This window comes from Acinetobacter sp. AS167, assembly GCF_037152175.1.
Lineage (GTDB): Bacteria > Pseudomonadota > Gammaproteobacteria > Pseudomonadales > Moraxellaceae > Acinetobacter.
In genome coordinates this window covers 57,672-115,342 of the sequence record NZ_JBBCMP010000010.1, presented here as the reverse complement: position 1 = coordinate 115,342, position 57,671 = coordinate 57,672, and the positions used below count along the sequence as shown (strand labels likewise).

At 36.8% G+C, this 57,671-nt stretch carries 50 protein-coding genes, 1 other RNA gene and 2 pseudogenes (2 of these 53 cut by a window edge); 34 read left to right on the top strand and 19 right to left on the bottom strand.

Annotated elements, in window-relative coordinates:
• The 6 genes and pseudogenes from WFN33_RS15760 to WFN33_RS15735 all read left to right on the top strand — a co-directional run.
• Positions 1 to 101 carry the final stretch of a glucose/quinate/shikimate family membrane-bound PQQ-dependent dehydrogenase gene (locus tag WFN33_RS15760; RefSeq protein WP_336953951.1) on the top strand. The gene continues 2,323 nt to the left of window position 1, outside the view, so only the last 101 of its 2,424 coding nucleotides appear in the window; its start codon lies off the left edge, out of view; the stop codon is at positions 99 to 101.
• 417 nt (positions 102 to 518) lie between these two features.
• Positions 519 to 769: pseudogene (locus WFN33_RS15755) on the top strand (transposase); the annotation flags it as partial.
• 877 nt (positions 770 to 1,646) lie between these two features.
• On the top strand, positions 1,647 to 2,258 hold the full coding sequence (locus tag WFN33_RS15750; protein WP_336953950.1) for a fimbrial protein: 612 nt from the start codon (positions 1,647 to 1,649) through the stop codon (positions 2,256 to 2,258).
• A 31-nt stretch (positions 2,259 to 2,289) separates the two neighbouring features.
• Positions 2,290 to 3,000: a fimbrial biogenesis chaperone gene (locus WFN33_RS15745; RefSeq protein WP_336953949.1), complete on the top strand. Its 711-nt coding sequence runs from the start codon at positions 2,290 to 2,292 to the stop codon at positions 2,998 to 3,000.
• A gap of 120 nt (positions 3,001 to 3,120) precedes the next feature.
• Positions 3,121 to 5,700, top strand: coding sequence for a fimbria/pilus outer membrane usher protein (locus WFN33_RS15740; protein ID WP_336953948.1), 2,580 nt, complete (start codon positions 3,121 to 3,123; stop codon positions 5,698 to 5,700).
• A gap of 3 nt (positions 5,701 to 5,703) precedes the next feature.
• Positions 5,704 to 6,861 carry a fimbrial protein gene (locus WFN33_RS15735; protein ID WP_336953947.1) on the top strand — a complete coding sequence of 386 codons (1,158 nt, stop codon included), beginning with the start codon at positions 5,704 to 5,706 and terminating at the stop codon, positions 6,859 to 6,861.
• A gap of 138 nt (positions 6,862 to 6,999) precedes the next feature.
• Here WFN33_RS15735 and WFN33_RS15730 read toward each other — a convergent pair whose 3' ends face one another.
• The 3 genes from WFN33_RS15730 to WFN33_RS15720 all read right to left on the bottom strand — a co-directional run bounded on the left by WFN33_RS15730 (position 7,000) and on the right by WFN33_RS15720 (position 9,308).
• Positions 7,000 to 7,875, bottom strand: a complete 876-nt coding sequence (locus WFN33_RS15730; RefSeq protein WP_336953946.1) for a LysR family transcriptional regulator — start codon at positions 7,873 to 7,875, stop codon at positions 7,000 to 7,002.
• 135 nt (positions 7,876 to 8,010) lie between these two features.
• The gene (locus WFN33_RS15725) at positions 8,011 to 8,331 is read right to left on the bottom strand and encodes a hypothetical protein (RefSeq protein WP_336953945.1); all 321 of its coding nucleotides are present in this window, start codon (positions 8,329 to 8,331) and stop codon (positions 8,011 to 8,013) included.
• A 56-nt stretch (positions 8,332 to 8,387) separates the two neighbouring features.
• Positions 8,388 to 9,308, bottom strand: a complete 921-nt coding sequence (locus tag WFN33_RS15720; RefSeq protein ID WP_336953944.1) for a LysR family transcriptional regulator — start codon at positions 9,306 to 9,308, stop codon at positions 8,388 to 8,390.
• A gap of 1,800 nt (positions 9,309 to 11,108) precedes the next feature.
• Here WFN33_RS15720 and WFN33_RS15715 point away from each other — a divergent pair.
• The gene (locus WFN33_RS15715) at positions 11,109 to 11,297 is read left to right on the top strand and encodes a heavy-metal-associated domain-containing protein (protein ID WP_336953943.1); all 189 of its coding nucleotides are present in this window, start codon (positions 11,109 to 11,111) and stop codon (positions 11,295 to 11,297) included.
• 71 nt (positions 11,298 to 11,368) lie between these two features.
• Here WFN33_RS15715 and cueR read toward each other — a convergent pair whose 3' ends face one another.
• From cueR to WFN33_RS15695, 4 genes are all read right to left on the bottom strand, one after another.
• Positions 11,369 to 11,839 carry a Cu(I)-responsive transcriptional regulator gene (gene cueR / locus WFN33_RS15710; protein WP_336953942.1) on the bottom strand — a complete coding sequence of 157 codons (471 nt, stop codon included), beginning with the start codon at positions 11,837 to 11,839 and terminating at the stop codon, positions 11,369 to 11,371.
• A 22-nt stretch (positions 11,840 to 11,861) separates the two neighbouring features.
• Entirely contained in the window at positions 11,862 to 14,345 is a 2,484-nt protein-coding gene (locus WFN33_RS15705; protein ID WP_336953941.1) for a heavy metal translocating P-type ATPase, read from the bottom strand.
• A 457-nt stretch (positions 14,346 to 14,802) separates the two neighbouring features.
• Positions 14,803 to 16,188 carry a heavy metal sensor histidine kinase gene (locus WFN33_RS15700; protein ID WP_336953940.1) on the bottom strand — a complete coding sequence of 462 codons (1,386 nt, stop codon included), beginning with the start codon at positions 16,186 to 16,188 and terminating at the stop codon, positions 14,803 to 14,805.
• Positions 16,178 to 16,861: a heavy metal response regulator transcription factor gene (locus tag WFN33_RS15695; RefSeq protein WP_336953939.1), complete on the bottom strand. Its 684-nt coding sequence runs from the start codon at positions 16,859 to 16,861 to the stop codon at positions 16,178 to 16,180. Before WFN33_RS15695 ends, WFN33_RS15700 begins: the two co-directional genes overlap by 11 nt.
• Positions 16,862 to 17,011: 150 nt before the next feature.
• Between WFN33_RS15695 and WFN33_RS15690 the strand changes: the two genes are divergently transcribed.
• Together WFN33_RS15690 and hfq are read left to right on the top strand one after the other, a co-directional pair.
• Complete coding sequence (locus WFN33_RS15690) at positions 17,012 to 17,206, top strand: hypothetical protein (RefSeq protein ID WP_336953938.1); 195 nt, start codon at positions 17,012 to 17,014, stop codon at positions 17,204 to 17,206.
• 285 nt (positions 17,207 to 17,491) lie between these two features.
• Positions 17,492 to 17,704, top strand: a pseudogene (gene hfq, locus WFN33_RS15685) (RNA chaperone Hfq); the annotation flags it as partial.
• 408 nt (positions 17,705 to 18,112) lie between these two features.
• On the opposite strand, the gene WFN33_RS15680 reads toward hfq, so the two are convergent.
• Entirely contained in the window at positions 18,113 to 18,913 is an 801-nt protein-coding gene (locus tag WFN33_RS15680) for an undecaprenyl-diphosphate phosphatase (protein ID WP_336953937.1), read from the bottom strand.
• A 307-nt stretch (positions 18,914 to 19,220) separates the two neighbouring features.
• On the opposite strand from WFN33_RS15680, the gene kdpA reads away from it, so the two are divergent.
• From kdpA to WFN33_RS15655, 5 genes are all read left to right on the top strand, one after another.
• Positions 19,221 to 20,945 carry a potassium-transporting ATPase subunit KdpA gene (gene kdpA, locus WFN33_RS15675; RefSeq protein WP_336953936.1) on the top strand — a complete coding sequence of 575 codons (1,725 nt, stop codon included), beginning with the start codon at positions 19,221 to 19,223 and terminating at the stop codon, positions 20,943 to 20,945.
• Positions 20,946 to 20,955: 10 nt separating this feature from the next.
• On the top strand, positions 20,956 to 23,001 hold the full coding sequence (gene kdpB, locus WFN33_RS15670) for a potassium-transporting ATPase subunit KdpB (protein WP_336953935.1): 2,046 nt from the start codon (positions 20,956 to 20,958) through the stop codon (positions 22,999 to 23,001).
• A gap of 20 nt (positions 23,002 to 23,021) precedes the next feature.
• The gene (kdpC, locus tag WFN33_RS15665) at positions 23,022 to 23,627 is read left to right on the top strand and encodes a potassium-transporting ATPase subunit KdpC (protein ID WP_336953934.1); all 606 of its coding nucleotides are present in this window, start codon (positions 23,022 to 23,024) and stop codon (positions 23,625 to 23,627) included.
• A gap of 244 nt (positions 23,628 to 23,871) precedes the next feature.
• Complete coding sequence (locus WFN33_RS15660) at positions 23,872 to 26,511, top strand: sensor histidine kinase KdpD (RefSeq protein WP_336953933.1); 2,640 nt, start codon at positions 23,872 to 23,874, stop codon at positions 26,509 to 26,511.
• A gap of 27 nt (positions 26,512 to 26,538) precedes the next feature.
• Positions 26,539 to 27,246, top strand: coding sequence for a response regulator (locus WFN33_RS15655; RefSeq protein WP_336953932.1), 708 nt, complete (start codon positions 26,539 to 26,541; stop codon positions 27,244 to 27,246).
• Between the two features lie 384 nt (positions 27,247 to 27,630).
• On the opposite strand, the gene WFN33_RS15650 is transcribed toward WFN33_RS15655, so the two are convergent.
• Positions 27,631 to 27,801, bottom strand: a complete 171-nt coding sequence (locus WFN33_RS15650; RefSeq protein ID WP_336953931.1) for a hypothetical protein — start codon at positions 27,799 to 27,801, stop codon at positions 27,631 to 27,633.
• 505 nt (positions 27,802 to 28,306) lie between these two features.
• Between WFN33_RS15650 and WFN33_RS15645 the strand changes: the two genes are divergently transcribed.
• Together WFN33_RS15645 and WFN33_RS15640 are read left to right on the top strand one after the other, a co-directional pair.
• Positions 28,307 to 28,528 carry a hypothetical protein gene (locus tag WFN33_RS15645; protein ID WP_004722098.1) on the top strand — a complete coding sequence of 74 codons (222 nt, stop codon included), beginning with the start codon at positions 28,307 to 28,309 and terminating at the stop codon, positions 28,526 to 28,528.
• A gap of 378 nt (positions 28,529 to 28,906) precedes the next feature.
• Complete coding sequence (locus WFN33_RS15640; RefSeq protein WP_336953930.1) at positions 28,907 to 29,047, top strand: hypothetical protein; 141 nt, start codon at positions 28,907 to 28,909, stop codon at positions 29,045 to 29,047.
• 173 nt (positions 29,048 to 29,220) lie between these two features.
• Here WFN33_RS15640 and WFN33_RS15635 read toward each other — a convergent pair whose 3' ends face one another.
• Positions 29,221 to 30,198, bottom strand: coding sequence for an alpha/beta hydrolase (locus WFN33_RS15635; protein WP_336953929.1), 978 nt, complete (start codon positions 30,196 to 30,198; stop codon positions 29,221 to 29,223).
• 94 nt (positions 30,199 to 30,292) lie between these two features.
• On the opposite strand from WFN33_RS15635, the gene WFN33_RS15630 reads away from it, so the two are divergent.
• The 3 genes from WFN33_RS15630 to WFN33_RS15620 all read left to right on the top strand — a co-directional run bounded on the left by WFN33_RS15630 (position 30,293) and on the right by WFN33_RS15620 (position 32,344).
• Positions 30,293 to 31,201 carry a LysR family transcriptional regulator gene (locus tag WFN33_RS15630; RefSeq protein WP_336953928.1) on the top strand — a complete coding sequence of 303 codons (909 nt, stop codon included), beginning with the start codon at positions 30,293 to 30,295 and terminating at the stop codon, positions 31,199 to 31,201.
• Between the two features lie 212 nt (positions 31,202 to 31,413).
• On the top strand, positions 31,414 to 31,629 hold the full coding sequence (locus tag WFN33_RS15625; protein ID WP_336953927.1) for a hypothetical protein: 216 nt from the start codon (positions 31,414 to 31,416) through the stop codon (positions 31,627 to 31,629).
• A 250-nt stretch (positions 31,630 to 31,879) separates the two neighbouring features.
• Positions 31,880 to 32,344 (top strand): hypothetical protein, encoded by a 465-nt coding sequence (locus WFN33_RS15620; protein WP_336953926.1) that lies wholly within the window; start codon positions 31,880 to 31,882, stop codon positions 32,342 to 32,344.
• Positions 32,345 to 33,023: 679 nt separating this feature from the next.
• Here the strand turns inward: WFN33_RS15620 and ssrS are convergent.
• From ssrS to WFN33_RS15605, 3 genes are all read right to left on the bottom strand, one after another.
• A non-coding RNA gene (gene ssrS / locus WFN33_RS15615) (6S RNA) lies at positions 33,024 to 33,205 on the bottom strand.
• A 100-nt stretch (positions 33,206 to 33,305) separates the two neighbouring features.
• Positions 33,306 to 33,590, bottom strand: coding sequence for a cell division protein ZapA (locus WFN33_RS15610; protein WP_336953925.1), 285 nt, complete (start codon positions 33,588 to 33,590; stop codon positions 33,306 to 33,308).
• Positions 33,591 to 33,592: 2 nt separating this feature from the next.
• On the bottom strand, positions 33,593 to 34,144 hold the full coding sequence (locus tag WFN33_RS15605) for a hypothetical protein (protein ID WP_336953924.1): 552 nt from the start codon (positions 34,142 to 34,144) through the stop codon (positions 33,593 to 33,595).
• Positions 34,145 to 34,208: 64 nt separating this feature from the next.
• Here WFN33_RS15605 and WFN33_RS15600 point away from each other — a divergent pair, with 64 nt between their 5' ends.
• The 4 genes from WFN33_RS15600 to WFN33_RS15585 all read left to right on the top strand — a co-directional run bounded on the left by WFN33_RS15600 (position 34,209) and on the right by WFN33_RS15585 (position 37,351).
• Positions 34,209 to 34,841, top strand: a complete 633-nt coding sequence (locus tag WFN33_RS15600) for a UPF0149 family protein (protein ID WP_336953923.1) — start codon at positions 34,209 to 34,211, stop codon at positions 34,839 to 34,841.
• 326 nt (positions 34,842 to 35,167) lie between these two features.
• Positions 35,168 to 36,490 carry a Xaa-Pro aminopeptidase gene (pepP, locus tag WFN33_RS15595; RefSeq protein WP_336953922.1) on the top strand — a complete coding sequence of 441 codons (1,323 nt, stop codon included), beginning with the start codon at positions 35,168 to 35,170 and terminating at the stop codon, positions 36,488 to 36,490.
• A 206-nt stretch (positions 36,491 to 36,696) separates the two neighbouring features.
• Positions 36,697 to 37,080, top strand: coding sequence for a GNAT family N-acetyltransferase (locus tag WFN33_RS15590; RefSeq protein WP_336953921.1), 384 nt, complete (start codon positions 36,697 to 36,699; stop codon positions 37,078 to 37,080).
• Positions 37,081 to 37,147: 67 nt separating this feature from the next.
• On the top strand, positions 37,148 to 37,351 hold the full coding sequence (locus tag WFN33_RS15585; protein ID WP_336953920.1) for a hypothetical protein: 204 nt from the start codon (positions 37,148 to 37,150) through the stop codon (positions 37,349 to 37,351).
• Here WFN33_RS15585 and WFN33_RS15580 read toward each other — a convergent pair.
• Both WFN33_RS15580 and WFN33_RS15575 read right to left on the bottom strand, forming a co-directional pair.
• Positions 37,345 to 37,590: a hypothetical protein gene (locus WFN33_RS15580; protein ID WP_336953919.1), complete on the bottom strand. Its 246-nt coding sequence runs from the start codon at positions 37,588 to 37,590 to the stop codon at positions 37,345 to 37,347. The genes WFN33_RS15585 and WFN33_RS15580 overlap by 7 nt on opposite strands.
• Before the next feature lie 5 nt (positions 37,591 to 37,595).
• A complete protein-coding gene (locus WFN33_RS15575) occupies positions 37,596 to 38,459 on the bottom strand; it encodes a hypothetical protein (RefSeq protein WP_336953918.1) in 864 nt (287 codons plus the stop codon).
• A 917-nt stretch (positions 38,460 to 39,376) separates the two neighbouring features.
• Between WFN33_RS15575 and ubiH the strand changes: the two genes are divergently transcribed.
• From ubiH to WFN33_RS15560, 3 genes are all read left to right on the top strand, one after another.
• Positions 39,377 to 40,588, top strand: a complete 1,212-nt coding sequence (gene ubiH / locus WFN33_RS15570) for a 2-octaprenyl-6-methoxyphenyl hydroxylase (protein ID WP_034614245.1) — start codon at positions 39,377 to 39,379, stop codon at positions 40,586 to 40,588.
• The gene (locus tag WFN33_RS15565) at positions 40,585 to 41,823 is read left to right on the top strand and encodes an FAD-dependent monooxygenase (RefSeq protein ID WP_336953917.1); all 1,239 of its coding nucleotides are present in this window, start codon (positions 40,585 to 40,587) and stop codon (positions 41,821 to 41,823) included. The genes ubiH and WFN33_RS15565 overlap by 4 nt, the downstream gene beginning before the upstream one ends.
• A 175-nt stretch (positions 41,824 to 41,998) precedes the next feature.
• On the top strand, positions 41,999 to 42,250 hold the full coding sequence (locus WFN33_RS15560; protein WP_336953916.1) for a hypothetical protein: 252 nt from the start codon (positions 41,999 to 42,001) through the stop codon (positions 42,248 to 42,250).
• A gap of 460 nt (positions 42,251 to 42,710) precedes the next feature.
• Here WFN33_RS15560 and rsmI read toward each other — a convergent pair whose 3' ends face one another.
• Positions 42,711 to 43,556 carry a 16S rRNA (cytidine(1402)-2'-O)-methyltransferase gene (gene rsmI / locus WFN33_RS15555; RefSeq protein WP_336953915.1) on the bottom strand — a complete coding sequence of 282 codons (846 nt, stop codon included), beginning with the start codon at positions 43,554 to 43,556 and terminating at the stop codon, positions 42,711 to 42,713.
• 10 nt (positions 43,557 to 43,566) lie between these two features.
• On the opposite strand from rsmI, the gene WFN33_RS15550 reads away from it, so the two are divergent.
• The 4 genes from WFN33_RS15550 (at position 43,567) to WFN33_RS15535 (ending at position 46,646) form a co-directional block, all read left to right on the top strand.
• Positions 43,567 to 44,517, top strand: a complete 951-nt coding sequence (locus tag WFN33_RS15550; RefSeq protein ID WP_336953914.1) for a penicillin-binding protein activator — start codon at positions 43,567 to 43,569, stop codon at positions 44,515 to 44,517.
• A gap of 13 nt (positions 44,518 to 44,530) precedes the next feature.
• A complete protein-coding gene (locus WFN33_RS15545; RefSeq protein ID WP_336953913.1) occupies positions 44,531 to 44,947 on the top strand; it encodes a YraN family protein in 417 nt (138 codons plus the stop codon).
• 105 nt (positions 44,948 to 45,052) lie between these two features.
• Positions 45,053 to 45,760, top strand: coding sequence for a BON domain-containing protein (locus tag WFN33_RS15540; RefSeq protein ID WP_336953912.1), 708 nt, complete (start codon positions 45,053 to 45,055; stop codon positions 45,758 to 45,760).
• Positions 45,744 to 46,646, top strand: a complete 903-nt coding sequence (locus WFN33_RS15535) for an alpha/beta hydrolase (RefSeq protein ID WP_336953911.1) — start codon at positions 45,744 to 45,746, stop codon at positions 46,644 to 46,646. The genes WFN33_RS15540 and WFN33_RS15535 overlap by 17 nt, the downstream gene beginning before the upstream one ends.
• A 42-nt stretch (positions 46,647 to 46,688) precedes the next feature.
• On the opposite strand, the gene nudC is transcribed toward WFN33_RS15535, so the two are convergent.
• The 3 genes from nudC to dnaQ form a co-directional block, all read right to left on the bottom strand.
• The gene (gene nudC / locus WFN33_RS15530) at positions 46,689 to 47,447 is read right to left on the bottom strand and encodes an NAD(+) diphosphatase (RefSeq protein WP_336953910.1); all 759 of its coding nucleotides are present in this window, start codon (positions 47,445 to 47,447) and stop codon (positions 46,689 to 46,691) included.
• Positions 47,447 to 49,090, bottom strand: a complete 1,644-nt coding sequence (locus WFN33_RS15525; RefSeq protein WP_336953909.1) for a chemotaxis protein — start codon at positions 49,088 to 49,090, stop codon at positions 47,447 to 47,449. The genes nudC and WFN33_RS15525 overlap by 1 nt, the downstream gene beginning before the upstream one ends.
• Before the next feature lie 127 nt (positions 49,091 to 49,217).
• The gene (dnaQ, locus tag WFN33_RS15520) at positions 49,218 to 50,639 is read right to left on the bottom strand and encodes a DNA polymerase III subunit epsilon (protein WP_336953908.1); all 1,422 of its coding nucleotides are present in this window, start codon (positions 50,637 to 50,639) and stop codon (positions 49,218 to 49,220) included.
• 215 nt (positions 50,640 to 50,854) lie between these two features.
• Here dnaQ and WFN33_RS15515 point away from each other — a divergent pair, with 215 nt between their 5' ends.
• The 4 genes from WFN33_RS15515 to WFN33_RS15500 form a co-directional block, all read left to right on the top strand.
• Complete coding sequence (locus WFN33_RS15515; protein ID WP_336953907.1) at positions 50,855 to 54,127, top strand: LysM peptidoglycan-binding domain-containing protein; 3,273 nt, start codon at positions 50,855 to 50,857, stop codon at positions 54,125 to 54,127.
• 72 nt (positions 54,128 to 54,199) lie between these two features.
• Positions 54,200 to 56,059 (top strand): extracellular solute-binding protein, encoded by a 1,860-nt coding sequence (locus tag WFN33_RS15510; protein WP_336953906.1) that lies wholly within the window; start codon positions 54,200 to 54,202, stop codon positions 56,057 to 56,059.
• Between the two features lie 96 nt (positions 56,060 to 56,155).
• Entirely contained in the window at positions 56,156 to 57,226 is a 1,071-nt protein-coding gene (locus WFN33_RS15505) for a microcin C ABC transporter permease YejB (protein WP_004722041.1), read from the top strand.
• Positions 57,226 to 57,671, top strand: the start of a protein-coding gene (locus WFN33_RS15500; protein WP_336953905.1) for an ABC transporter permease. It continues 571 nt past the right edge of the window; only the first 446 of its 1,017 coding nucleotides appear in the window; the start codon lies at positions 57,226 to 57,228; its stop codon lies off the right edge, out of view. Before WFN33_RS15505 ends, WFN33_RS15500 begins: the two co-directional genes overlap by 1 nt.

Genomic DNA, 57,671 nt, shown 5'->3' with positions numbered 1-57,671 from the left:
TTTCACCAAAAACAGGCACACAATATGTGATGATCACTGCCGGCGGTGCTCGGCAATCTCCTGATCATGGTGACTATGTGATTGCTTATAGTTTGAAATAAGCTGCAGTAAAACGTTAAAAAACAAAACTGCAATCGTTCAACGGTTGCAGTTTTTTATGGGTTTAAAATTTAAAGAGCTTAGACATACATTTGTATACTCATCGAAATAATAATAATTTTTGACTTAAGCATCGTTGGAAGCAACAGACACCGAGTTTAGCAATTTCCTCTGTCGATAATGTAAATAGAGTTATCTACACAACATCATCAAAAAGCTCGATATCTGAGTGAATTAAACCGAGAATACAACTTCAATATTTGTTTTTCACGAATTTCGAATAACGCTTATTTTTTAAATAAATTCTGATTTTCTTGTAAAAAAAATTTAATATACACTATAAAGAAAACTTTGATCACTCAATAGGCTTTGTTGCGCAATCCTATCTCTAAAGGTTGACTCCATACTATAATTTTCAAATGAATAAGCCTCGCCCTAAAATTTACCGTACTCTTAATTGGTCTTCATACAACCAAGCTCTCATTAATCGTGGCAATATTGCCATTTGGTTTGATCCCAATACTCAGTGGTATGAACAACCGCAAGGCAAACAAGGTCGAAATCAAACCTATTCAGATATAGCGATCTAATGTTGTTTAATGATGAAATCCTTATTCCGTCTGTCTTTAGGTATGGTCACGGCTTTGTTCAAAGTCTCATTCTTCTTTGCTGATGAGATTGCTCAACAACATTGAAAAAATTTCTGTATGACAAAGCCAAAGAACTGCAACTTCTATACTTTATTCTTGAAAAAAATAGTTTCTAGTATTTCAAACAGCGTTTATTTCTGTATTTAAGTCTTATTTTTAATATGAATGAGATTTTTTTCATTAAAAAAGAGCATTTGATCGTTAAATGCTCATAAAAAATAAGTGAATACCAAGCTTATTTTTAAAATAAGTAATCATTAGAAGCATAAATTTATAAGGAATTCGAGAAAATTATAATAATGTATAGCGATTTAATTAGTCTTTTTTATCTGTGATAATTAATTTTAATGAAGGATTTTTATTAAAATTGAGCAATATTTAACTTGAAATAAATGGAAAGTATGAGTGAATTTTATTAATAAATTTTGATTTTTAATTTAAATGTATCTTGGGTGATTTGGCTTAATCATATGTTTTGAGTGTTATTGAGGTGGGTGATATTGTTATATTTGGTTTAAGGATAAATTTTGTAATATCTGTGTTTGTCTTTTTATATAATAAAAATAGCATTTTTAATTGTGAAAAATTATTTGATTTATATTGTTTTGTTTTTATGAATTATTTAAAGTAAATAAATAAAATAATCATGATTCTTAATTTTTATTTGCGTGATAAGTAATTGAAATAAGAGATATTGTGATATTTATTTATTTTTGCTAGGATGTTTATTTATTTTAAACTGTTCTTTATTTATAAGTGTAAGGTGAAGATTAAAATAAATTGAAAGTGGTTTTGTAGGGGGTATTATTTTTTGTGGCTATCGATTTTAAGCGTGATATGCACGACATAATAAAACCGTCTTATCATTTTTTTTAAAAAGTTAAAGAGGTTTATTGAATGAAGAAGTTAACATTGCCAGCATTAGGCACTCTAGCTTTAAGTTTAGCATGTTCAAGTGTTTTTGCAGCAGACGGAACAATTACAATTAACGGTATGATAACTGATGAAACTTGTACATTAGCGGGCTCTGGATCTGGAGTAAACGGCAGTCAAAATTTAGTTTTGACCTTAGACACTGTACTTAAGTCAACCTTTACTGCGACCAATATGACTGCAGCGAGAAAAAACTTTAGCCTACAGTTAAAAAATGCTGCAGGCACAGGTAATTGCGACGCATCAACAAATAAAGCACTAAAAGGTTTATACCTGAGTCCAATTTCTACAGCTGACTTAGACACCACTGATAAAACTTTATTAGTGAATAAAGCAACAGAAGGTGGTGCTTCTATAGCAAATCCAGTTTATATCCAAATTTTAACAGATGCAGATATTGCTGTTAATCTTTCTGAGCCTTGGGGTGTCCAAGCTAAAAGTGCAATTACAGGGCTTGCAGCGGATGGTAGTGGTACCGCCACCATGCTTTACAAAGCACAGTATGCGAGCAAGACAGGAACTGTAAGTGGACAAAACGTGACTGCAGTTGTCAACTATACGTTGCAATACAATTAATTTTTGAATCTGTTTGCTAGAGGGGGAAATAATGCGTTACCTAAAAATTGCTGGATTCATTTACTTGATGATGTCATTTGCTTATGCCGGTGTCTCAATAGATGGTACTCGCATCATTTTCCCAGCTGAATCCAAAAGTGTAAATGTCCAGCTCCGAAATGCCTTTGACACTCCATCACTTGTACAAGTGTGGATAGATACTGGGGATTCAGAAAAGATTCCCAAGGCAAGTGAAGTTCCTTTTATTCTAAATCCACCATTGACTCGAGTTGAAGCACGAAAAGGTCAGATTATTCGAGTTATTCCTTTGGATATTAAAAAATTACCGCAGGATCGTGAATCTATTTTTTGGTTCAATATGATGGATATTCCACCAGATGATCCAGCACTGAAAGATAAAAACTATTTATCTTTTACAGTAAGAACGCGGATAAAACTATTTTACCGACCTAGTGAGTTAGCCATGACAGCATTTTTGGCACAGCAAAGCGTGCAGTTTAAATATGATCAAGGTGCTCAAAACGTAAGTATGAATAATCCAACACCTTATTATCTGACTGTGGTTCAAATTGAAAGTGGTAAAAACCAGGCATTTAGCTCAGCAGACCAAGCTATTATGTTGGCACCTTTTACTCATGTAATTCTGAAAGATTTTAAACTGGATACCTCAACTAAAAAAATCGTTTACGAGGTGCTTAATGATTTAGGTACATTACAAACATACGAAACAACAATCCAATAAATTTATTATTAAGACATTTTTTAATAATTTCACTAAGAATTTGAAAAATAGCTTTGAAGTTCTGTTGCCTTTTTTATAGGGCGCTAGCAATAAAACAGTAATGATGAGCAGGTTATTACTATGCTGAATTTTAAAAAGTCTGAACTTTTTTTAATGTTGATGTCAACTGTTACTGTTCAGACTTCAGCTGAAGACGTGCAATTTTCTCATGCTGATACAAATACAGATGGTCATTTAATTACCCAAGATAATAGTCAGCTTATTGCTCAGAACTATAATGAATTAACGGCTAGTAATAATGACTTTACTACGTTTAATGCAGCCTCATTGTTTGGTGAGCAAACCAATGTAGATTTAAGTGGTTTCACCTCTCGAAACTTTGTAGCGCCTGGTCAGTATTTGGTTCATTTGTCAGTAAATGGTGAATCTTTGGACACTGTAAATGTGCATTTTGATCACTTGGATGGACAGAAATCGGCAGTATTATGTTTATCACCAGACTTGCTTGATCGTTTGGATTTAAAAGATAACTTCCGTGCAACGTTGCCGAATAAACCCTGTTTGACCATGAAAACATTGGATGCCGATGCCTACAAAGATTTTAATCTTGCAGAATTAAAACTGGCTTTATCTATTCCTCAGGCTTTACGTGAGGAACGTCCAGAAGGTTATATCAATCCTAAATTATTTAATAATGGTGTTAACTCTGGTTTTATTGGCTATGCGTTTAACTACAATCGTGATGAAGATCAAGAAAGTAAATATTTAGGCTTAAATGGCGGTTTAAATTTAGCGGGTTGGTTTTATCGTCACTCAGGTGCTTTTGAGTCAAAAAACTCAGGTTTGGGCCAATACCATTCAGATCAAAATATTCTCTACCGCGATATTACTCCAATAAACTCACGTTTGAGTGTGGGGCAATTTAATACCATGACGTATCGTCTGGATAACTTGCCGATCGTCGGTGCTCAAATCAGCTCTGAACAAGACATGTTGCCATGGGCTTATCGTCAGTATGCACCTGTGATTGAAAACTTCGCCTACACCAATGCGGTGGTGAGGATATTTCAAAATGCACAGAAAATTTATGAGCGTACAGTCCCACGTGGCGCATTTAAAATTAATGATCTCAATGCTGCAAACGGTGATTTAACTGTTGAAATCACCGAAACAGGAGGAGAAAAGAGGACATTTATTGTGTCTCTGCAAAGTAATCAAGACTTAGTTCGCCAAGGACGTTATAACTACAGCGTTGCGGGTGGTCGTTATCGTACTCGAACAGAAATCACCGATGATAAATTATTCCAAGGTAGTTTTAATTATGGTTTGACTAATAGTTTGACCCTCGGTACTGGTTTAAATATCAGCAATGGCTATGCCAGCGGCTTGGGGATGTTGGCATTAAATATCCCTATTGGTGGTGTGACTACGATCATTGAGCATACAAACTCAGAGCTATTTGGTAAAAGTTACCAAGGGACGAAATATGCCTTAAATTATCGTTATGCATGGATTCCTCAAAGTTTCTATTTATATGCAGATTATGCCAAATATAATCGTGATTACATGAGTATTTCTTCACACCTCTTTCAGCGTAATCGAACTATACTAACTGAAAGTGAATATGATAACTTTTTATATAACTATAATTTAAAAGAAAATATCGGCATCAGTATTTCTAAATCCTTAGCGGATACTCGGTGGGGAAATATAAACCTGAGTGCGCGTAGAAACACCTATTGGGATGATAACCAGGATTATTACCAATATAACCTAAGTTATGGTAATAATTGGAAAAAAGCCAGCTACAATATTGGCTTAAGCCGTACCGATTACACTAATCGTGAGCATGAACGCAGCACCACCGCTTTTTTTTCTATCTCGATTCCACTGGAATGGCGTAAACAGAAGATGTATGCAAGTTCTAGTGTACAGCGTAACGAAAATGATCAAGTCACTTCAAATGCAAGTTTGTCTGGTATAGCAGGTGCCAATAATGAGATTACATTTGGTTTAGGTGTTTCCGATGCACAGAACAATACCCGTTATAATGGCAATATTAGTTACCTCTTGCCTATGATGAATGTTGGGTCAACGATCTCGTCTGATTCACATAGCATACAGTACTCATTGTCAACACTGGGTGCAGTGGTTGGACATCGTTATGGCTTAACCCCTGTTAACAGCTTGCCAGAAACATACACCATCATCCATGCTAAAAATGGCAAGGGTGCCAATGTGGAAAATGCATGGGGCGTAAAAGTCGATCGCTTTGGTAACGCTATCTATCCATTTAACTCCGCCTATAGCAAAAATACCATTACTTTGGATCCGAAGAATTTACCTACAAACGTGACATTGGAATCCAATCAGAGCGATGTAATTCCGCGTAAATACAGTTCGCAGTTGGTTGAATTTAAAGCCAATAAATCCAGTAATTTACTATTGCGTATCCATTCAACGCAGCGGCAAGATTTGCCAATGGGCAGTCAGTTTAAAGATAGCGAGAATAATACAATTGGAATTCTTGGGGCAGGCAATCAAGTGATTGTTAACAAAGAACAGCCATTAATGAATACCAGTCGTGTGCTCTGGGGTAGCAGTGAAAATGAAAGCTGTCAGATTGCACCGATTTCTAAACAGCAACTCGAACAAAAAACCACAGTGAACTTCAATATTGTTGATGTGGAGTGTAAATAAATTATGAATAAGCTTTTTTGGTTCTCTGTTCCATTATTATTTGCATTATCACAGTCTGTACTTGCGACTATTGCGAACTGTAACACATCTAGTTCAGTGACTTTTAATCGAGTGGTTGGGACAATTAGTAATTTTCCTTATGATCAGGCCATTAATAGTTTAGATTCGGAATCTATGTTACTGAGTTGCACTCCATCTGTGGCGGTACGTTCTACATTTGCTGCTATAACAGGCAGGACAGATTTGGTGGGCAACAGTCCTTTTTCAGTTGGACCCGATATTAAAATTATAGGTTCAATTACAGATCCTACAGCTTTAGCAGCAGCCAAGATTTGGTTAATGAATAATTTAAAAATTTCTTTTAATTTGCATGATGGTAATCATAGCCCTCCAATGATGCAAAATATATTATCTATGAATACTGATTATAATATTTTACCCAATACTGGTTTAGGTACACCTGTGACAATTGCAGGTGAATCTTATTTTAGAGGATCAACAAATGCTGGAACAGCGATTGCTGCTGTAAGATCCTCAATATTCAATTTTAAATTACTTTCGACTTATAAACCTTCTGCTGCAGTGATTGATGCTTTGAATAATGCTATAGTTCAAATTCATTTGGGTACAATCAGCTATAAGTTTGATGATTATAATGGTTCAACAATCAAGCCAAGTGGGGTCCCTAAAACAGGAACAACAGAAGTATATGTAAACCTAAGGATGAGCTTTACACTCCCGACTTGTACAATGTCGAATCAAATCGTAAATTTAGCGACTGTACCCACCAGCATATTAAGCAGTAATCAAACTGCCAATGAAAAGAATTTTAATGTCAGCATAAACTGTACGACTACAATGCCTAATAAAATATTATTGGCAATGATTACAGATAGCTATACACCAAATAATATAAATAATAAGGGTATTTTAACAAACCATCCTGCTTTAGCAAACCGTAGTAATGTGGATGTGCAATTACGAGATGCGACTGACACACCAATGGCGATTGGTAGCCAAAGTTCTTTTTACATAGTACCTACAGGCTCTACTTCGACCACTTTTACCAAAGCGCTAAAAGCGAGATATTTCCGTTCAGCAAGCATAGCGACACCAGGTCTAGTACAAGCCCAAGCGACAGTATTTATAGATTACAAATAATTTAAACTTATGTAATAAAAAAGTATTGGGCTAAAGATTGAAAATCATATTTCAATATTAGGTTTTGATATTCCAGAGGAAAATTAATTTAAAAATGATTTATTTAAAATATTATATATATTTAGATTACTTGCCATTTTAAAAGCTAAATCTATTAAACAAGTTTTGTTGGGTGCATTGCATTTCTTTAATTAACCAATCTCTAAAAATAATTTTTCGATGATCTTCTTCAATCGGTGTGGAGGAGAGTAGGTAGTATGCTGAATCATCTAAATCTAGATATTTTTCGACTTGAATAAAATCATGTTCCAGTTCATGTTCAACCATAAAACCCGATACGATAGTTTGCCCCAAGCCAGATAAACAGGCTTCGATACATAAGTAGAAATGGTCCAGCTCAATCGTATTAAGCTTTGAAATTTCAGGATGTGCTTTGAATAAATAGTTTTTAAATTTTGGTCTTGAGGTACTTAAGATTAAATTAGAGGCGTTCTGTTGATTGGAATTTACTAAAAACATAAATTCATCTGCAATTTTCTCGCTAAAAAGATGATTTGCCCATACAAAATCATTTCTTCGTATGGCAAGGTCTATATTTTGATTTTGAAAATCTAAGTGACCACCACCAGTTAAAAGTGTGATGCCAAAACCAAGGTCTAACTCATTAAATTTCATCATTCTTGGAATTAACCATTTCATTGAAATCGTTGCCTCACAAGACACTGTTAAGTTGTTGTTTTTATATTTTTGTTGGCGAATACCGATAATACAATTGTCGAGTTGATTAAATACATTTTGACAGCAATCTAACAAAACCTTGCCTTCAGCGGTAAGAATCAAAGACTTATTTTTTCTTTCAAATAAAGTAATATTTAACAACTCTTCTAAATTTTTAATTTGTCGACTTACAGCACTTTGTGTCACATACAATCGTTCAGCAGCGATCGTGACACTTCCTTCGATAGCAACATAATAAAAAAACTTTAGTGAATTAAGTGATAACCTCTCTATCATACTAAAAACCCTGGTAAACCATACTGAATTGAAGGTTGTAAATAGATATTAATTCTTTATTAAATAAACTAATTCATATTATTACTTTGTGTGATAATTATCAATATATTTGCGTGTTAAGAAAGTAAAATAAAATCAATTTTTGCTATGACATACACATTTTCCATACATGTTATATAAAAATAGTGCAGGTAAATATTTTAATTGAACTTCAGCTTGATCAATAAAATAGATATCTTGATTTTTTTTGTCTATAATAGTGAGAAAACTATTCTGTCGGTCTAAAGTAGTTCCACTTATTGTTTTTAATGTATTATCAAAATTCTTGTTGAAAAACCTAATATTGAAAAAGACTTCTGTTCCGGCTTTGATTTGCAACTTTGATATGTTTTTTAATAAACCGCAGTGTTTGCATGTCCATTTTCTTGTTTTAAATGATATTTCTGGTTTAAACATTTGGTTCCTCTTTTAGTATATTGTGCTTGATTTGAAATGAGAAAAATAAATTTTCATTATTTTTTTTTGGAATGTTCTATAACATTATTAAAGTCATAAGAATGAATATATTTTTCCAAGTATTGTTGAGTTTTATGTAATTCCTCAATGAGCCAATTTTTAAATACAATTTTTCGATAATCTTCTTCAAATGGAGAGGAAGATAGAAGATAATAAGATGAATTATCATAAAATGGTGCAATAATAGGTTGAAGTTTATTATGCTTTAATTCATTTTCGATCATAAAGCCGGAAGCAAAAGTTACTCCTAAACCAGATAAGCATGCTTCGATACATAAATAAAAATGGTCAAGTTCTTTATATTTGAGATGATTTATTCTATCTTTAATTTGATTCATTTTTAGCAGACTTCCCCAAAACTTTGGTCTTGATGAAGAAATTAATAAATTATCTCCAATATGGTTAGGATTTTGAATAAAGAACATTATTTCATTGACCAATTTAATGCTATAAATATGTTCTTTCCAATGAAAATCATCTCGACAAATTGTGATATCAGTAGTATTTAAATCGTATAATTTGTTATTGGTTATAATTTTGATTTTAAATGATTTATCTAGATTATTGAAGCTTTTTAAACGAGGGATTAGCCACTTCATACACAGCGTGGATTCACATGAAATAACCAGATCATTTAATTCTGTATCTCTATTGTTTAGTTTGATGAGGCATTTATCTATTTCATGAAAAATATTTTGGCAACAGTTAAGTAATAATAAACCTTCATTGGTGATTTCAATCTTTTTCCCTTTGCGTATAAAAAGCACCGTATTTAAATTATCTTCTAAATTCTTAATTTGACGACTGACTGCACCATGAGTAACATTCAACTTTTTTGAAGCAATTGTTAAACTTTCGTAAATTGCGGCATAATAAAAAAACTTAAAAGAATTTAAGGAAATTCTTTTTTTGAGCATAAAAGTTTCTCATATTTAAATTAAATAAGCTTGATTGTGATCACTAAGACCGATCTTAAATAATATATAGTGAAGATATACTTAGCAATAAAAATAATTTGATAATTAATCATGTGTAGTTGTGATAAAAAGTAATGGATAATTTTTTGATAAATCTAATCCAAAACATTTACTAAAATTATAATTTTTTTAAGAAATTTTAAATTTTATATTATTCGAATAAATTTTTCATATTTTTTGAATTGTAAGTGAGGTTTTTAGTAAATCTTTAATTTTAACATGAATTATTTAAATGGTTGTGGAAGTGTGAAATGTAATCTAAATATTGTAAAAATTTTTTTATTTTTTAAATTGTTTTTTTGGGTTTCTTAAATTTTATAATTTATTTTTATTGATTAATGTGGTTCAAAAGTAGTTTGAAATATTGATGGTTTTTGTGATGGGGTGAAGTAATTTATTTATTTGAATGATCTTACTATTTTTTTTATTTTAATGTGGTTGAATTTTATTCTTGATGCTTTATGAAATTAAAATTGATTCATCGTAACTATTTATTTTTATAAATGATTAAATTAGTAAGATGTATTGAAGTTAACATAAACCATAACTTTTTATGACGGTCTTGCGATGAAAATTAGATTTTTTATTGTGATTATTAATGGCGGAATACGTTACTTTCAACATGACATTACTCAATGTAGCTTATAGGCTAAGTGTTGATAATGAGGATCAAGTTATTGATTTAAATCCGAACTGTACAACGAGTTTAGCGACTGATATTGAAAAATTAACAGCTATATCATTCAATATTTAATTGCTTGATTGTGATGCTTTACATATATCTAGCGGTATTTCTTTTGCATTCATTGGTTGAATAGTAAGTACAAACAGTAAATGCTTGGCAGTAAATGGTGATGTTGGTAATGCATCTGCTACAACAAATGCGGGTATAGAAATCTCAGATCCTGATTCTTAAATTTTAACTGTTGAGGGTAGTAATTATTCTACTGAAAAGTACTCAATGAGGGTACAAATACATGACAAAGCCTTATAACAATAGGTGTTTCTACAGTCTGTAAAGCTAATGATGATGTAACTTTGAGATCAGTGATAACTCAAGATAAATTAAAATTTTAATTCGGATTTATCATAAAAATGTGTTGATTTCATATGAGTAAATAATTATCTGTGTAGTGGGTATGTTTTGGTCAATGAATAGCTATGCAGACAATTATGTATTTGTCTGCATAGCCCATTTTAATAGCAGCTTTGTGATTCCAAGTTGTGTATTTGCTTAGCCAGTAAATTTCAAACATATAGCCTGTTTAGATGCAAATGCACGTTTGCAATTGAATATTTCAAACAGCATTTCAATAAATATTATGATTGTAAGCTTAGTTTAACATTGACCTATCGTTGCAACAGATAATCAACCTACAGCTCGAACTTTTCGAGCAAGGAGCTTTCTACGGATTAATCTTGATTAGGAGTCTAGAATGAAATTGATAACTAAGGCGTTGGTTAAAGTTGCATCTGTTGGGGGATTAATGTGTTTAGTTATAGCTAGACAAAGCAGTACTACTTTAGGGATATAAAATATTAGCTTAAACCGCTGTAAATTAAGCGTAATACAAACGATTTTTTTGCTGAACATGTATATGATGCAACAGGGGAATGAGTATAATTGTTGTAGCTAAAAGAAATGTCCCAAATAGACTATAAAATAAGATACGGAATTGCTTGACCTTACAATTATGGAAACTTTTATCATGGCGTTACCATTTAATGTAGGAGTCTAGCATGGAATTTTATATCGCAAATATGACCTGTGGTGCTTGCGCGCGTCGTATCACTAAAGCAATTCAGTCTTTAGATACTAAGGCGGAAGTTATCGCAGATCCACCTAGTCGCAGTCTCAAAGTGAAAACCAGTGTTACTGAAGATGATTTAAGAGACAACTTAACCGCAGTGGGTTATCCCCCACGCTAAAGGCTATATGATAAAAAAGCGACCAAATGGGTCGCTTTTTTATTTGAGTAGTCATTGTTAAAGCTAAGCATTCAATCTTTTTTTACTTTTTGTTGAGCAAGGGGTGAAAAAGATAAAGAATCATTTTGATGATAGGTTTCTTCTAATGCAATTTTTTGCTGTTGCAATCCATCGAGAATAGGACAATTCGGTCGTTCATCACCAGCACAACAATTAATCAAATCTTGTAAAGTGTTGGTCATTTTCTGTAGTTCTTGAATCCGAATTTCTAACTTCTCGATATGTGAGAGTGCCATTTGTTTGACATCTGCGCTTTGTCGATTCTTATTGTTCCATAAATCCAGCAGATCTGCGATTTCTGCAACTGAAAATCCAAGCGATCTTGAACTTCGAATGAATTTTAAGCGTTCAGCATCCTGAGTTGTATATGAGCGGTAACCTGCATTACTTCGACCCACTATAGGAATAAGACCAATTTGTTCATAATATCGAATCATTTTGGCTGATATCCCCACACTTTGAGACAGTTTTCCAATATTCATTAAGATTTCTCTCTACAAGCTCCTACTCGAAAGTAGAAGCGGGTTGAAAGCGACGTAAACGTAAGGCATTCGCCAAAACAAATACACTGGATAAGGCCATTGCGCCTGCTGCAAATATCGGAGAAAGCAGAATGCCATAAGCAGGGTACAATAATCCAGCAGCCACTGGAATCAGCAGGGTATTGTAAGCAAACGCCCAGAACAAATTCTGCTGAATATTGCCGATGGTTGCTTTTGATAAGGCAATTGCGTTAGCGACACCTTGCAAATTACCTGACATCAGCACAACATCCGCCGACTCAATTGCAACATCCGTACCTGTACCAATGGCCAGCCCAACATCTGCTTCAGCCAAAGCAGGAGCATCATTGATACCATCACCGACAAATGCAATATTGCCATATTTTGCTTTCAATGTTTGAACTGCTTTTACTTTGCCTTGAGGGAGTACTTCGGCAATGACTTCATCAATACCTAATTGCTGAGCAATAGCTTGTGCTGTACGCGCATTATCTCCCGTAACCATTGCCACTTTTAGACCGAGTTGATGCAACGCTTTAATCGCAGATGGTGTTGTAGATTTAATAGGGTCTGCAACAGCAATAATTGCTGCGAGTTTGCCTTGAATTGCAACATATAATGGTGATTTACCTTCGTCACCCAAACGTTGAGCTGCATTGGTAAAGGGTAAGATATCAATATTGAGTTGCAACATATAGCGGTCTGCACCAATATGAATATCTTCATTTTCATTGATCTGAGCATAAACCCCCATACCAGTTACGGAATCAAATTGTTCTACTTTTGGCAAAGTGAGGTTTTCTTTGATTGCTGCATCTACGATGGCTTTCGCAATTGGGTGCTCTGAAAGAGATTCAACAGCTGCAACTCGACTCAATACGTAATCACGTTCAAATGATTCAGTAACTTCAAAATCAGTGAGTACAGGATGACCTTCTGTCAATGTTCCTGTTTTGTCTACCGCAACGATTTTGGCATTTTTGAGTAACTGTAATGCTTCACCTTTACGGAACAATACCCCTAACTCTGCACCACGACCTGTTCCGACCATAATCGAGGTTGGCGTTGCTAGACCCATGGCACAAGGACAAGCAATAATAAGGACAGCTACCGCGTTCACTAAAGCGAAGGTTAAAGCAGGAGAAGGACCGAAAATCAACCAGATCAAGAATGTCAGTACAGCAGCCACCATTACTGCTGGGACAAACCATAAGGTGATTTTATCAACCACAGCTTGAATTGGCATTTTGGAGCCTTGCGCTTGCTCAACTAAACGAATAATTTGTGCGAGCATGGTTTCGCCACCGACCGCAACTGCGGTAAAGCTTAAAGTCCCATTTTGATTTATAGTACCACCGACTACATCACTGTCGATGTTCTTCTCAACAGGTATAGGCTCACCAGTAATCATAGATTCATCAACAAAGCTTCTGCCTTCAATGACTCGTCCATCAACGGGAACACGCTCACCTGGTTTTACAATGATAAAGTCACCAGCAACAACTTCATCAATTGGTATGTCGATGATTTGGTTGTGACGAGAAACGTGAGCAACTTTGGCTTGTAGGCTGACTAAACGCTGAATGGCTTCTGACGTTCGACCTTTGGCTTTGGCTTCAAGAAAACGACCTAATAGGATCAAAGCCACAATCACAGCAGCAGCTTCATAATAAACGTTCACTGTACCAGCAGGTAAGACGTTTGGTATAAATGTTGCGACAATTGAAAATAAATAAGCAGCCAATGTTCCAACTGCAACCAAAGAGTTCATATCTGGTGCTAAACGTAATAAAGCAGGTAAACCATGTATATAAAATCTTCGTCCAGGAATTACTAGAACCAATGTGGTGAGAATAAATTGTAAATACCAACTATTTTGTACACCAATCGTCTGAGCAATTAGATGATGCATGCCCGGAATAAGATGCGAACCCATTTCTAATATAAAAACAGGTAAGGCAAAGATAGTAGCAAGTGTCAGATCACGCTTTAATTCAGCGCGTTCTTGATCTTTTTTTTCTAAGTGTTCTGCTTGATTTGGAATAGCCGTTTGAATTTCTTTCGCATCATAACCTGCCTTATCCACGGCTGAGATTAATGCTGCTACATTGGTTGTTCCGAAAATGGTGGCACGTTCAGTGGCAAGATTGACATTGGCCTCTTTTACGCCGGGTACATTTTTAAGAGCTTTCTCAACCCGGCTGACACATGAGGCGCAGGTCATGCCATCAATTGACAACTCTGTGGATACATCAGCCACTTCATATCCAGCATGTTCAACGGCTTTGATCAAGGCATCACGGTCGATAGGAGTATTGGAGGTGATATCGGCACGTTCAGTGGCTAGATTAACCGATGCATTGGTTACACCATTGACTTTTTTAAGTGCTGTTTCTATTCGACTTACACAACTAGCACAGCTCATTCCCTTGATTTGTAAACTACTTTTTAAACCGGAAACACGATCAGTTGATCTATTTTCCATAAGTCACACCTATAAGTCTTATATCATGATCTAAATCCTAAACTCTTACATAATGTTAAGGTCAAGTAAAACAGTTCAATTTTTTATAAGATATTGTTGCAATTATAAATTTGGTTTGCAAACCTATCCTAAGACGATATTCTTCTGAACATAATTCACCTTTAACCCTTTATTCTTAATCATAGTTCATTATTGTTTTATCTATTAGGCCTCTTGCGTGAGTCAAAAATCATCATTTTAGATTAATCCTGATAATGACAAGCATATAAATTAACCTGTTTTTTGCTTTGTATAATCACGCATAGTCGTTTTATCATGAAGTGATATTGGCTATCACCGTTCGGCGAAGGTACACGATGTAATTCTCGCTCAACAGAGGGTTTTTGCTCCCTTATATTGTTGTTAAGGTTTATTTATTTCTAATTTTATTTTATTTATGAGTCTTTTTCCATTCGTATCATGTTGAAAGATCTTGTTTTTTAAAAATAACCGTAAAAATTACTAAGCCATCTCGTGATTCAGCTTGGATAGTTGCACCATGAAGTGTCAGGATCGACTTGGTGATAGCAAGCCCTAGACCTGTCCCATCTTCCATGCGTTGTCGAGATGCATCAGTTCGATAGAAACGGTCAAATAATCGAGACAACTGTTCAGCTGACAAGGTTGGGCCTTCATTTTCAATTGAAAAACTATTGTAATCTGCTGTTTGCTGGCATTTAATTTGAATGACCGAGTTTGGCTTGCCATATTTAATCGCATTAGATATTAAATTACTGAGCGCACGGCGTAGCATAGTAATATTTGCATTTACTTTTCCATTACCGAAAAGGTGAAATGTGATATTCTTTTGTGCTGCGAAAGCATCATAAAATTCAAATAATTTATCAAATTCTTCATACAAGTTAATTGTTTGTAAGTTTTTAAGACTAAGACCATTTTCTGCTTTAGCCAAAAACAGCATGTCTGAAACGACTCTTGCCAGATGTTCACATTCCTCTAAGTTAGAAAATAAGACTTCTTTATAGGCCTCTATATCACGACTGCGAGATAGACATACTTGGGTTTGAGTCATTAAGTTGTTGATTGGAGTGCGAATTTCGTGTGCAAGATCGGATGAAAAGTCTGAGAGTTTTTCTAAAGCCGACTCTAAACGGTCAAGCATTTCATTAAAGGCGATGGTTAGTGGTTTTAATTCTGTTGGAGTATTCTCAACTTCTAAACGCTCAGATAAATGCTGGGCTGAAATCCCTTCGGCAACTTGTGCTATCTTTTTGATCGGGCGTAATCCTCGCCAAACAGCAAACCATCCTAAAAACATTAAACATAGTGCGCCAATTAAACAAATATAGAATAGCTGGCGTTTGAATGCTTTTAAAAAAGATATATGTTCTGATGTATCAATCGCAACAATAATTTGTGTAGATTGTGCATCTTTATCATCTTCAAAAATATTTTGATAGGCCAGCCCACGATAGTTTTTATTTTGTACTTCCCATTTTAACCATTGATTTTGGTCGGTAGTACTGTGTGGCGTGAGGACAATTTGTGCGGAATTGAATACAATTTGATTTACAGGTCGTTCAATTTGAACAATCAGATTATCATGCCCGATAAGAGAATCTTTTAATAAGGCATTAAGTTTAGATGTGTTGGTTGGGTTTTGTTTTAAGAGATTTTGTATAGACTGAATTTTTCCCTCAAGTAGCACTCGATCCTCACTTTCGAAGTGCTGCGAGACACCAAGAAGTATCACGAAGCCCATGATGATCAAGATGGTGACCGTTGAGAGAGAAAAAAGAATCGCGATTCGAAAACTGATCGCATTGAAGACTTTAAGCCTCATCTTCGATCTCTAGAACATACCCCATTCCCCGAATATTTTGAATCAGTTTAGGTGTAAAGTTACTATCAATTTTATTTCTTAAACGTTTAATTGCGACTTCGACTACATTGGTGTCACTGTCAAAGTTCATATCCCAAACTTGCGATGCAATCAGCGCTCTCGGCAGAATTTCTCCACGTCTACGCATAAATAATTCCATCAACGCAAATTCTTTTGCCGTTAGATCAATTCGTTGTCCTGCACGAGTAACACGGCGTTTTCTGATATCAAGTTCGAGATTGGCAATACTGATTAAGTTATGGTCTTCTCTTTGCTGTCCTCGGCGGAGTAAGCTTTTTATTCTTGCAAGGAGTTCGGCAAAAGCAAATGGCTTAACCAGATAGTCATCTGCGCCCAAATCTAAACCTTTTACTCGATCTTCGATTTGATCCCGAGCTGTCAAAAATAAAATGGGCATGTTTTTCCCGCTTTTACGTACAGCTTCAATAATATGCCATCCATCCATTCCCGGTAACATTACATCCATTATAATGACATCGTATTCCTCAGAAAGTGCATATTGTTTACCCGTGAGCCCATCAGTGACCCAATCAGTTATATAGCCCGCTTCAGATAAGCCTTGTTTAAGGTAATCACCTGTTTTTTGCTCATCTTCTATTAATAAGATTCTCATTTTAGTGTCCTAAAATACCTTTTAGAAACATAATAGCGTGATAAAACATAAGTTGGATATGGATTACAAAAATGTCATTTTCAGGTCATCTAGATGATCAACTCTTCGATTTACTCTCTTAATAAGTGTCTCTCAATCTCGGAGAAATAAATGCGCACAATTTTGTACATCAGTTCCACGTTGTTTATCTTTGTTGGTACTTCAATTGTTGCTCAGCAATCTTGGGCGGATGTTTCTAAAATGGCGCTCAATGAAAATACGAATATTCATGCAACACAAACAATCCAAAAGCAGTGTTTAATAAAGCGGTGTAATGTACTACCCAGTCGAAGCCTCAACCAATGAACATACACAACACCAGCACGTTCACTTATCCACGATGGCAAAAATTCATCCAACGACAATGCTTAAATGGACTCTTCGACGATGAGGATGAATCATGCAAATATGAGAGGTTAGCTACACCTATTCGATAATTTTAATAAAACTTTGTTTTGAAAATTGAAGCATAAATAAGAGAGGTGAGACCTTATCATCGTCAAACAAAGCATAATTTGCAGGATGCGTTTAATGAAAAATTTATCTAAAAATAACAGTCTTTTAAGTGTTTAAAATTTTTTGGAGTTTTATATGTCTCATATTCAAACTTTACAAGATCCGTTCTTAAATATTTTACGAAAAAAACGTATTGCAGTTTTTATTTTTCTTGTGAATGGAATTAAATTGCAAGGATATATTGAGTCTTTTGATTCCTATGTATTGATGTTAAGAAACAGCGTAGGTCAAGAACAAATCATATATAAACATTCAATTTCTAGCATAATGCCTACACGGAATATTCGTGTAAATGTTAATGTTTTTCTTGCAAGATTCGATGATCAAAATAATTTCAACAATTCATATGACGCTGGTGCTCAAGATAGCTAGAGCCAAATTGATTATGGTTATCAAGATGGCTTTAATGACGAAATACCAGTTAAAGAATTTTTCAAAAGATGAAAAAAAGCAAATTATAAATTTAGACTGGATATAAGTTGTATGAAAATTAAGATTTAAGATATAGCATTGAGCTATGCAATTATTGATCTGTACATTGTGGATTTTCTTTTCATACACTTAATGAGAAAAGCAAAAAAGAAACCACATAAAAAATGAGAAAAACAACTTAAAAAAAGCCCCACGCTAAATGTAGGGCAACAGGATAAAATAACAAGATCTCTCAACGAGCGCTTATTCAGCATCGATGAGATTTTATAAAAATACCAACAGCAAAATGATACCCAACACCACACGATACCACGCGAACACTCTCAAGGTGTGTTTTTCAACAAACTTCACTAAAGCCTTGACCACTAATAATGCTGCAATAAATGCTGCAATAAAACCCACCGAAATATTGATGAGATTGTCTGAAGTTAAAACGTCTGCATTTCGAATCAAATCATAGGTTGCAGCACCTAACATGGTTGGCATCGCAAGGAAAAAAGAAAATTCAGTTGCCGCTTTACGTGATAAACCAGACAACATTCCGCCAATAATGGTTGCGCCTGAACGTGAGGTTCCTGGAATCATAGCAAGACATTGAGCAAATCCAACCAGAATAGCTTGTTTTAAGGTAATGTCAGTGGCTTCTATAGTTTTGGGTTCAAACTTTCTCGCTTCCACAGCAAAAATAATGAAACCACCAATAATTAAAGCAAAGGCTACAACCAAAGGACTAAATAGAACCTGTTTAATAAAATCGACCGCTAACACACCAATCACCACAGCAGGAATGAAAGCAACCAAAACATTAATTGCGAAACGTCTAGCCTGAACATCCCCTGAGAAAAAACCTCGAATTAACTCAATGATTTTTTGTCGGTAAAGCCAACATACCGCTAAGATTGCACCCAATTGGATCACAACCTCAAACACGCGTCCAGAATCTGAATGAAAATCAATTAAATGACCAAATAAGATCAGATGACCTGTACTGGAAATCGGTAAAAATTCAGTTAAACCTTCGATTAACCCCAAAAATAAAGCTTTAAGCAGTTCAAAATTTTCCATAAATGAAATAAACAAGCGTTTTAAAATTTGAACCTTTGTAATGTATTTAGGGCTGTTTATAAATGAAAAAAGACAAAATTTTACGAAATTTTTACGCGGCTGATCTGACTGTAAATAGAGAGTTTACGGGGAATTTTTAGATACTGAGTCGTGGAATATCCCAGTGTTTAGGATGAAAAAAGATGAGTGCTAAATTTATAGCGCATCAACAAGTACAGCATCCAAAATTATGCTTACTTCAAAAACATATAAATCATTGCAATATCGACATTTTTAATTTGAGTCATTCAAGTTGGGGGGGAATGTCATGTTAGAGTTGATTTTAGTCTTGGTGATTGTGGTGCTTTTGGCTTTTCCTTTAGGGAAATATCTTGCCTGTATCATGCAAAATAAAGACATGAAAATTGATCCAGTGTTTAGCTGGATTGAAAAGCCAATTTATCGTGTTTTTGGCACAAATCCTAAACAGGGCATGAATGCAAAGACCTATTCACTCAGCTTTGTGATGAGTTGTATTGTGATTGGATTGGTGACTTGGGTACTGTTTATGTGCCAAGCAAGTTTGCCACTCAATCCAAATAATGCACCCAATATGTCATGGGATTTAGCACTACATACCATGATTTCATTTCTGACCAATACCAACCAACAACATTATTCAGGTCAGGCACAACTGTCATATTTATCACAGATGGTTGGAATTGTTGGGTTGCAAATCATTACTCCAATGATGGGTTTGGCAATGGTGGTGGCAACAGTACGTGCTTTGTTTTATCCTCAATCAAATACTTTATCAGAATCAGATCAAAATCTAAGCTTTGAAAATAAAGTTAAAAAAATCAATGTGGGTAATTATTGGGCCGACGTGATTCGCCCAACCTTTCGGTTTTTAATTCCGTTATGCATGATTTGGTCATTATTACTGAATAGCCAAGGTGTGCCATCAACCTTTCAAGGTGGCCCAGAAGTTCAAGTCATTGACCAAGCCGCTGAATTAAAAACTCAAAAAATTCCACTTGGTCCAGTTGCACCAATGGTTGCGATTAAGCAATTGGGCAGTAATGGTGGTGGTTGGTATGGGCCTAACAGTAGTGTGCCATTAGAGAATCCAACCCCATTTTCAAATTTCTTAGAAATGATTGCGATTTTACTTATTCCTGTCGCCGTGATTTTTATGTTGGGATTTTTAACCAAACGGGCAAAATTTGCTGGCTTTGTTTTTGGCTCGATGTTGCTGATGTCAGTGATTTCCGCCACAACGGCAATCTGGTCTGAAAGCCTTTCATCTTCAGCAATGCAAATTTATGCCATGGAAGGCAAGGAGGTACGTTTTGGTGAAGCATCTTCTGCGCTGTGGGCAGCATTAACTACACAGGTCAACAACGGTTCAGTCAATATGATGCATGATTCTGCATCTCCCTTAACTGGTTTAGTTGCGCTTGCAAATATGCTAATCAATGCGATCTGGGGTGGGATTGGCTGTGGTTTACAACAATTTATGATCTATTTGTTTTTGGCTGTATTTATTGCTGGGTTGATGACAGGACGTACGCCGGAATTATTTGGACGCAAAATTGAAGCAGGTGAAATCAAATTACTTGCTGTGGTGATCTTAATTCAGCCGATTACGATTCTGGGTTTAAGCTCAATTGCTTTGTTTTTCCCTGAGCTTACAGGTAATAGCAATCCGCAATATCATGCCATTTCCCAAGTCTTGTATGAGTATGTTTCGGCTTTTGCCAATAATGGTTCCGGTTTCGAAGGTTTAGCTGACAATACAGTGTGGTGGAATGTTAGCTGTGTCATTGCTTTACTGCTTGGACGTTTCCCAACATTGATCATCCCGCTAATGATTGCTGCTCGTTTAGCTGCAAAGCGTCAAGCTCCTGAAAGCAGTGGTAGTTTAAAAGTGGAAACCCCAACTTTTGCCTTCACTCTGATCGCAATTGTGGTGATGTTGACTTTATTACAATTTATGCCAGTCCTTGTTTTAGGGCCTATTGCTGATCAGCTGTTATTGGTACAAGGCTAAGGTGAAGACAATGAATCATTCAAAACAATCTATTCAAAAACACTCTACTAAAAATATATCATCAACTTTATTCCAAGGCGAAGCCTGGAAAAATGCCTTGATTAAATTGTTACCACAACATGCCATTAAAAATCCGGTGATGGCGATTGTTTGGCTGGGCACCATCATCACACTAGTCAGTACTTTAGCGGGCAAAGCCAATATAATATTTGGCTTATCTGTGACTTTGATTTTATTTATCACCGTATTGTTTGCTAACTATGCTGAAGCCATTGCAGAAGCCAAAGGTCGTGGTCAAGCTTCTTCCTTAAGACAAGCCCGTCAAAATTTGACCGCACGTCGACTCAGCTCTAAAGAGGATGTAGATGGGGTGCAAATTGCTGCAAGCTTATTAAAAATGAATGACTTGATTGAAGTCCGTGCAGGAGAACTTATTCCAGCGGATGGTGAAATTATTCATGGTTTTGCGACAATTAATGAAGCTGCGGTGACAGGGGAGTCAGCACCTGTATTACGTGAAGCAGGTACAGATAAGTCGGGTGTGATTGGGGGAACTAAAGTTTTAACCGATCGTATTGTGGTACAAGTCACCGCAGAAGCGGGTAACAGCTTTCTTGATCGTATGATTGCTTTGGTTGAGGGGTCTAATCGTCAGAAAACACCCAATGAAATCGCACTGGGCATTTTACTGACTGTTATGACTGTCACTTTTATTGTAGTGGTGGTGAGTTTACCTTTTATTGGACATTTCTTAAAAATTGAAATCAATCCTATTCTTTTGGTGGCACTGTTGGTGTGTTTAATTCCAACCACGATTGGAGGGTTGTTGCCTGCAATCGGGATTGCGGGGATGAATCGGGCTTTAAAAGCCAATGTGATTGCCAAATCGGGTAAAGCCGTTGAGGTGGCTGGTGATGTGGATGTATTACTGCTCGATAAAACAGGCACCATCACTTACGGTGATCGTCAGGCAACAGCATTTTTCCCACTGACAGGCGTGACTGAGTCGGAACTTCGTCAAGCCGCAATATTGACCTCACTTGCAGACCCAACCCCAGAAGGCAAATCCATTGTAGTTTTGGCAAAAGAGCAAGGCGAACATATTGTTGAGCCTGAACAAGTCGAGTTTATTGCATTCAATGCAGCAACTCGAATCTCTGGGGTAAATTTACTGAATGGACCTCAAATTCGCAAAGGGGCATTAGATGCAATTCTTAAATTTGTTTCACAGAATCTTGAGAATCATAGTGAGCTGAGAACCCGTGTAGAGCAAGTGGCTTCAAAAGGTGCTACGCCGTTAGTTGTGGCAAAAGATCAGAATATTCTTGGAGTAATTGAACTTTCAGATGTGATTAAGCAAGGCATCAAGGAAAAATTTGCCCGCTTACGTGAAATGGGTATCAAAACAGTCATGGTCACAGGTGATAACCCTTTAACCGCTGCTGCTATTGCGGCTGAAGCCGGTGTTGATGATTACATTGCTGAAGCAAAACCCGAAGACAAGTTAAATTGTATTCGTGATGAACAGAATAAAGGTCATCTGGTCGCTATGGTTGGAGACGGAACCAATGATGCACCTGCTTTGGCGCAAGCTGATATTGGTTTGGCTATGAACTCTGGTACCCAAGCAGCAAAAGAAGCTGGCAATATGGTGGATCTGGATTCGGACCCAACTAAATTGTTATCGGTGGTTGAGATAGGTAAACAGCAGTTGATTACGCGTGGCGCATTGACCACCTTTTCATTGGCAAATGACATTTCAAAATACTTTGCAATTTTACCTGCTTTATTTGTAGCAGCCATTCCCCAAATGGGCGCCTTAAATATTATGCGCTTGGGAAGTTCAGAAAGTGCAATTCTTTCTGCACTTATTTTCAATGCCATCATTATTCCATTACTGATTCCAATTGCATTGCGTGGGGTGAAGTTTAAGCCTTCAACATCGACGCAATTATTACGTCGAAATATGTTGATCTACGGTGTGGGTGGTGTGTTGTTGCCATTTATCGCTATCAAAGTGATTGATCTAATGATCAGCCCTTTATTGGCGCTTTAGAAATTTTGAGGATGATAGAAATGAAGACTGAAAATAATCTATTGGTTGAATCAGCGTTTGTTGGCTTAACCCGAGCATCATTCGGACTAACCATCGTTGCTTTGGGCCTATGTGGGTTTGTCTACAGTGCCGCCGCAACAGGACTGGGGCAAATTCTTTTTGATCAACAAGCCAACGGGAGTTTGATTGTTGAAAATGATCGAGTACTAGGCTCTCAACTGGTTGCACAACCTTTTGTGCAAGCGCAATATTTTCAACCAAGACCATCTGCTGCCAATTATGATCCTATGGCAATGGCGGGAAGTAATATGGCACGAACCAATCCTGATTTGCATAAGGCTGTAGATGCACGTTTAGATAAAATCGCGATGCAGGAGCACATTGAAAAAAGTGCTATTCCTGCTGATTTGGTCACAGCTTCAGGGAGTGGAATTGATCCTCAAATCAGTCTTCAATCTGCAATGATTCAGGTGAAACGTGTCGCTAAAGCAAGACATTTGCAGGAACAGGATGTGATAAGGTTAGTACAAGAAAGTAGCTTACAACCGACATTTGGAATTTTAGGGCAAGCCAGAGTCAATGTACTTGAATTAAATTTGGCTTTGGATCAAATTGTAAAAAAATGAATTGATTAAGAGCATCAAAGTGAAATGAACCTAGGATGAGGGCACAGTATTTCCCTAATTTTAAAGAGGGGGTTATTAGGATTCTATTTTTAGTGTGAATTCAAACAGCCTCTCTTTTTGCTTTTGCTCATAGATGGATCAAGTGCAATCCAACGATATTTCCCAATGGGAATTTGTGCTATTGAGTGGCAGTACAGCGACACAACTGGACCTCGATTCATAAATATTAAACAAGCAGACGGTGATGACCGATTATAGAAATAATAAAGCAGATGTTCTGCTGCAACACACTCAGCGATATCAATCTGGGCGCCTCACCATATTTTTAGGTGCTGCACCTGGCGTGGGGAAGACTTTTGCAATGTTAGTGCGTGCACATGAACTTGCCTTGCAAGGTGTCAACATTGTAATTGGCTATGTTGAAACCCATGGTCGCATTGAAACTGAAAACCTCATCTCAGGTTTGGTGATCATTCCAAGAAAGGCGATTGAATATCAAGGGCATTATCTTGAAGAAATGGATCTTGATGCTGTACTTGCAAGCAAACCCAGTATTGTTTTAGTGGATGAATTTGCGCATAGCAATATGCCAAATAGTCGTCATGAAAAACGTTGGCAAGATATCAATGAGCTATTGGATGCGGGTATTGATGTATTTACCACCATGAATATTCAGCACCTAGAAAGTTTAAATGACGTGGTCTATCAAATTACGGGTATTCGGGTGACTGAAACCGTACCTGATCGAGTGTTTGAGCGGATTCGTGATATTCGATTAATTGATTTACCTGTCAATGAATTACTTGAGCGTTTAAATCAGGGTAAAGTCTATGTCCCTGAGCAAGCTGAACAGGCATTGCAACGCTTTTTCAACAGTTCAAATCTTACAGCATTACGTGAATTGGCAATGCAAACCGTTGCTAGTCATGTCGATACCGATGTTCGAGAAAATTTTGCCATACAAGGGCTTGTTCCCATTCCTCTGAAAAATCATATTTTAATTATGCTTGAAGGCAATGGACAGGCGGAGGCTTTGGTTCGTGCTGGTTGTCGAATTGCAGAAAATCGTCAGGCAAATTGGACTGTGGTAATTTTTTCTAAAGATTCAAAAATAACGGAAAAACAAGATAATTTATCGAGTCGAGAAATTGAACGAGCTCTAAACTTAACCCGTCAATTGGGTGGAATGACTGAAATACTCTATGGTCAGCAACATGCAAAAACGCTTTTTGACTATGTGATTGATCGAGGCATTTCAACTTTGGTATTGGCGCAATCTCATCGGCAAGTCTTTCCTTTGGGTTTAAATTTTGTTGATCAATTACTTAAATACCAGCCAAATTTTGAATTAAGTATTGTCCCGATTCTCGCTGAACAAAGTCGGCAGCCCTTTTTCCACGATACGCATTCGTTTCTAAACCTTAGAGAAATACTTTTTGTTTTAGCCACCACTGTTATCAGTATTGTGATTGCAAGTCTAGGCGAAAAGTATTTAGGGATTGAAGAGCTTTCCGTAATTTTTATCACTGCCGTGGTATTTGTGGCATCTAGGACACGAATGCTGGCTGCGGTATTTTCAGCGCTGTTGTTCTTTTTGGCTTATAACTTTTTCTTTATTTCACCTAAATTTACCTTACAGATTTCGGCACATCAGGGCGTGATTACCGTGGTTGCTTTTTTAGGAGCAGCATTGATTTCCAGTCGTTTAGCTTCACGACTTAAAGAGCAAGTCATGGCTTTAAAAGCTGCCAATAGCTATAATAGTATTATGCAAGATTTAGGTCAAAAGTTGTCCACAGCGATTGATTTAGAGCAAGTCCAGAAAATAGCAGAAAGTAGTTTAAGTAAAAATTTATCGGCCGAGGTCTGGTTTTATTTCCCAGAATCATCAACGTCTTCGCTTGAAGTTATCAACAGTAAAGAAAAAATTTCAGCAGATTGGACGTTCAAAAACCATCAACCTTCAGGACGATTTACCCAAACATTGACTGAAAATGATTGGTGGTTTTTACCCTTATTGGCCTCAAAGCAATGTTTCGGGGTGGTGGGCGTAAAGTTTCTCAAAAACGCATCTGTATTAAATACTGAACAGAAGCAACTGACTGAAACCATGGTTGAATATATTGCTCAAGCGATTTCTCGAACCCAACTCACCAAAGCATTGGAAATTGCTAATGTGAGTTCAGAAACCGAGAGATTACGTTCGGCACTGTTATCATCCGTTTCTCATGATTTACGCTCACCTTTAGCCTCTATGATTGGTGCGGCTGATACTTTGAGCAATTATCGTCACTCGATGGATCAACAAGATCAAGATAGTTTGTTAGAAGCCATCCATTTAGAAGGTGAGCGACTCGATCGCTATATTCAAAATTTGTTAGATATGACACGCTTAGGGCATGAAGGTTTAACGCTTAAACGAGACTGGATTGGTGTCGATGAATTGATTGGTTCAGCGGTGCGCCGTTTAAAACGTTATATGCCAAATAGTCTTGTTGACGTTGATTTACCCGACCAAACACTCAGCCTATTTGTTCATGCAGCTTTAATTGAACAAGCGATTTTTAATGTATTGGAAAATGCAGCCAAGTTTTCACCAGAACATAAAGCGGTCAGTATTAAAGTTCTACAACTGAATGAAAATGAACTTGAAATTTCGATTAGTGATCAAGGCTTAGGAATTCCAGAAGATGAACGTGAGCGTATTTTTGATATGTTCTATACTATGGAACGAGGGGACCGTGGGCAGTATGGCACAGGATTAGGTTTAACGATCGTCAAAGCAATTATTGGTGCGCATATGGGTAAAATTAGCGCATCCTCAGCCAAAAATAATCAAGGGACTTGCATCCGTATGCAATTGCCTATCCAGCAGATTGGATAAGTGCATTTAGTAATTTTAGGAAAAAGCATGCCAGAACAAAATGTATCGACAAGCTCCATGACCAATGTGTTGATTATTGATGATGAAACTCAAATTCGTAAGTTTCTTGATATTGCACTTAGAGCGCAGGGTTATAAGACACTGTTGGCTGAAAATGGACAAAAGGGTTTAGAGCTTTTGGCTTTACAGGGAGCTGATTTAATTATTCTAGATTTAGGACTGCCGGATTTAGATGGTTTAGAGGTCTTATCTGAGTTAAGGGCTTGGTCGCATGTCCCTGTGATTGTTTTGTCAGTACGTTCCAATGAAGAGGAAAAAGTCAAATTGCTAGATGCTGGAGCCAATGATTATGTGACCAAGCCTTTTAGTGTTCAGGAGCTTATGGCTCGGATTCGGGTGTTGCTCAGACAATTTCAAAACGTTGCTGTGGAGTCAGCATTTTTTGATGATGGGTTTTTAAAGATTGATTTTGCCCAAAGACAAGTGTTTTTAAACCAGCAACTTATTTCTCTAACCCGAAAAGAATATCAACTTCTCACTTTATTGGCTCAGCACAAAGGTCAGTTGATTACTCAACCTCAGATTTTGAGTGATTTATGGGGTCCAACCCATCAGGAAGATACCCACTATCTACGAATTTTGGTGGCCAAATTACGTGGAAAACTGAATGATAATGCTGTACAACCCAAATATATTGTAACTGAACCAGGCGTAGGGCTACGCTTTGTGGGATAAATTTTACGTCTAACTGTATCTTTATAGTTGTGAAACACACAGTCTAAATTTGGTGCAATTATAGTTTAATAAATAAAGCGTAATGAAATATATTTTATCCAGTTTAAGCTACTGATTTGTGTTACCTTAGCTTTGATCGAATCCGTAAGCGAAACGGAAGTGTTTAGGTTGTTACAGGAATTGCGTATTCCCTCTAAATAGATTTAAAACCTAAGCAGTTAACGCTGAGCATGAGTTCGCAGCATGCCGATCTAAAAGCCCGCATTTTTGTGGGCTTTTTTACATCTTGTGATAATCTTGATTTTTTATATGAATTATAGTTTTATAAAAAACACAAAAAAACTTACCGAACATCGGTAAGTTTTTTAGATTAAGCTTTAGATATTATTTAGGTTGAGTTGTATCAGGTTTTTTCACTTCTTTATTGTCCTGATTTGGATTAGGAGGTGTCGCCCCTGGTGTTGCTTGAGGTGCATCTTTAGGTGGAGTTTGCTCAACGTTTTTAGTATCTGAATTTGCTTGAGTTGAATTTTGTGAAAAACTTTTAAATGACATTCTAGTCTTCTTAAATTGTGAAGTGAGTCTGTATAGTAGTCTTTAAATTTACTTACACTAAGGTAGTTGTGAGAGCCATATGTGGAGATATGTTCGGTAGACTGAGTTTATATCGACAAAATATATTTATAAAAATATCAAATGTTTGTAGTGTATTGTTTTAAATGGCGATATAAATAATTTGTAAATACAGCCACGTACATAAACATCACAAAGCCATTATATAAAAGGCTATTTTTAATTTAAAATAATTAAATGTTATTTAAGTTGCATATTATATTGCTTTAGCGTAGTATGGAAAATACTAAAGTAGATGTGCTTAATATATAAGCAAGACTTGAAGGTTGGCTTCAACTCTGACTTCTGCAATATCAAGCTGATGTAAATATCAAAAGTTTAAATTAAGGTTAGATGCCTTCTTATCGTTAGTTCCAAAAATATATCTGTTGGTCTTAATAGTTAAATACTTCTCTGTTTGCAAAAGCTCAAAACAATTGAGTGAAAAATGAATATTTTAAATGGCTGGACAATAGCCTCTGCAGTAAATGGCGATGAAATTCGCGTAAAGATCGTTCCTTTAAAAAGACAACAAAGCAACCGCACTGGTATGAGTTGGGTCGAAGTAGGGAAAAAGATTGAGTTAGAATCTGGTGACGATCGTCAATTTAATATTGATGGTTCATCTTTCTATCTTAACCAAAATCAACTCTATCGAATTGCGATATAACTCGTAATAGATATTTTAAAAAAGCTCATCGCTAGATGGGCTTTTTTTATGGGCGAAAAGCATATTCTGGATGCTTGAACACTAAAAATTAAGCCATCGTTTTTAATCTGTTTTTATTGATGAATATTGTACATTTTTAAAATAATTGAACTGAAAAGGAATGTCTAAATGATAAAAACTTATCATGTGACTGTTTGGTTACATGGGGGATTTTTTTCAATCACGCATGATACTGAAAATTCTATGAATTACTTATATTTCTGAAATTAAATGTAATAAAGTTTCACACAAACTTGCATAACTCACATATCGAAATACTTTATGTAGAATTTGATGGTATCACTAATACACGTTATTCAATTCAGTATGAGGTATGTCATGTTTAAGACAGTAGCATTATTAGGGACAGGCGTTGCAATTGCTTATTACTATCGGTCTCATAAAAATAATGCTGAAAAAACCAAGGGCAAAAATTTAGCGAAAACCAAAGAGGATGCTCACAAAGAGTCCTTAGCATAAGTATTAAACTAACTTTTTAATGAAAAAACCACCAAGTAGGTGGTTTTTTCATTTGTTTAACGCAATGGAAAACATAATCTAGAAAAGTGTACTGTAAAGTAACAACAAGCTTCGGCAATAAAAGCCCTTTAAACGGCTTTGTTTTGATAGCTCAGAGCTAAAGCGATTCGGACTTAATTTTGATGTTGATTAAACCAATCCGTTGCATGTGCAACTGTTCTGTCAACAATGTCAGGTTGTTCGTAATACTGGAAATGATTGGTTCCATTTTCCCAGATAAGCTTTTTATCTGATGTTGGAATTGACTCGAAATGACGACGGGCCGCTGCTGGATTCATACAGGTATCTGAATGAATGATAAGCGCAGGTTTCTTTAATTTTGCAACACCTGCTACAGTTGAATAAGAAAAATGATCAAGATCACTCATAATCGCGTAGCGATTCTCCCAGTTTTTTAGCGTCCATGCTCCATACCAACTCCATATAATTGGACCAGGTAAACCTGCATTCGAGCCTTTGACGCGATCACCAAGGTCTGGCGATACTAAGGGTTGGTAGATCACCTCACCTGTTGTTTCATAAAGTATTTTGGCATTATGTGCTTTCTCTAAACGGATCGCTAATAGTGCTTCTAACTCTTCGATCGTAGGTGCAGATTCAACATCAAATGGATTTGCTGTAACACCTGCCGCAAGCATAAATAAATCAGTTTCTTTATCTCGATAGTATCCAGTAACAGAAACAACGGCTTTGACACGATCTTCATAAGAAGCGATATCTAGCATTTCAGGTCCACCTTGGCAAACTCCTAATAGAAATATTTTATCGGTATCGATATCGTTACGGGTACAGATGTAATCAATTGCAGCAATGACATCTTCATTTTTCATTTTTGGATTTTCAAGACGTCGTGGCATGCCTTGACTCTCGCCAACAGTTCTTGGATCAAATGCGAGGGTGATAAAACCTTCATCTGCTAAACGCGTCGCATACTGAGTGGGTGCCTGTTCTTTTTGAAAAGAATATGGCCCAAGAATGATAATAACAGGGAGTTTCCCATCAGTATTTGGTTTATATAAATCGCCAACTACGGCATCGCCATGTGAATCAAATGTTATTTTTTCTACAGCATAGTTACCATGTTTGGGCATTGTAATTTTCCTTATCATCAATTTTGAGTACTCATTCAGCCTATATAAATATATTATTGAGAACAATCTCATAAAACTTTATAGAATAGTGAAAATGGCTCATCAATTGAAAAGCGGTGAACTCTTTGCTTTAACCATTTTTTTATCTGTGGCCTCTCATCGAAACTTTCGTGCAGCTTCGGTTGAGTTAAACGTCACACCTTCAGCAATTAGTCATGCCATAAAAGGTTTGGAAAGCCGTTTAAATGTTCGGCTTTTTAATCGAACCACACGTAGCGTTTCTTTGACTGATGCTGGAATCAAATTGGTTGATTCACTTCGACCATCCATGGAAAATATTTCAAATGCGCTGAATCATTTAGATGATTTTAGAGATCAGCCGAGTGGTGTACTTAGAATTAATGCCAGTGAAGGGGCAGTTAGGTTGGTTTTAAAGCCCGTTCTTAAAAAGTTCTTACAACATTATCCATTGGTTCATTTAGATATTGTGTGTGATGGTAAATTAACCAATATCGTTGGAGAAAATTTTGATGCAGGCATACGGCTTGCAGATGATATTCCTAAAGAGATGGTTGCAATCCGTTTGACTGAAACCGCACGCTTTGTTGCTGTCGCATCACCTGACTATTTATTAAAAAATTCCACGCCACTTGTTCCGCATGATCTTTATGAACATGATTGTATTCGTTTCCGTTTTGATAGTGGCTTAATCTTTCGATGGGAATTTGATATGAATGGCATTATTGAAAAGATAGACGTCAAAGGCCCACTGACACTTACAGATCAAACATTAATGGTTGACGCTGCAATAGATGGTATTGGTATCGCATTTGTGCCTGATCATTTGGTGAAAAATGCTGTGGAAATGCAACAATTAAGTATTGTTTTGGAAAAGTTTAGCCCAATTTATCGTGGTCTTAGCCTTTACTATCCAGGTTATCGTCATGTATCCACTACACTTAAGGCGCTTATCAATATGCTTCGTGATTCATTGGGTTATTGATATTTATTATGCATTTTCCCAATTGTTGAAGAAAGCTTGACAAAAAAGATGTGATTGTAGAACCGAAGTTATTCACCTCTAAGGAAAAAATAAAAAGTATTTTATAGAAATCCATATTTTTTTTAGGGTTTTTGTCAAAGTACTTTGCTTAATTTCGAAAAATAGGACATAACTATTAGAGTGAAAATTTTTAATTACTAGGGGAATAAATAATGCTTTCAAAATTTGCCACTCGATTCGCAAGTATTTTGTTTGGAATATTGGCTTTAATCGCGATCGTGATTCATTTTGTTTTTTCGAATCAGCTATCCATTGATCTATGGATTGTTCTCTTCCCTGTTATTTTAGCAGTTCCAATTTTAACAGCAGTTCTGATGACAGGTGATGATGAGTTGGGTGTTCACTCTAATGAGTGGAATAACTCATAATTTTTAGACTTAAGCTCATCGAAAGGTGGGCTTTTTAGTGTATGAAAGAATAGATTTTTGAATCTATTCAGCATCTAACTTTTTCTTTCAATGAACAAAGGATGAATATACACGTTAGCAGCAACAATTTTTGGTCGTATACATAACAAATTGAGTATTTCTGCTATCGTGAATTTAGTAATACAGCAGTTTAAACTTGTATTTGCAGTGTTTTACTTCAATGGATGGATTGTTGATGAGGAGAAACAAGTTGCGAAATTTATTATTTATACTCAGTTTTTTACTATGTGCTGAATTGAAAGCTCAGAGCTCATTAGACCAACCTTTTTTGCAAATTGGAGCAGTTGATGATCAATTCAATATCATTAATCTCGAACTGTATAATGATTTAGTCAAAGTGATTAATTATAATTTTTCGCAAATTAAGCCTGATCGAACAGATGACTTAGCCAGCATTTCTAGAATTAGATTAACCAGCAATGGATTGTTGCTGATATCGGATTTAAAGGGGATTGAGTCTACAGAAGATTTAACAGAGAAATTTGATGAAAACAAGTATAAAAATCTGACCAAAAATAACATCTGTAGTAAAAGTGATTTATTTGAGTCTGATGTCTTTAAAAAAACCACACAAGGCAATATTGTTTATCAATTAAATAATGCTAAAGGTGAGTTTTTGAAAAGCTTTACAATGAACTATAAAGAATGTCTATAGATATTAGCTGTTTAAATGAATATATTAGGATAATTGCCATATATTTAAATACTTATTTTACAGTCGAATTTTTTTGTAGCTCAGACTAATTTATAATTTTTAAATTAAATTCCAAAAAGTAGAATTCCTTAGCCATTTCTAAGGGATAGCAAAATGTGGAATTTCATTAAAAGTTTTAATTGTATAAATGTATGGCTAATCATATCTTTGATCATTCTAGGATTGGTGTTGTTCCTATATTTCTCTTAAGCTTAGACATCATAAGAATTCAGAGATAGTAACATAAGTTTAAGTACCAAGCTCATGTAGGGTATAGCTATATTTCAGCTCTAGTGGACGTAGTGATGGTAATCCACTTTTGATTTTTTCATAAACGCAGTGAATATTTAATTCGGTTTTTTTGGTGAATTAAATGAAATCATTTTTTGTTATACAGAAAATGAATATTCTCAATGCTGTAATGAGTTTAGGAATTGACCTAGCTTTGAGTCTAGATCATCCAAATCATTTCATTATTAACTTAACTAATAATAAAATGCTTTTAGTGCCAGTAAAGTGATGAATTCTAATCAAAGATGATTTTGTTTCAATTCTTAAGGATGAAGAATACAAAGCATTAAATGGGATAAGTTGAAACGATTTATTAAAACCACATAAATTATTGTTATTATTTAAAATAAAACACTCCAGAGATGCCGCTGCATGGTCGTTACCCTGAACCCGATGAGTTCAAGGTGGACGCGACGTACACTTAATGGGTTTCCCACTCAAGGTGGGCATACACTCAAAATATACAGAACACATCCATAAGTTTAAGTATCGGCAGGGGAATAGACGTACTGGCGAACACCCTAGAGTTATATTAAGTATACATAATTTGGGGATTGTGGCAAATCACCAACGCTCAAAATTTATAAATACAATGCAAAAAAGCCACTTGATTGCACGAAAAAAAAGCGGTTTATCCCGCTTTTTCAACATCTTCTAGCATTGTTTCTAATAAACGTTCGCATTGTGCATATTCTTGTAACGATTTATTCATGCCTAAAACTTCTTGCATCAGTTCTAAAGCCACCATGATTACCAATTTATTATGTTCAACATTGGGTGCTTTACGGCGAAACTCTTGAAACTTTTCGTTTAAAAGTCGACCCGCACGTTCTAGTTCTGGTTGCTTATCTGTTGTGGTGCCTAAACGAAAACTTTGTTCGATTAAGCGTAATTCTACAGTCACATGTTCAGACATACTCATACTTCCTCATTAGACTCTGATGGATGAGCAAGCTGTTGGATTTCTTGCGCATGATGATCTTGTTCAGTCCCTAAAATCGAAAGACGTTGAATAATGGCCTCTACTTTTGTTTTGGCATGTTCATTTTTTTGAATTAAACGTTCACGCTCATCTTGAAGATTTTTGATATCTTGTAAGTGATGGCGCTGTTCATTTGCCATCTTTTCTTTGACTACGCGTAATTCATTACGTTCAGCTAAAATTTCCTGAAAACGATTTTTTAAATCGGTACAGCTTTTTTCCAAACGCCCATAACGCTCCGCCAAAGATGTGGCATCTGTATTGAGCTGTTGAAACTGATTTTGTAACTGAGAGAGTTGCTCAGTGAGCGTATCAATTTCATCTTGTTTTTGGGTGATAATGCTATTTTTATGACTAATTTGAGCATGAGCTTGCTCTTCGCTGTTATCCTTTTCTTTTAACAGCGATGCATTTTCTTTCTCAACAGTTTCAATTCGTGTTTTTAAAACACCAATATGCGTCTGTAGACGCTGTAATTGTTCTAACATAACGGGTCGCACAGATTTGCAATCAAAGGTAATATATACAGAAGTATAGAGATTGGATAAACGAATGCAAGACGATATTTCAGGTTGGTCAGATTGGAATCAAAATTTTGAGGGGATTGAGGAAATTTCAAGCCCGAGTGAGTTACATGGCATACTGACAGGTATAGTTTGTGTTACTGAAGTTCCAACTCGAGATGAATGGTTACAAATTTTATCTACGCTTGATGTTCCAAAATTAGACGATGAAGTGCTTGCGCTATTGTCAGAAGAAGCTGAGGATGTGTCACATGCACTTTCGGATGATGATTTAGACTATCTTCCGATGCTCCCAGATGATGAGCATACTTTGGCAGAGCGTGTGCAATCATTGGCAGATTGGTGTGCTGGGGTTGTACTTGGCTTTGGATTGGCTTCTGGTCATATTCGTGCAGATGAACAAGAGCTCATTGAAAGTTTACAAGATGTAGCGTCTGTTGAGTTTGATGAATCAGATGACGATGACGAGGGGGAAGCAAGCTATCTTGAATTGTATGAATTTGTACGCTTGATCCCTGTGTCATTATCAATGGGACGAAAAAAAGTTCCAGTATCTGAAAGCCCTCTATTACAAAATTTTCATAGCAAAATGAAACAAGCGATTGATGCTTCTGAAAGCAACAATGTTGTAGAGATGTTTACTCCACATCGTCCAAGCTAAAACTAAGATAAAGCAAGCTAAGAAACTTAAACTTTAAGAACATCATCTGTTTGATGAGTACTTGGTTTTACAGCTCCCTTTGCGGCGTCAGGTTATTAACTTTGAAAATATAGAAGTTGAATCAAGTCGTGCAGCAAAGGGTTAATTTTTTTAGCCTGGAATGTTTCCCTTGTTCTGTTGTCGAGGTTTAGCGCAGAACGAGAGTAATAATACAATTACTTTAAAAAATGCAGATATTGAATCATCAGTATTTGCATTCATCTAAGCGTAATTGTAAGTTAAAGCTTCTTCCAAATTAATCATCTGAAATACAAGCTGAATAGAGAATGAAATTAACTCAAGCAGATTTTCAGGAACGTCGTGACCGCCTCGCTGAACAAATGGGTCCCAATAGCATTGCAATTATCTCAACCAGTCCAGAAGTCATGCGTAACCGAGATGCAGATTATAAGTTTCGTGCTGACAGTAGCTTTTTCTATTTAACTGGTTTCGCGGAACAACAAGCAGTCGCAGTGATAGAAACAGACGAAGCAGGTGAGGAATATATCTATAGCTTGTTCTGTCGTGAACGTAATCGTGAAATGGAAATCTGGAATGGTTACCGCGCTGGAATCGATGGTGCGGTTGATGATTATGAAGCGGATGAAGCTTATGCGATTGATTTGCTTGATGAAGAAATTATTGCCAAAATTTTAAATAAAGAAAAATTATTCTATCGTATTGGTCAACGTGCAGATTTTGATGCCAAGGTCAGTACTTGGATCACCAAAGCCAATGAATCTGGACGTGGTTTTGGCGTTCCAGCGCAGTTGATTCAACTTGATCAAATCCTAGATGAAATGCGTTTGCATAAGTCGGTTCAAGAAATTGAATTGATGCAAATCGCCTCAAATATCAGTGCAGATGCACATATGCGTGCCATGCAAAAAGTTCATCCTGAGATGATGGAATATGCTTTAGAAGCTGAGTTGAATTATATCTTTGGTCAGAAGGGTTGTGTACCTGCCTATAACAGTATTGTGGGTGGTGGGAAAAATGGCTGTATTTTACATTATGTTGAGAACAATCAACCCTTAAAAGATGGTGATTTGGTGTTGATTGATGCGGCTGCTGAGTATGAATGCTATGCCTCAGACATCACCCGTACTTTTCCTGTAAATGGTAAGTTTAGTCCTGAACAAAAAGCGCTATATCAAATTATTTTAGATGCACAAATTGCTGCGATTGATGCAATTCAAATCGGTCATTCTTATAAAGAACCGCATAATGTTGCAGTACGGATCATGGTGGAAGGTTTGGTCAACCTTGGTATTATGCAAGGTGATGTCGATCAAATTATTGAATCTGAACGCTATCGTCAGTTTTATATGCATGGTACAGGGCATTGGCTCGGTATGGATGTGCATGATGTTGGCGCATATAAAGATGAAAATGGTCAATGGCGTAGCTATGAGCAGGGTATGGTTGTTACTGTAGAACCCGGTTTATATATTGCACCTGATGATGAAACAGTGGATGCAAAATGGCGTGGTATTGGTATCCGAATTGAAGATGATGTGGTTGCAACTGAACAGGGTCCTTTGGTCTTGACTAAAAATGTGGTGAAGTCGATTGAAGAGATTGAAGCATTGATGGCAAAGTCAGAATAAGTTTTTCAATTTAAAAGGTGAGTATGTATGGATACTTACACCGTTTTAGTTAAGCCAGTAGAAACAAATCGTTTGATTCTACGAAAGTTTGTTGAAGGTGATGAAATCTCAATTTTTAATGAGTATTGCGGAGACAGGGAGTCTTCGAAATACTTACAAAGGTTACCCCATGCCAATATTGAGCAAACGAAGTGTATGTTCGAAAATTGGAGTGGTCAAAATGGGAGAATAATGATAAAGATTTTGCTTGGATTATTGGCGAGCGCAAAACCAATTTAGCCATAGGGCTCGTGATGTTTATTCACAAAGGAGATTATGGCGAAATTCATTTTGGGCTTGGAAGTGAGTTTCAAGGGCAGGGCTTTATGAGAGAGGCGATCACTGCTGTCATTGTCTATTTAAAAAATAACAGTAGGCTTAAAAGAATTGAGACTTTTTATGATGCAGAAAATGTGAAATCACGAAAGGTTCTGATTGAAACAGGATTTACTGAAATAACCTTGTTAAAGCATTGGGCTATATTTCCAGCTTTGGGAGATAATAAGAGAGATTGTCTAGGTTTTATGATTGAAATAAATAAAAATATTTAAATAGAAATAAGGGTAAATCATAGTGATACATATGAGATTCAGTTTTATTGCAACTTTTTTGACAGTAATGTCCTGTTCTTTGTTGGCATTTCAGCCAAGTAACATCACAAATAAGAATATTCAATTAACAAGCCAGCAATTAGACGTTATTCACCTACATTTTGGTGAGCAAGGCCTAAAAGATTTTATTCAATATAGCCATACTCCTATAGATCGCCAACCTGCTGGAATGAATTTTTTATCACTTGATTGGACAATCGTTTTTTATTGACTCAAACTATAGAATCTAAGTTCAGGCATAAAAATTCCTACAAGGAACCAAATTCCTGAAACTATCCAAACCAATAAAGCATAGGCTCTAATTTGTTCAGTATTTAAATCTGCAACAAGCCAATCAAAAAATAGACCAGCTTTCCAGCCTTTAATCAATTCTGCACCACCCCAAGAGATAACCCATTTCCAAAATAATGAATTAATAAAGAATAGTATAATCCAAATTGATAAGCTCAATTTAGCTATATTCCTAATGAGGCAAGTTGCATAGCTGTTCTATAGCTCGCTGCTACTGTGACAATACAAGTTTTATATATTGGTTGTGTTTTAACACCAGTAATATAAGCTAAGATGTTAGTGAAATATTTTCCGATATATTTAAGTCCACGAGCTGATCCATATCCAGGTGGCTTTGGTACTAAATTAAAATTAGCAGAACAAGTTTTAATAGCGTTGATTGCTTGTGATAAAACTACTCCAATTTCTTCATTATAATCCCAAGAATTTGCAATAGATGCATTCCATATATCTGTTGCAACATTTCTTGCAGCTTCTTGATTACCGAAGGCTCTTGATTTAATTTTACTTTGTAGTTGAGTTGATGGCGTAATATAGGAGCTACAGTTGGATTTTTGATTAATATTAAATCTAAGAATTGAATTGTTATTTGAATTAGCGTAAACAATTTTAGGAGTGATAAATTGTTTTGAAAAGGCTTTGATTGTTGGGTGTAAATCTGTTGTACAGCTAGCATCATTTGTAAAATATTTTAGAATATTATTTTCCTGATCAAATGTCGCAGCAAATATTCTTCCATCCTCATAAATAGTCGCTGCTGAATAGGCTGTAGCCTCTTTATTTCTTCCTTCATAATAAAGTGCATTAGCAGTTTTTAGTTTGTATGGAGAAGCATAAGTTTCTATATTTTGATAAAACTTTGAATAATCTTGACCCAGAACTATTCGTAATTGAGACTGTATTGTTGTGTCTGATGATATATGCTCAACTGTTTTAAAGGTGTCATATGATTTAATATTTAGATTATCTGTATATGCTGTTGAACTTAATAAAAATAAAACAACACCCAATATTTTAATTTTTTTCATGAATGCATGCTCAAGTTTTTTGTATTTAAGTTTTTATCAAAATTAGATTTATGATGCAATTCTCAGGGGAGTTTAATTGATACAAAATATTAATAATTACATTTTTTATTTTATATTTAATGGATATTTTATGTTAATTGTATTTAAGTGGAATTGAAGTTTTTAAATTTTTATATAGATTTATTATGTTTTGTTTTTAATTAAACATTTTTAATTGTTAATTAAATTTATTATTAAATTAAATTATATGATTATTATCGCATGGTGAATTGCTTAGTCTATAGCGGGTTTTTATTTGGGGTCTTTATTGGATGTAATTTATTCTTTATTTTTGTAGTTAAAACCTTATTTTAGTAAGTCGATTGAGTGATCGAGTTTTTAAGCATTTAAAATATAATTAAGTGATAAATAAAACCAATAAAACAACAGCGCTGGCAAGCTTGGGCAGTAAAAATAATGGAACTTGGAAATAAAAGAATATTCTACCAATACCGGCACCTAAGGCACCTCCTACATATAAGGCTGACTCATTAAGTGTAAAAGCTAAATTTCAACCACCTGTTTTTTCTGACTAAAATTTGTTGTTCATTTTGTTGAATTTTTAATGCCCAACCGTGAGTTTCTCATATTGCAATGGGTATAAGGGTAAGCCACGGCGTGATGGTTGCAAAAAATGGGATAAGTAGGAGTGCGATACTAAGAATAAACATGATGATGGCTGTTAGGTTTTATTGCTTAATCCTTTGGCTGAAATTTTCACTTTTCATACTTTTATTAAAAATAGCGTATTGATTCAGTACAAATACAGCCAACAATTTCCTATTTCAATATAAAAATAACTTTCCATGATGTAATATGAAATCAATCAAGATTATAAGTATTCAGTACGCTGAATCACATATAGAAAGGATAAAAGCATGCAACAAGAAGTCATCATCGTCGGCGGTGGAATGGTAGGGCTGAGCTTAGCTCTGATGTTGGCTAAAGCCAATATTGCGGTAAAGCTTTTAGAGGCTGTGAAATATCCAAATTATGATGATGCCAATCTTGCACCCTATCATTCCAGTTTTGATGCACGAAATACCGCGCTATCACGTCGTACCGTCCAAATTTATCAAAAACTCGGTCTTTGGGATGCTTTGCAAGAACATGCGACTCCTATTCTCGAAGTACATATCACTGAACAAGGCAGTTTTGGTAAAGCTCGCTTAGTCGCAGATCAAGAAAAAGTCGAAAGTTTTGGACAAGTGATTGAAAATGCATGGCTAGGCCGTGTACTACTGACTCAAGTTCGCCAGCAAGCTTTAATTGAATTGATTGACGGTGTACAAGTCACTTCACTAAAACAAGAGGGTGACTATGTATATGTTGAAGCCAATCGTGGTGAAGAATATACCCATTCACTTAAAGCCAAATTGTTGATTGCTGCAGATGGTCGTGATTCTTTCTGCCGCCAAGCTTTAGGTGTTGGTGTGGATGTACATGATTATGATCAGGTGGCAATTGTCACAACAGTACAAACCTCGAAACCACATCATCAAGTGGGCTTTGAACGCTTTAGCCATTTAGGTCCATTGGCATTGCTTCCATTGCCGGGGGAATGTCGTCGTTCAGTGGTTTGGCCAGTGAAAAAAGGCACTGAAGATGAATGGTTAGGGGATGAAAATGACCAACATTTCCTTGATGCTTTACAGCAAACCTATGGTGATCGCGCAGGAAAATTCCAAAAAACAGGCAAACGTTTTAGCTTCCCATTGGCACAAGTACTTGCTGAAAAACAAGCGGTGGGTCGGGTAATTTTGATGGGCAATGCTGCACATACCATTCATCCTGTTGCTGGGCAAGGTTTTAACTTGTGTATGCGTGATGCAGATGTGCTGATGCGTTATATCACAACGCAAATTGCGCAATCTGATGATATTGGTCAACCTGAGATGTTAAAGGCCTATGAACAATCTCGCTTAACTGATCAGCAGCGCGTGATTAAATTTTGTGATTCTGTAGTGCGTGGATTTAGTAATCAAAATCCGGTCTTAAAATTATTGCGTAATACCGGCTTGGTAGCTTTCGATGTGATTCCGGGGATTAAACCTTTGGTTGCCAATTATGCGATGGGATTAAAAGCATGACACAGCAAGATATATTAGATGTGGTGATTGTTGGTGGTGGTCTGGTGGGTGGCTTAACCGCATTACTTTTAGCAAAAGGTGGTATGCAAGCCACTGTTTTAGATGCAGCCCCTATTTTAGATGCAGAAAAGACTTTAGCTGTTGCTAATCCACGGGTTTTAGCCTTGAGCCAAGCCACAATTCACTTGTTAAAAACGGTGAATGTATGGGAAAAAATCGCTCGCCAAATGCCTTATACAGGCATGCAAGTCTGGAATAAAAATGGCTATGGCGAAATTAACTTTGGGCAAGCCTCAGAAAACTTTCCCACAGCTGAGCAAAGCTTAGGTTCAATGGTTGAACCAAGTTTATTAAACCTTGCCATCCAACAGGAAATGTTGGAGCAACTGCAAGATTATCGTACTCAAGTTAAAGTTGTGCGAGTAGAGCAGGGTGTAGGCTGCTGGATCATTAAACTTGCAGATGGGACTGAGCTAAAAACGAAGTTAGTGATTGGTGCAGATGGTGCAAATTCATTTGTTCGTGATCAAGCATTTATCGATCTTGATGTTTTAGATTATCAACAGGCAGGTTTGACCTGTGCGATTCGTACCACACAACCACACCAATATGTGGCTCGTCAGATTTTCCATCCGACAGGCCCATTGGCATTTTTACCGATGGCGAGTTTAAAGCCAGAACAAGCTGAACACTGGATTTCAATCGTTTGGACCTTACCAGATGATTATGCAGAGGAATATGCGCGCTTAAATGATGCTGATTTTTGTGAGTTATTGACACGTGAAAGTCATCATATGTTGGGCAAGATCGTTGAAGCAACCCCACGGGCTCAATTTCCACTCAAGGCACGCGCAGCACAACGTTATGTAAAAGATGGGTTGGCCTTGATTGGTGATGCAGCGCATGTGATTCATCCTTTAGCAGGACAAGGTGTAAATATTGGGTGTTTAGATGCTGCTATTCTGTGTGATGTATTACTTAAAGATAAACAGCGTGGCGTCTGGGCACATGAACAAACCTTAAAGCGTTACGAACACCAACGCAAAGGGCAAAATGATGCCATGATGCATAGTATGTCGATGATTGGTTTTTTAGAAACTGCGGAAATATTTCCATTGGTTTGGGCGCGTAACTTTGGCTTAAAACAAGTTGAAAGTATGCCATTTTTAAAAGATCAATTTATGGCCCAAGCCAATGGGCTAGCAACTTTAAAAAGCACGCAATATGCCATTTAATTGGATTTCTGATATTTTTTAACCAATCATTTAAACAACATTACGAATTTGATGAAAAAAAACACGATTTTGTGTATCTAGATACTAGTCGAATGGCGAAGAGCTTGATACATTTCTCTGTAAAACATCACCATTTTTCGGATGGTACATTGACGTCATTGATGGGGAGTTAAAGATGACAGATACAAATGATTATGATGATAATTCAGAAGATCATGCAGTAGACGATGATGAAGCTAAAGCGGCTGAAAAAGGTGCTGCGGCAAGTGATTCTATAGTTTCAGATACAGATTTAGCTGAAGCTGAAACACTCACTGTGACAGCGAAAAAAAGACAGCGTGAAGCGTTGGAAGATGAGGTCGCTGCATTTTTAGCGCGTGGTGGGAGAATTACCGAAGTTCCACCTGATGAATCTGCTAAAGATTGATTTTAAAAGCACCGAAAGGTGCTTTTTTAAATTTGGTTGAAATGCTGTCTATTTTTTCGATGTTTAAATCCCAATCTTAAAAAATTTAGTGTTTGTGGCTTTTTACTTGAAATTTTAATGAACTATTTTATTTTTATGGATCCTTGCTGCTTGCTTTAAGTATATGAGTGATTAAATCATCAGGAAGGTTGTACTTTTGATTATTTGTTTTCCTGTATTTATTTTTATACGTGCCAGATTGATCAGTGTGGGATTAAAATTTATAGTTTTTTAAAAGATTAAGGTAGGTAAAAAAGCGACCAGAACAATCAGTCGCCTGCAGCAATGCAGATTGAGGAATAAAGTGCGTTGAGAGAGCAAGCAAGTAGAAAAACAAACAGAATAGCGAAATAATGTGGGTTAATATATAAAGTAAGTTGAGAAATGCCTATACACGCCTTTCTCAACTCAAGAAATAAAATTATTGTTGATTAGTCAGCTCTAAAGCACGTTGATAGGCGATTTTCTTTTTGATGCCGGTTAGATCCGCAGCAAGTTGTGATGCCGCCTTGACAGATAAATCTTGTAATAAGCGATTTAAAAGTTGATCTAACTTCTCTTGTTCAACGTCTTGATCTTTGGCATCTGGTGCACCACCAATGACTAACACAATTTCACCTTTTTGCTGATTACGATCTTTTTCAATAAATGTCACCAACTCGCCCAATGTCATTTTTTTAATTGTTTCAAATGTTTTGGTAATTTCACGTGCAAAACCTACAGGGCGATCTGCGCCAAAAACATCAGCCATATCTTTGACACTATCTAAAATACGATGAGGTGCTTCATATATAATCATGGTTTGTGACTCATGTTTTAATTTTTCTAATTGAATTAATCGTTGCGATTGTTTTGATGATAAAAAGCCTTCAAAGCTAAAACGATCACTTGGTAGACCCACCGCACTTAGCGCAGCAATAGCAGCGCATGCACCCGGCACAGGAATGACGCGAATACCATTCTCCTGAGCAGCGCGTACCAATTTAAAACCCGGGTCACTAATCAATGGTGTACCAGCATCACTGACCAGTGCAATATTCTGACCACTTTTTAATTTTTCGATAAGTATATCAATTTTGTTACTTTCATTATGATCATGACACGCAGTGAGCGGAGTTGAGATATTATAGTGCTTTAATAATTGAGCAGATTGACGTGTATCTTCTGCCGCAATAACAGAAACAGACTTTAAAACTTCAATAGAACGAAAAGTCATATCATCTAAGTGCCCAATTGGGGTCGCTACGACGAATAATTGAGCACTCATAAAGGTCTCCATGAAGAATAAGTTAGTGTTGAACAGTATTAAAAGAGTGATTATGTTGGGAATGGTTGGATTCGCAATCCAAGTTCACGCAGAAATTCTGGTTATATTACCTGAAACAGGCCCTATGTCGCGAGCGGGTTTGAGTATTAAACAAGGAATATTAAGTGCCGCGCAGACATCAAAGAATGAAATACCATTAAAATTTGTCGATTCAGATCAAAAGACCATCAAAGCGCTGTTAAAACAGCATGTCAATAAAAAGACTAAAATGATTATTGGGCCTTTGGCTCGTCCTGATGTTGAGGCTTTAATTAATTTAAAGCCTAAAGTACCTGTATTGGCACTCAATGAAGTTTATCCAAGCTATAAAAGTGTTTGGCAATATAGTCTTTCTAAAAATGACGATGCATTGGCGCTGCTTGATTATATCCAGCATGATAAAGTTAGCAAACTCTATGTGGTGCGTGAAAAAGGCACAGAAGCAGAATCTATTAACTTTTTAAATGCATTATTTGCCAATTATATGGGTGAAGTTGATCCTGTAGAGCATATGCCAAAGTCGATTTCGGAGCGAGAGGGTATTTTACTGTTAGGTTCAAACCAATGGTTGACCAGTTTTCCAAAATTGCAGAAGAAAAAAATTTATACCCAAGCCATTGCCGTCGATGAAAAAAAGGCCTTGCCTAAAGGGATGAAATTCTGTGATGTTCCAGCCTTATACATCGCCGAATGGGATGATGTGGTCAAAGCCTATAAAGATAAACCGACCTCGTTACCGTATCAGCGTTTATATGCCTTTGGTGGAGATGCTTGGCATATTGCTGAACAATTTGTTTTGGACCCTAATGTAAAAAGCTTAACCTTTAATGGGCGCACTGGAAAAATTAAAATTGATGGAAATCGTGTTGAACGTATTCCACAATGTTTTGAACGTTCAAAAAATAATTTAGTACCTTTGTGATGACAGGTTTCTCATGGCAAAAAATAATTTAGGACAATGGGCGGAGCAAGAAGCAGTGAAATTACTGCTTCAACATGGCTACGATATCGTAAAATTGAATTATTTCTCGCGCTTTGGTGAAATAGATATTATTGCCCAATCTAAACAAGAGTTAATTTTTGTTGAGGTGAAAGCAAGAACTCCGACACAGATGGGGCATGCTTTTGAAACGGTAAATCAATCAAAACAACAAAAAATGATTAAAACGGCGTTTAAGTTTTTACAAGAACATCCACAATATGAACAATATTATTGCCGTTTTGATGTGATTGGTTTTGATTTACATCATAAAATTGCAAAAAACGTACAGCAAGATCTCAGTAAAATCTCTTATGATCAATCTTGGATTGAAAATGCATTTACTTTGGATGCAGACTTGATTAATCTGTGACTGAAATTTAGGTACAGTTATTTCAAAAATAAATATATTTTCCAGCATGTTAACAGCGTTTAAAATGGTTGTTTAGCAGGCTGAAATTAATAGGAGTCTTGCTGAGTGTTAAAACGTATTGTCATCACCATGATGTGTGTAGCAAGTTTATCTGGTTGCGCGAGTTTTATCTCAGGTGGTACTGGTTCTTCACCAGTGGGAACAGATAGTGGTGTTCGATCTTTAGGACAAGTGTTTATTGATTCCTCTATTGAGCGGACTGCCAAAATCAACTTGTATAAGCTTGATGCTCGATTTAAGCAATCTCGTGTCAATATTAATAGTTTTCACAGCAATGTCTTACTCACAGGTCAAGTGCCTGATGCACATCTAAAGCAATTAGCTGAAGATAATCTACGGGCAATGAGTGATGTTAAAACTGTTCATAATTATCTTACTGTGGGTAATCAGATCGGTTATAGCACGATTATGCAAGATGCATCGGTCACTGTGAATACCCGTGGTTTAGTGATGAAAGCACCAGTGGTTTCAGACAATAAAGTTTTGATTCATACAGAAGACGGCATACTGTATGTTTTAGGTCGTTTAAATAATGCTGAAATAGCAGATTTAAATGATGTTTTACAAAAAGTTGGAAATGTGACTAAAATTGTGACCTTGATTGATAACATCGAACAAACGAATAATTCAGTCCAAACTTCATCTTTCACAGCACCTGTGGTAAATAATGTACAACAACAGCCTGATGTACAGACACCTGTTGCGATTGATCCTAATGCTACAGAGCCAAACAATAATGTTATTCAACAATAGGTTAAAAGCTTTAAAAGTTAGATTTGGAAAGCAGTTTGAATACCTAAAATCTCAATTTAAATCGCACTATCAAGATTTTCGTTTATACGATTTAGGTAGTATAACTATTAATGGCTTGACCCCTAAAAAGGGCTATTCCATTCAGTATAATATTGCCTATGGCTTAAAGGCGAGACAACGTTTAGATCTATATATTTCTAATAAAAAGCAACAAAATGCGCTGATTCTTTTTGTTCATGGTGGGGCATGGAGCCATGGTGATAAAAGTGCTTATAAATTTGTAGGTGAGGCGTTTAGTCGTTTTGGCTATAACGTGGCAGTGCTGAACTATCATTTGGCACCTGAGCATAAATTTCCCAGCTATATTGATGATCTTGCTGTTGCATTGAATTATTTGGAGCAACAACAAGCACGTTTTGGTATTTCAATGGATAAAATTGCCTTGATGGGGCATTCAGCAGGCGCATTTAATATTGCGTCTTTGCTTTATCATCCTAAGCACTACCAACTAGCCATCAAACAAAATATTAAAGCTTTGATTGGAATCGCTGGACCTTATCATTTCGATTATAAAGGTGATGCTTTAGCCGAAAATGCGTTTGATCAAAGCATTCCTTACCAACAAGTAATGCCGTATTATTTTGTTGAAAAAAATGAGGTAAAGCATTATTTGTTCTTGGCTGAAAATGATCAGATTGTTAAAGCTAAAAACTCTTTTGATTTTAAACAGCAATTACTTGAACAAGGTAATCATTGTGAAATTTACACGATTCCTAAAACTGGTCATATTTCAATTATGGGCAGTGTTTCAAGTCTATTTAGTCGATTCTATAAAACCCGACCTGAAATTATTAAGGTTTTAAATGAAGCAATGAAAAATGCCTAGCGATCGCTAGGCATTTTTGATTTGAACATATCTCAATCAAGATCAGTCTTTATGCATAGGTCTATTGTGAATCACATGTTCAATCATGGCATGGGCGATACTGCCACTAAAAGGCGTTTCGGGTAGCTGATCAAATTTAAAGAACTGAGCCTCACTAATTTCTTCTTCTTGCAAGACGATTTCACCAGATTCATATTCTGCCTTAAAGGCCAACATAAGATTACTTGGAAAAGGCCAAGGTTGGCTTGATAAATATTGGACATTTTTGACATGTAGGCCAACTTCTTCCAAAGTTTCTCTTTTAACCGCTTCTTCCAGTGTTTCACCGACCTCAACAAAACCCGCAATAAGACCATACATATTGCTTTTATTCTTGGCATTTTTTGCCAATAGAATTTCGTTATCGCCACGAGTAATTATGGTGATAATACACGGTTGTACACGCGGGTATTGATGATAACGACAGCTAGGGCAGACCATAGCATATTCATTGGGATGAACCTCGGTTTCGTGGCCACAGTGGCTACAAAACTTATGGTTTCTTCGCCATTCAAGCAATTGTACAGCACGACTGGCTTGTTCAAACTCAGATTTTGTCCATTGTGAAATCAATTGTCGAATTGGGATCAATTGATATCCCTCTGGAATTTGATCTTCAATAAAAAGATCCCGGGCAATAATCTGATCGCCCGAGTTAAAGCTGATATCACTTGCTAATTTTTCTACTTTAGGCAGTTGTAAATTTTCATCCACTAAAAGTTGTTGATGGTGAAAGATATATGCAAGTGATAATTCTGACATTAGGCTACCGATTTTAAACTTTGACTACTTGTTAATGCTACATCAAACATGGATTGTAAAACAGGTTGTTTGTTTTGTAGATTTTCAATCATCATGTCTGCACTGGCTAAAACATCAAGCAGTTTATTGACTTGCGCAAGGTTAAACGCTTGTTCTTTGTTAAGACTCGTCTGAATAAACTCCGCAGAAAGCAGCAATGCCTTTTGACCATCTTTCGCTGCAAGGAACAACAGCGCACCACCAATTTCACTTAATTGTGATGGCAGTTGGTCTAAACTTGTACTTTGAGGATCTTGTAAATATTGCACCAATGTTTGTGAGCTTAAATCAACCAATGCTTTAGTCTCGGTCAATAATGCTGCATGTGCTTCATCTAGACGATCTAATGAAATCTGCAAGTTATTCACTTTTAACTGTAAACGACTCGATGTGTAATTACGCTCTAAGATACCAATCGAATTCATTGCTGATAAAATACTGTTCATCAACTGTTGTGCGTAATTTTCATCTTTGAGCATGTTGTCTTGAGACAGTAGGTCAGCCTGTTGTTTCAGTCCGCTATAGGCTTCATTAAGATTCAAGACTTTAAATACATGTGCAAGATCAGTCAGTTTGCTTTTCAATTCTTGCGTTTTTTCATCACTCATATTTTTGTAGTTAAACTCAATATCATTACGGATTTGCGACATTTCGTCCGTAATCAGTTGGCTCACACTATGAATGGTTTCAAAGTCAGGGCCATATAAATGGCGACTAAATATTTGTAGTTGAGTGTCAGTCAGAATATCTTCACCAACATTAATCTGTTCACGGATGTGTTGTGATATTTCATCTTCTTGGCTGATACAAATACTTAGGATATTGGCAGTATCTAATAAGGATGGATTGAATCCGCATAGATCTTTAAAGAATAAAGACATATTGGTTTCAATGCTGATTAGCGTTCTGAGGCGTGTATCATTGAGAATGATATTTTCAATGTGATTTAAAGCAACTGAAACCAAAGCCCAATATTGCTCACTTGCTTGGCCTTTGGCTGCATTTGCCAAATAAGACCCAACCAGCTTGATGCCCTGTAAATCTAAATCTGTTTCTTGTTGTTTGAGCAGTTTATGTAAGCATAATTTATACAGCTTATGTACATACACTGAATGCTCTAACTCAGGTGATTGCTGCAAGTTAAAATTCGGTGTAACACAGTCGAGCAATGGAATAATCGCTTGGCCTTCTGGGGTCAGCTCTAGACCTAAAGAAAGTTCTAAGCGATTTAAGGTGTCGTGCAAAAATTGTGGCGCTCTGACTTCACGAAGGCAAATAAACTCAATATAGCGTTTGAGCATGGTGGTGCCTTCACTCAAAGCGATGACTTCTTGAGTATTGATCTCATGTGGGTTTTGCATCACTTTACGCATCACCGCTGCTGAGAGTTGCGCAATTTTAGCAACATGCGGCATATCGATGAGCATCAGCACATTTACACATTGTTCAAATTGGAGCAAAGCATCATCAATACCGAAGGGTAAAGTTTGGTCTTCAACTAAGCTACTGACAGCAGATTCTACCTGTAAAATTGAATTATCGACTTCTTTTTTAATAATAAGTAATGCTGTCGGATCAAAATGTATAGAGGTTTGGTAAGACATTGATCTGCACCTATCCTGGGTATCTGAATGTTTTATTTCATAGCCTCAAAATGAGGCTAATTTTCTAAGTTTTAATATAGCCGAAGAAGACCATCTTTACAGAAAAAATAGCCATCAATTTCAAATTTTATTTTGCAAAAATGCAGGCTTCCCCATGTTTTTCTTGAAATTGTTTGACCCAGTTCTCATGTGCTTCTAATTCTTCATCTGAAGGTAAAATGACTGGGGCATTGATTTCAATTTTTTTCCGAGTTGTATTCCTTTGAGCCTGATCAGTATGTGCAGAAAGAGCATCCATGTCAAAGGATACTTGACCACCTGTCATGGCAAGATAAACATCAGCTAAAATTTCAGCGTCGAGTAAGGCACCATGGAAAGTACGATCTCGTTGCGGAATTTCATAACGGCGAACTAGAGCATCCAAAGAGTTCTTTTGCCCAGGATGTTTGCTTTTCGCCATCGCCAAGGTATCAGTCACTTCACATACTTCTGAGAGTGCCTGTAGGCCACTGCGCTTGAACTCCATATCTAAGAAGTTCATATCGAAGCTTGCATTATGCGCAATAATTTCGCTGCCTTTTAAGTAGTCAAATAAAACTTGGGCAATTTCATTGTATTTTGGCTTATCTTTTAAAAATTCATCTGTAATACCATGGATGGCTTCTGAATCGCCAACTGGTTTCTCTGGATTAATATAAATATGAATCGAACTGCCGGTCAGTTTTCGATTGACCATTTCAATAGCGCCAACTTCAACAATTCGGTCACTGTCCTGATAATAGAAACCTGTGGTCTCCGTATCCAAAATAAACTGTTTAGGGCCATGTAACTTGACAGTAGCAGGTGTAATCACAATTTGTGGATGAATATCTCGCATTGCGGGTTGGCTCATTGCTGGCTCATCATTTTCATTGATATCTTGGGTTGATGGTTGTTCCATCACAATTTTATGCGCTGGCATGACATCCTGCTGAGGTCTAATTTCCGATTCTATCATTTCGTCTGATTCAATCAGGTCAAATCCAAAGGGATCGTCAAGCAGCCAGTCTTTTTCATCTTTTTTTTTATCATCAGCCGCTGTCATAGGTTGAGTCAGTTTGGTTGGCGCAGTGTTGTTTTTTTTTGCGTCGAGTATTTGCTGTGTACCTAAATTCGCCAATTGGTCTGCCATCTCATTGCCTGCATGTCCGGCGTGACCTTTAATCCAGTTCCATTCAATTTTGCGACCTTGGCAGGTTTGATCAAGCTTTTTCCAAAGATCTGGATTTTTTACATCTTTCCAGTTTTTCGTTTTCCAACCCTCAATCCATTCGGTAATGCCACGTTTTACATAGTTTGAATCGGTCCAAAGCACTAATTTTGCTTCGATTGGGCAAAATGCGATCCCTTCGATGGCTGCGGTAAGCTCCATGCGGTTATTGGTTGTATCAAGTTCACCACCACACAACTTATGTTCTTCTGTTTCAGTGATGATATAAGCGCCCCAGCCACCAGGACCTGGGTTGCCTTTACAAGCACCGTCGACATAAAGTGTGATTGTTTGTGACATAGTAATAACCAATGAAAGTGAATTAAGAGTTGAACATCGCGGTTTAAGAATTTATTGTATACGCAAATCGGCGTTTTCTACGCATGAACTGAGATTTTTTTAATTTCTTGTAACATTTGTATGCAATTCGCATTCAAAATTTGCCTTGTAAGCGCGTTTAGCTCTACTAAAATGGCAATGATAAAATAATTTACTAAATGTTGTTCGGAACTCTTATGTTTAAACCTACCACAATGGTGTGGCAACCTACTGCGACTGTTTTCTTTAAATTATCATTATTAACATCTGCATTCGCAGCATTAGGGTTGACTGCAGGGTGTTCTTCAACGTCGACAACATCAAAAGTTCAAACATCAAAGTCAGCAGGTATGTTGGATGCCAGCAGTTTGGACTCTCTAGAAGATTTACTTTCTGCAACAGATATTCGTGCAGTAGAGGGCGATCGCCTGCTGATTTTAAAACACGGTGACGTATGGAAGCGGATGTCAGTCGGTTTTAAAATGGATGAAAATCATTGGGATCCTCGTATTGATGCGCAAAGGAGCTGGTTTGTTTCCCGCCAACCCTATATTGACCGTTTAAGCGCACGCGCATCACGCTATCTTTATCATACGGTGAAAGAGGCTGAACGTCGTGGTTTACCTACTGAATTAGCATTGTTACCGATTATTGAAAGTTCTTATGATCCAGCAGCAACCAGTAGTGCAGCAGCAGCAGGGATGTGGCAATTTATCCCAAGCACAGGAAAAATCTACGGTCTAAGACAAACCAGTTTATATGACGGGCGCCGTGATGTAGTTGAATCAACACGTGCTGCTTATGAGTTTTTAGGTAGTTTATACAATCAATTTGGCTCTTGGGAATTGGCTTTGGCCGCATATAACGCAGGTCCAGGGCGGATCCAGCAAGCAATTAACCGTAACCAAGCTGCGGGTTTACCAACAGATTATTGGTCATTGAGATTACCACAAGAAACCATGAACTATGTACCACGCTTTTTAGCAGTGGCGCAGATTATTAAAAGCCCATCTAAATATGGGGTGAGCTTACCACCGATTGCCAATCGTCCGCACTTTAGAGAAGTTGCGGTGCCACCAGGCGTACAACTCAATCAAATTGCTTCAATTACCAATTTAAGTCGTGCTGAATTATACGCGTTAAACCCTGGTCATCGTGGTGAAGTGGTTGACCCATCAAGTACCTTGCGTATTTTGATTCCTGCGGATCTTAGTCCGACGATTGATGCAAAATTAAGAGGGTTAAAACCGGGTTCTGATAGTGGGTTATGGGCAAGTAATACTGCTCCAACCACAGCTACACGAACTTTAACGCCTACAGCGGTAACCTCGACAGTCACTCAATCGATTACTCCAAGTAAAGCAACGCCACCTGCTTTAACAACAGCAAAAACCACAACCACAGGCTCATTGAGCACACTCAAAAATACACCACAAGGCTCGAATGCATTAGCGCAATTTGCTGCCAATGCTGATATTCCTAGTGCGCCACGTATTCCTGTTGCTGTGACAAATGCAGCCAATATTAAACCTGTTGCAGCGGAACCTCCAATTTCTGCACATGAAAAAGCACAAATCCTTGCCGCAGTAAAAGCTGAAGGTGAAAAAGAAACGGTCAAGCAAGTTTTAGAACCTCAAGCCACTCAAGCTGAAAAAGAAGAAGTGGTCAAAGAGATTAAGGCGATTGCTCCACAAGGGACAGAAGTACTTGATCCATATGATGGTAAAATTAAACTGACTGCAATTCAAACCAGTCAATCTGTTGCAGAGGTTCAAGGTAAAGAAAATACGGTTGGATTCTCATATCCTAAAGGTTTAGCAGATACCACACCTGCAAACTCGGAAGAAGCCAAACTGAATCAGGATAAGAACTTTAAGAAAACTGAAACTGAAGTTGTGGTTGAACCACCAAGAGGTAAACGCAGTACTTATACCGTTTTGGCAGGGGATACTTTAGCAACGATTGCTTTAAAGAATGGCGTAAATTGGCGCGATATTGCCAAATGGAACCAAGTTGATCCAAATGGAACTTTATTTGTTGGGGCGACTTTGTATTTATATGATGCCAAACCACAAATTGATACCCCTGTGGTCTCTCGCAAAACCACGGATTCCGCTCCTACCAATTACGTGGTTAAGCCAAATGACAGTTTAACCAGTGTGGCAAATCAGTTTGATTTATCTGTCTCACAATTGGCAAATTATAATAATCTGAATAGTAACAGTAATTTATTTGTCGGTCAGAAATTAAAGCTTAAAGATGCTTCAGATGATAAATTATCTGAAATCAATAAAGCAGTTGTTCGTGCGGATACCTCTAAGCCTGTTGCAAAAATCAAAACCAAGGCTTATGCAGTTAAACGTGGCGAATATCTTAAAGTGATTGCCGATCGTTATGCTTTATCCGTACATGAACTCGCTGATTTGACTCCAGGTCTAGATACCTCAAGTAGCTTATTTGTGGGGCAAAAGATCAATGTGCCACTCAGTGAAGTCAATGAGCCAGAAGCTAAACTTGACTCTAAAGTGATTGATCAAAGTAAGTTTAAGAATGTAAAAGCTGAAACAACCTATAAAACTGAGAATTATAAAGTTCAAAGTGGCGATAGTTTATCCAGTATTGCGGTTCAGTCTAAATTAAGCTTGGCAGAATTAGCTGAATTAAACAAAATTTCGACATCTAAAAACTTGCTTGTGGGTCAAATCATTAAGATCCCTGTTGGAACAACAACACCAGAAACCTATACTGTGCAATCTGGTGATAGCCTGATAGCGCTGGCAAATAAATATAATTTGCAAGTTAACCAAATTGCCGATTTAAATGGTTTAAAGAGTACATCTGGTTTATTTGTTGGGCAGAAATTGAAGTTGACTGGCACGCCTGAAAGCAGCAGTAAAGACAAAACACAAGCGAGAAATGAATCGAAATCAGAAGGCGCTAGTAAAGATATCCATGTGGTCAAATCAGGTGAAACACTGGCAAGCGTTGCAAAAAAATATAAACTGCAGTTGTCTTATTTAAGTGAATTAAATGGTTTGTCGCGTAATCAGGCTTTGGATATTGGACAACGCTTAAAGCTTGATGGGGAATTACCCAGTAAATCCACACTATCTAAAGAAAAAGAAGACCTAAAGGCGACTGCGAAAGCAACAGCTAAAGCTTCGAGTAAGAATACTGAAAGCTATGCTGTGAAGTCTGGTGAGTCGTTAAATGCGATTGCAAACCGTGTTGGTATGTCAGTTCAAGAACTGGCTGAATTGAATGATCTGAGCCCACGTGCGGGTTTACAACGTGGTCAATCTATTCGTATTCCTAAAACAGTGACTGAATACAAAGTGAAAAGTGGTGATTCATTGATTCGTTTAGCCAGCAAGTTTGGGATTGATACCAGTGCACTTGCTGAGATGAATGAAATAAAACCAAACGCGTCATTACGCATTGGCAGCATAATTAAAGTTCCGAATCTTTAAGCGCCATTTTATTGGAGCAACGTTTAAAGCATAACATTTCAAAAAATTTTTTGAATAAAGGAAAATAGGGGAATGCGCCTAAGTTTTGCATGTGTCAGCCCGATCGGGCTGGCATTGGGATTATATGTTGCAAGCTTAAATGTTGATGCTGCTCTACAGACAACAGCATATATTGCTGTACATAATGCTCCACAGTATGACAAAGCTCAGGCGATGCCTTATGCCAATAGCAATGCACCCAAAGGCGGCTATATCAGTACAGCGAGTATAGGCACCTTTGATAATCTCAACAGTATGAATGGCAAAGGCAGTTCAACTGAAGGGATTAATTATCTATTTGATAGCTTAATGGATAGCTCACTGGATGAGCCGGGTGTGTTATATCCGCTTCTCGCTGAAAAAGTCACTTATGATCCTGTTAAAACCAAATTTGTTATTTTCCATTTAAATCCTAAAGCCCGCTTTAGTGATGGTTCACCTGTCACGGCTGAGGATGTTAAATTTAGTTTTGATACCATTCAAAGTAAAGCCAATCTAGGCTTTCAAATGTATTTGTCTGATTTAGCCAAGACTGAGGTATTGTCTAAATACCAAGTGAAAATGACATTTAAATCAGACCACAATGCAGACATGCCCTTTATTTTGGCAAAAATTGCGATTTATTCAAAAGCAGATTGGAAAAATAAAGACTATAGCAAAGTGACCTTGCAACCGATTTTAGGATCGGGGCCTTATCTGATTGAGCATATTGATTCTGGGCGCAGTATTAGCTATAAGCGCAATCCAAATTATTGGGCAAAGGACTTAGCCATCAATCGTGGTCGTTATAACTTTGATCGCATGAAATATGTTTATTATCGAAGCCCTGAAATCGCTTTTGAAGGGTTTAAATCTGGACAATATCGCTTTTATCAAGAAAAAAATGCCCGTAACTGGGTCACTGAATATAATTTTCCTGCGGTAAAACAAGGTTTGGTGAAAAAATATATTTCTAAGATTGAAACACCAGCGCTCACGCAAAGTTTGGTTTTTAATACCCGAAAGGCGCCATTCAATGATCTCAATTTTCGCCAAGCATTAACCTATGCTTATGATTTTGAATGGATCAACAAAGCATTGTTATATGGTCAAAATATTCGCTTGCAAAGCCACTTTCAAAACAGTGAGCTCGCTGCGACTGGAAAACCAAGCGCGAAAGAACTTGCAATTTTAACGCCTTATTTAAAGCAATTGCCCGCATTACAACGGCAAGGTGTATTGGCAGATTGGAAATACCCAGTTTCAGATGCCAGTGGTTTTAACCGACAGAATTTATTGATTGCACGTTCGATGCTATTAAAGGCGGGTTATCGTTTTCACAATGGACTATTGGTGGATAGACAAGGTCGCCCCATTCAAATTGAATTTCTGATTCATCAAGATGGTGCACTACGGACTTTGTTGCCTTATATTCGTAATTTAAAAAAACTTGGGATTCAGGCAAATATTCGTCAAGTCGATTTACCACAATATACAGAGCGTATGCGCCGTTTAGATTTTCAGATGACCGCTATCGATATGCCGCAATCATTAACACCGGGTGCTGAACAGGCACAGATGTGGGGCAGTAAAGCTGCCGATGAAGTGGGCAATTACAATTATGCGGGGGTCAAAAGCCCAGTGGTCGATCAGCTGATTCAACAGATTATTTATGCACCAAACCGTGAACAATTGGTACTTCGTACCCGAGCACTGGATCGGGTATTACGTGCAGGCTATTATCAAATTCTGACTTATGGCAATGATAAAAACTGGTATGCTTATTGGAATATGTATCAGCAACCCAAAGTTAAACCAAAATTATCCCTCGGTTTAGAGTATTGGTGGGTAGATGCAGATCAAGCGAAAAAAGTAGAGCAATATTTAAAAAATCGAGCATTTAAAAAAGCATAATTTTAAATCTTCATGGTTAAAACATCAGTGGCTCAACGTGAGTGATGTTTAAATTGACATATCTACCCTCATGAGGTCATAAGGAACATCGTTTCAATGGGCACATATATACTCAAAAGGCTGTTACTGATCATCCCGACATTGTTCTTTGTTCTCTTGATCAATTTTGTTGTGGTTCAAATTGCACCTGGTGGGCCTGTTGAACAAGCGATTCAACAAGCAGAAAACTTCCAAGGGGTCAATATGACTGCTGGAGGTCTATCATCTTCGGTAAATAACCATGAGTATCGTGGTGCACAGGGCTTAAGCGAAGATATGGTCGATAAAATCAAACAGCAATATGGCTTTGATCGACCTGCACATGAACGATTCTGGTTGATGTTAAAAAACTATTTAGCTTTAGATTTTGGCACGAGTTTTTTTAAAGATAAGCCGGTGACTGAACTGTTATGGGAAAAAATGCCAGTCACCATTTCCTTGGGTGCGTGGAGTACTTTTTTAATTTATTTAATCTCAATTCCTTTAGGGATTAAAAAAGCCAAACAACATGGCTTATTTTTTGATAAATCAACTTCATTACTTTTGGCTGTGGGCTATGCCGTTCCCGCTTTTGTATTTGCAATATTGTTGATCGTTTTTTTTGCTGGTGGTTCTTATTTACAATGGTTTCCTTTACAAGGTTTTGTTTCGGACAACTTTCACAGCCTCAATCTATTTGAAAAAATAGCAGATTATTTTTGGCACATGGCTTTACCTTTGTTGGCCATGGTGCTGGGTGGATTTGCGAGTTTAACCTATCTGACAAAATATTCATTTATGGAAGAGCTCAATAAGCAGTATGTGCTTGCAGCACGAGCAAAAGGCTTAACTGAAAATGACGTGTTATATAAACATGTGTTTCGCAATGCATTGTTGGTGATTGTTGCCGGTTTGCCTGAAGTATTGGTTGGGGTGTTCTTTGTTGGAAATCTACTGATTGAAATTATTTTTAACTTGGATGGCTTAGGCTTGCTGGGTTTTGAAGCCGTGCAACAACGTGATTATCCTGTGATTTTTGGTGCTTTGTTCTTTCTAACCTTATTTGGGCTGATTTTACGTTTAATCTGTGATGTGGTTTATCGTGTGATTGATCCGCGAATTGATTTTGAATCGAGAGGTGCAAAATAATGTCACTGGTCATGCAAGCACGAATACAGAAATTTAAGAATAATCGCTTGGGTTTTGTCTGTTTCATTGTATTTATCGTTTTATTTATCCTTTCAATTTCTGCCGAATTTATTGCCAATGATAAGCCCTTATTGGTCAAATACGATCAGCATTATTACATGCCAGTTTTAAAGGCTTATCCTGAAACACATTTTGGAGGGGTCTTTGAAACAGAAGCCGATTATCGTGATCCGGTGGTTCAGCAGTTGATTGAGGAAAAAGGCTGGTCGATTTGGCCACTGGTTCGTTATTCCTTCCAAACTCCCAATTTGGATTTAGCCGTTCCTGTTCCATCACCACCCAGCGCACAAAACTGGTTAGGTACAGATGATCAAGGGCGTGATGTATTTACCCGTATTCTTTATGGTCTACGCATATCACTGTTGTTTGGTTTGGCATTGACACT

What these genes read in the sequence shown, in the direction of transcription:
- WFN33_RS15550 (WP_336953914.1), top strand. Translation starts at nt 43,567, where the DNA reads ATGAAGAATAAGTTAGTGTTGAACAGTATTAAAAGAGTGATTATGTTG.
- WFN33_RS15690 (WP_336953938.1), top strand. Translation starts at nt 17,012, where the DNA reads ATGCGCACAATTTTGTACATCAGTTCCACGTTGTTTATCTTTGTTGGT.
- kdpA (WP_336953936.1), top strand. Translation starts at nt 19,221, where the DNA reads ATGTTAGAGTTGATTTTAGTCTTGGTGATTGTGGTGCTTTTGGCTTTT.
- pepP (WP_336953922.1), top strand. Translation starts at nt 35,168, where the DNA reads ATGAAATTAACTCAAGCAGATTTTCAGGAACGTCGTGACCGCCTCGCT.
- dnaQ (WP_336953908.1), bottom strand. Translation starts at nt 50,639, where the DNA reads ATGTCACAAACAATCACACTTTATGTCGACGGTGCTTGTAAAGGCAAC.
- WFN33_RS15745 (WP_336953949.1), top strand. Translation starts at nt 2,290, where the DNA reads ATGCGTTACCTAAAAATTGCTGGATTCATTTACTTGATGATGTCATTT.
- cueR (WP_336953942.1), bottom strand. Translation starts at nt 11,839, where the DNA reads ATGAATATTGGAAAACTGTCTCAAAGTGTGGGGATATCAGCCAAAATG.
- WFN33_RS15575 (WP_336953918.1), bottom strand. Translation starts at nt 38,459, where the DNA reads ATGAAAAAAATTAAAATATTGGGTGTTGTTTTATTTTTATTAAGTTCA.
- WFN33_RS15630 (WP_336953928.1), top strand. Translation starts at nt 30,293, where the DNA reads ATGGCTCATCAATTGAAAAGCGGTGAACTCTTTGCTTTAACCATTTTT.
- WFN33_RS15695 (WP_336953939.1), bottom strand. Translation starts at nt 16,861, where the DNA reads ATGAGAATCTTATTAATAGAAGATGAGCAAAAAACAGGTGATTACCTT.
- WFN33_RS15535 (WP_336953911.1), top strand. Translation starts at nt 45,744, where the DNA reads ATGTTATTCAACAATAGGTTAAAAGCTTTAAAAGTTAGATTTGGAAAG.
- WFN33_RS15750 (WP_336953950.1), top strand. Translation starts at nt 1,647, where the DNA reads ATGAAGAAGTTAACATTGCCAGCATTAGGCACTCTAGCTTTAAGTTTA.
- WFN33_RS15560 (WP_336953916.1), top strand. Translation starts at nt 41,999, where the DNA reads ATGACAGATACAAATGATTATGATGATAATTCAGAAGATCATGCAGTA.
- WFN33_RS15655 (WP_336953932.1), top strand. Translation starts at nt 26,539, where the DNA reads ATGCCAGAACAAAATGTATCGACAAGCTCCATGACCAATGTGTTGATT.
- nudC (WP_336953910.1), bottom strand. Translation starts at nt 47,447, where the DNA reads ATGTCAGAATTATCACTTGCATATATCTTTCACCATCAACAACTTTTA.
- WFN33_RS15525 (WP_336953909.1), bottom strand. Translation starts at nt 49,090, where the DNA reads ATGTCTTACCAAACCTCTATACATTTTGATCCGACAGCATTACTTATT.
- WFN33_RS15635 (WP_336953929.1), bottom strand. Translation starts at nt 30,198, where the DNA reads ATGCCCAAACATGGTAACTATGCTGTAGAAAAAATAACATTTGATTCA.
- WFN33_RS15645 (WP_004722098.1), top strand. Translation starts at nt 28,307, where the DNA reads ATGAATATTTTAAATGGCTGGACAATAGCCTCTGCAGTAAATGGCGAT.
- kdpB (WP_336953935.1), top strand. Translation starts at nt 20,956, where the DNA reads ATGAATCATTCAAAACAATCTATTCAAAAACACTCTACTAAAAATATA.
- WFN33_RS15565 (WP_336953917.1), top strand. Translation starts at nt 40,585, where the DNA reads ATGACACAGCAAGATATATTAGATGTGGTGATTGTTGGTGGTGGTCTG.
- ubiH (WP_034614245.1), top strand. Translation starts at nt 39,377, where the DNA reads ATGCAACAAGAAGTCATCATCGTCGGCGGTGGAATGGTAGGGCTGAGC.
- WFN33_RS15700 (WP_336953940.1), bottom strand. Translation starts at nt 16,188, where the DNA reads ATGAGGCTTAAAGTCTTCAATGCGATCAGTTTTCGAATCGCGATTCTT.
- WFN33_RS15505 (WP_004722041.1), top strand. Translation starts at nt 56,156, where the DNA reads ATGGGCACATATATACTCAAAAGGCTGTTACTGATCATCCCGACATTG.
- rsmI (WP_336953915.1), bottom strand. Translation starts at nt 43,556, where the DNA reads ATGAGTGCTCAATTATTCGTCGTAGCGACCCCAATTGGGCACTTAGAT.
- WFN33_RS15705 (WP_336953941.1), bottom strand. Translation starts at nt 14,345, where the DNA reads ATGGAAAATAGATCAACTGATCGTGTTTCCGGTTTAAAAAGTAGTTTA.
- WFN33_RS15650 (WP_336953931.1), bottom strand. Translation starts at nt 27,801, where the DNA reads ATGTCATTTAAAAGTTTTTCACAAAATTCAACTCAAGCAAATTCAGAT.
- kdpC (WP_336953934.1), top strand. Translation starts at nt 23,022, where the DNA reads ATGAAGACTGAAAATAATCTATTGGTTGAATCAGCGTTTGTTGGCTTA.
- WFN33_RS15715 (WP_336953943.1), top strand. Translation starts at nt 11,109, where the DNA reads ATGGAATTTTATATCGCAAATATGACCTGTGGTGCTTGCGCGCGTCGT.
- WFN33_RS15735 (WP_336953947.1), top strand. Translation starts at nt 5,704, where the DNA reads ATGAATAAGCTTTTTTGGTTCTCTGTTCCATTATTATTTGCATTATCA.
- WFN33_RS15510 (WP_336953906.1), top strand. Translation starts at nt 54,200, where the DNA reads ATGCGCCTAAGTTTTGCATGTGTCAGCCCGATCGGGCTGGCATTGGGA.
- WFN33_RS15585 (WP_336953920.1), top strand. Translation starts at nt 37,148, where the DNA reads ATGTCCTGTTCTTTGTTGGCATTTCAGCCAAGTAACATCACAAATAAG.
- WFN33_RS15660 (WP_336953933.1), top strand. Translation starts at nt 23,872, where the DNA reads ATGACCGATTATAGAAATAATAAAGCAGATGTTCTGCTGCAACACACT.
- WFN33_RS15720 (WP_336953944.1), bottom strand. Translation starts at nt 9,308, where the DNA reads ATGCTCAAAAAAAGAATTTCCTTAAATTCTTTTAAGTTTTTTTATTAT.
- WFN33_RS15605 (WP_336953924.1), bottom strand. Translation starts at nt 34,144, where the DNA reads ATGTTAGAACAATTACAGCGTCTACAGACGCATATTGGTGTTTTAAAA.
- WFN33_RS15730 (WP_336953946.1), bottom strand. Translation starts at nt 7,875, where the DNA reads ATGATAGAGAGGTTATCACTTAATTCACTAAAGTTTTTTTATTATGTT.
- WFN33_RS15515 (WP_336953907.1), top strand. Translation starts at nt 50,855, where the DNA reads ATGTTTAAACCTACCACAATGGTGTGGCAACCTACTGCGACTGTTTTC.
- WFN33_RS15600 (WP_336953923.1), top strand. Translation starts at nt 34,209, where the DNA reads ATGCAAGACGATATTTCAGGTTGGTCAGATTGGAATCAAAATTTTGAG.
- WFN33_RS15625 (WP_336953927.1), top strand. Translation starts at nt 31,414, where the DNA reads ATGCTTTCAAAATTTGCCACTCGATTCGCAAGTATTTTGTTTGGAATA.
- WFN33_RS15740 (WP_336953948.1), top strand. Translation starts at nt 3,121, where the DNA reads ATGCTGAATTTTAAAAAGTCTGAACTTTTTTTAATGTTGATGTCAACT.
- WFN33_RS15680 (WP_336953937.1), bottom strand. Translation starts at nt 18,913, where the DNA reads ATGGAAAATTTTGAACTGCTTAAAGCTTTATTTTTGGGGTTAATCGAA.
- WFN33_RS15610 (WP_336953925.1), bottom strand. Translation starts at nt 33,590, where the DNA reads ATGTCTGAACATGTGACTGTAGAATTACGCTTAATCGAACAAAGTTTT.
- WFN33_RS15640 (WP_336953930.1), top strand. Translation starts at nt 28,907, where the DNA reads ATGTTTAAGACAGTAGCATTATTAGGGACAGGCGTTGCAATTGCTTAT.
- WFN33_RS15545 (WP_336953913.1), top strand. Translation starts at nt 44,531, where the DNA reads ATGGCAAAAAATAATTTAGGACAATGGGCGGAGCAAGAAGCAGTGAAA.
- WFN33_RS15725 (WP_336953945.1), bottom strand. Translation starts at nt 8,331, where the DNA reads ATGTTTAAACCAGAAATATCATTTAAAACAAGAAAATGGACATGCAAA.